Raw genomic sequence first — 57,289 nt, 5'->3', positions numbered from 1 at the left:
CGGGATCTGCTCAACGGCCAGCCACATAGCTGCGCCGCTCCCGAGCGGGAGATAGACAACCCCTACGCCTATCGTGACTGCGAGCGCTGGTTGTATCAGCAGTACGGCAAGAAGCCGCTCTCGGCCACCTTCGACCGGCTCGGTAACAATGCGACCCTAGCGCTCTCCATGCTGCCGCGACTCTCGGATCTGCAACTGGTGCCGACCGTTGCCCCGAAGGCCAGTCGCGCCGTGCTGGAGGTCTATCCGGCATTGGCCAAAGTGGGCGGCAAGGCCTCCCCGGCACGGCCCGAGCTGGCGGCGCAGCTGCCTGCGGATGTGCTGGTCGGCACTGATCGCTACGATGCGGCGCTCTGTGCCCTGATGGCGCTGCAATATGCCGCTGGTGGCAAGGTGACGGTATTGCCTGAGCTGATTTCGCCACCCAGTGACATGCCGTGTGATGAGGGATGGGTCTATCACTTTGCTCGTCATGGCGTTGAGCACAACGGCATGTGATGGACGGTGACGCGGCGCATCATGGCGCCGCTCATCCTGTCGACGCGGGCCAAATGGCGCAAAAAACCTGTCTTTAGTCAGGAAATTGCCTGTTCATCCCGCGCCAAGGTGGCGCATCGTTATCTTCATCCGATATATTGCCCACCTTGCTGATCCTTTGCTGTGGTATTCCCGATGAAATCCGTTCTCTCTATTCAGTCCCACGTGGTCTTTGGTTGTGCCGGCAACAGCGCGGCCGTCTTCCCCATGCGCCGCCTCGGTATGGATGTATGGCCCATCAACACGGTGCAGTTTTCCAACCACACCCAATATGCCCAGGGGTGGCAGGGAATGGCGATGCCGGCGGGTCATATCAGTGCGATGGTGAAAGGATTGGGCAATATCGAGGTGTTGAGCCAGTGTGACGCCGTGCTGAGCGGCTACCTTGGCTCCGCCGAGCAGGGGGACGAGATCCTGACCGTGGTCAACGCCGTCAAGGCGGCCAACCCCGATGCCATCTACTTCTGCGACCCTGTGATGGGTCACCCGGAGAAGGGGTGCATCGTTGCCCCCGGCGTCACCCGTTTCCTGACCGAGCAGGCGCTGCCGGTGGCCGACATGATGGCCCCCAACCTGCTGGAGCTGGAGACCCTCTGTGATACCCATCTGGCTGATCTGGATCAGACCCGCGCGGCTGCCCATCAGCTGCTGGCCCGCGGCGTCAAGCTGGTGCTGGTCAAGCATCTCGGTCGTGCGGCGCAGGTCTCCAGCCGTTTCGAGATGCTGCTGGCCACCCCGCAAGGGGATTATCTGATTGCCCGTCCGCTCTATGACTTTGCCCGCCAGCCGGTGGGGGTGGGCGATCTTATCAGCGCCCTGATGCTGGCCAATTTGCTGGCCGGTCACGATGCGGTCAGCGCGTTCGAGCGCACCAACGCCTCGGTGGATGCGGTGCTGCAGGAGACCTGGCGCCAGCAGGCTTACGAGCTGCAACTCATCGCCGCGCAAGATGCCTTCGCCCTGCCAGAGGTTGAAGTGCGAGCGATGAAACTGCCCTGAGTCAACGCGAACTCTCGTCTATCCCGACAAGGGGGTGGGATGCAGATGAAAAAGGCTTGCCAATGGGCAAGCCTTTTCACTGTTTGCCTATTTAGTGCGGCAAGCAATCAGATGCGGGGATGGCGGAGGCGATAACGCTCAGCCATGGCATTGGCCGCTACCATGGCGGCGTAGACAGACTGTTCACTCACTGTCATCGGCATGTTGCCCATGGTATCGAGGGGATCGCAGGCCAGCTGCGCCACCTTGCGCCACTCGCTTTCATCAAAGTGGGTGAGCCCCAGCTCTTGCAGCGTCATGGGCAGACCTGCACAGTCGATGATGCGAAACACCTCATCAAGTTCATGTTGCGGGGCGCGCTCAAGCACGAGTTGGGTCAGCAAGCCGAAGACCACCTTCTCGCCATGCTGGGCACGATGGAGCTCCGCGATCAGTGACATGCCGTTGTTGACGGCATGAGCGGCGGCCAGTCCACCGGCTTCTGCGCCGACCCCGCTGAGGTAGATGGTGGCCTCGATGACCTGCTCCAGCGCCGGAGTCGAGACATGGTGGCGTATCGCATCCATGGCCAGCTCGATGTTCTCACCAAGCAGCTCGTAACAGAGCTGTGCCAGGCCAAGGCCAGTGCGTGAAGGACGCTTGCCGACCAGATTGAGCCCGTCCGCCCGATAGCAGGCGCGCGCCTCGAAATAGGTGGCCAGGGCATCGCCGACGCCTGCGGAAAAGAAGCGGGGAGGGGCGGCGGCAATGATGGCAGTGTCAGCCAGCACCACGTCCGGATTTTGCGGCAGGAACAGATAGCGTTCAAATTCACCCGCCTGGTTGTAGATCACCGCCAGCGCCGTACAGGGGGCATCCGTGGAGGCAATCGTCGGGAACAGTACAACCGGACGGCGCAGATAGAAGGCCACGGCCTTGGCGACATCAAGCGTCTTGCCGCCGCCGATCCCGACAATCACGTTCGCACCATATTGCTCTGCAAGGTGGGTCAGGCGGTGGATCTCCTGTTCGGTGCATTCGTAGCGAAACTTGTCGACCACTCCCCTGAGGCCTGCCTGCAGGAGCCCCGCCAAAGCTTCTTCCCGTACCCGCTCCAGAATGAACTCATCGCTGATGAGCAACGCATAGTCACCAAAATCTTTAACGTGCTCATGGAGTTGCGGGAGAAGGTGTTGACCGATGATGAACTTTTTGGGGGAGGTAACTGTACGGGGCAAAGTGGGCATCCATTATTCCTCAAGGCAGTGAACAACATAGATTTGATTATCAAATGGGTCTCTCACGATACGCCTGATGAGGCAATAGATGAAGCAGAAAAGGGGGGCGTTTTAATCATTAATTAATCTTTCTGTTTGTTTGGTTGTATTTTGGGGCGAGCAATTGGCGGTGTTGAGGCATACAGGCGCAATGGCCGTATCGTGGCAATCCGTCGCAAGCCATATTGCTGCAACAAACAGTCACGCTGGCAACAAGCAGGGCCGCTTGGTGCGGCCCTGCTGTATTTGGATAAGGGATAGGGGATGGTCAGAGCGGTTTGTAGAAGATGACGGTCGCAGCAAGAGAGCCATCTGCGTTGCGCGCAAAGATCGGGATCTGGCCCGCTTCCAGATAGCCGAGTTGACGATAGAGGTGGGAGGCCACATCACCGGCGCGAGTATCCAGCACCAGCAGCGAACGGCCCGCGGCATGGGCGCCTTGTTCCAAGGCCTGCATCAGCGCACGACCGACACCTTTACCTCTCGCCGTTTGCAGTACCATCAGTTTTTCCACCTCGGCCCGGTGGCGACCGTTGGCCTTGCCACAGAGCGCGAGCTGAACCGCTCCCACGAGCTGTTGTTGCTCAAGGGCCAGCCACAGCTTTCGGTGACCTGCCGCTAGATCCGCTTCAACTCCTTGCCAGTAGCGGGTAGATTCCTCCGTGGTCAGCGGCGGTAAAAAACCGACCGAGGCGCCGCTATCGACACAATCTTGCAGCAGGGTGATGAGCGCACTTTGGTAGGTTGCTGCGCTCTTAACTTCCACAATGTTCATCTGACATCCTTGTCGTTGCGCTGTTATGTAGCTGATTGCCACCGTTGGTTCATATGAGGTAGGTACTTATGCTCGCCGCGAGTACGGCTTGTCAGCGGATCAGCTCCTGCTCAACCAGCCAGGTAAACAGCAGGCGGGAGACGGGGGAGAGCTCATCGAGGTGAGAGCTGTCGAGCCAGCGCAGCTCGGCAATTTCTGCCGAGGCGATCGGGGTGCCGCTCGCTTCGCCGGTGTAGCAGCGCAGTCTCACCTCGACTCCTGCCGGTTTGCCATCGGCCTGAGCGCGGAACTCGCAGGCAAAGCGCAGGGTATCGGGCTGCAGGGTGACGGCCAGCTCCTCTTCAATCTCGCGGATCAGTGCCGCCTCGTCGCTCTCCCCCGGTTCCCGCTTGCCGCCCGGGATGTAATAGATGTCCTTGCCGTGGGAGCGGGCGCAGAGCAGCTGCTGATCTTTAAAGGTGAGCCAGGCGAGTTTGTCGATCATTGAGTTGCATCCTCTGGTTGTGTGGTGTGTATTGCCTGCATGTGCAGGGTGCGGTAGGAGCGAGGCTCCTGCGCATCGGGAGAGAGTCCCAACTGATCTGCCAGCGCGATCAGTTGCTGGCGAAACGCCGGGAGGCGTTCCTCGTCATCGGTCATGATGGCGAGCTCGGCAAAATCCCCGATCTCGGCCAGATGATCCAGGGTGACGTGAAACGGGCCAATGAAGTAGATGCTGCGCCTTTTGGTGATCACGAGAATCTGCCGGTAGTTCATGGTCAAGAGCATGCTGACGGCCTTGTCCGCATCATTGATAGTGACCGCCTCGCAGCGATCCTTCTCGGGCCCCTTGACGATCCAGAGCTGGATGCCGGAGGGCTGCATGGTGCGGATAGCCAGACTTTTGCCAGCCTGGGCAAGGGCATCATCCGGGGTGTCGAAGTAGCGATCCTGCTCCAGATTATCCTCCAGCATGATCTCCGGATTGAGGGCGAGCAGTGCCTTGAGGAAGGCGGGGCGATCCGTCAGCTGATATTTGAACTCGACTTCGAAGCGGCCCTGAAAGTGCGCCTGTGACATCAAGAAGATCCCTCTGTGAGCCTGTGTGGCAGGCAGCCTAACAAAGATGAAGTTGAGTCCCAAGGAGAAAGAGGGGATAGGCCGGAAACGCACTGTTTCCAGCGCGGTGACCACATAGCTGAAAGAGTGCACAAGGGCTGGTTCGCCACAGCCTTCTCGTCCATAAAAAAGTGGACTGGCGCACACCACGACAGGGCCGGACTGGGCGAAGGCGGGGCCCTTGTGGTTTAATCTTGCCACTTTAGCGGTAGTGGGCGACGGGCCTGCTACCTTGCGTGGGCAAGATGCAGGTGAGCAAGATGCAGATAGCAGCAGAGAGCAAATTTATCGGACTCGGGGTCGCGGGCAATTTCGCCGGTCACCTGGAGCAGGCGGGTGAAGCATCGGACTTCGTAGCGGTAGTGGTGCGTGACACCACGGCGCCCAAGGCGCTGTTCCCCTTCTTTGTGCCGGGCCATCCGGGTCAGCTCGGGGTATTCCCGTTGAGCGACAAGGCGATCTTCCTGCCGGAAGCGGCGGTCAGCGGTGACGAGAAGGTGCAGATCGAGCCGGAAGTGGCCCTCTGGTGCGAGCTGGAGTATGCCGACAAGCAGGTGGTGGCGATCCATCCCCGCGCCTTTGGTGCCTATAACGACTGCTCCATCCGCCGTCCCAACGCCAAGAAGATCAGCGAGAAGAAGAACTGGGGCGAAGAGAGCAAGGGGTTGGCGGCCAAGCTGCTGCCGCTTTCCGGTTTTGTCGCCGGTTGCGAGCTCGATGACTATCGCATCGCTTGCTATCTGGAGCGCGATGGCGAGCTGCACGCCTACGGGGTAGACAGCGCCGCCATCGACTACAGCTACTTCCACGGCAAGCTGCTCGACTGGGCCATCGACAAGTTTAATCATCAGCAGGATGAGGGGCCGGCGGAGCACATTCAGGGGCTGCTGGCGCAGGCGGGACATCCTCCCCATGCGCTGATCAGTATCGGTGCCACCCGCTATACCCCGTTTGGCGAGACCCACTTCCTCAAACCGGGCGACACCTCCTGCGTAGTGGTCTACCCAGGCAGCCGTTATAGCGAAGCGGATATTCGCGAAGCGATCCGCAGCCGCCACTTTGGCGCTGATATGTCGGTGCTGCTGCAGGCGGTGCAGGCGCGCTAATCAACCACAGTCTGCCCTGCTCCTGCCGGGCAGACTGCTCAGGTTTGTTGCTGAAGGTTTGCCTGAATGGACGGTCAAATAGATCGCTCGGCTTACGTTCTCCAGTGGCTTGCTTTAGTATTCCCCATTTTTCAGGGGGCACAGGCCGCGCATGCTTGAGCTAAAAACGATCGCCTTGTTTCTGATTACGGCTTTTTTCGAGATCCTTGGCTGTTATTTGCCATACCTCTGGTTGAATCAGGGTCGCAGCATCTGGTTACTGATCCCCGCAGGATTGAGTCTCATGCTGTTTGCCTGGCTACTATCGTTGCATCCTACCGCTGCTGGGCGTGTCTATGCGGCATATGGCGGTGTGTATATCTTCGTCGCCATCTTCTGGCTTTGGTTAGTGGATGGTATTCGGCCGAGTATGTGGGATCTTGTTGGTTCGTTCATTGCGCTGATTGGAATGGCCATCATCATGTTTGCTCCTCGTCATGGGTAACGAATGCGAACAACGCTGAAGGTTAGTCATGTTAAAAAGTGGATAAACAACCATGCAGATTGCACACGCAAACGGGGAAGATTATCAAACCCTCATTGATCTGTGGGAGGCTTCGGTGCGGGCGACCCACCACTTTCTGCCCGAGGCCGAGATCCTCGCGCTTAAACCGCTTATTCTGGAGCACTACTTCGATGCGGTGACACTGCACAGTGCCCGCACAGAAGAGGGGCAGATTACGGGTTTTAGCGGAGTGCACGAGGGCAAGCTGGAGATGCTGTTTGTGGCTCCCGAGGCGCGCGGCTGTGGCGTGGGTCGCCGGCTGGTGGCTCATGCCATCACGCAGGGCGGCGCGACGCAGGTTGACGTCAACGAGCAGAACGAACAGGCGGTGGGCTTCTATCTGAAGATGGGATTCACCGTGACGGGTCGTTCGCCGCTGGATGGTCAGGGCAAGCCCTATCCTCTGCTGCATATGGCGTTGGCGCCGACCTGACTGTGCCTGATGAGGCGCAGTACCCATAAACCAACGGGGGATGGCATCAGCCATCCCCCGTTTTTTGATCGTGTTTGTTACTTGCTGGCGACCTTGTTCACCACCTTGATCAGCAGATAGCGCACGGAGGGGGCATCGGCCGGCACATCGGTGAGCTGCTCCTTGCTGACAGTGAGCTGGTAGCGATAGCCAGGCTCGAACTGGAAACCTTCAATATTCTGGTAGAACAGCGTCCAGGGCTGCTGCTCATCACTGCGAAGCTGCATGCACTGCATTGGGCCAACTCCGACGCAATCGACCAGCTGGCTGTTGATATAGAGGGTCTCCCCCTGTGACGATGCGGGGGCGCTCTGGCAGGCGGTCAGCAGCAAGGCTGCGCTGATAAACAGTGGTTTCATAATGGACTCCTTAACGCGAAAGGGGGCATTAGAGCGGCAAACAAAAAGGCGGTCAATGACCGCCTTTGTAACAAACCATATCAGCGCAGTGGTTAGCGCTGCTCGAGTGGAGTGAACTCGCGCAGCGGGTGGCCCACGTAGAGCTGGCGTGGACGACCAATCTTGCTGTCCGGGTCTGAGTGGAACTCGTTCCAGTGGGCAATCCAGCCGATAGTGCGGGAGATGGCGAAGATCACGGTGAACATGCTCATCGGGATGCCGATCGCCTTCATGATGATGCCGGAGTAGAAGTCCACGTTCGGGTAGAGTTTCTTCTCGACGAAGTAGGGGTCGGAGAGCGCAATACGCTCCAGCTCCATGGCCACGTCCAGCAGTGGATCCTTGATCTGCAGCTCGGTCAGTACTTCGTGGCAGGTTTCGCGCATCACAGTGGCACGAGGGTCGTGGTTCTTGTAGACGCGGTGACCAAAGCCCATCAGACGGAACGGATCATTCTTGTCCTTGGCCTTGGCGATGTACTCGGGGATGCGATCCACCGAGCCGATCTCTTCCAGCATGCGCAGGCAGGCTTCGTTGGCACCACCGTGGGCCGGTCCCCACAGGGAGGCGATCCCCGCGGCGATACAGGCGAACGGGTTGGCACCGGAGGATCCAGCCAGACGAACGGTGGAGGTGGAGGCGTTCTGCTCGTGATCCGCATGGAGGGTAAAGATACGATCCATGGCGCGTTCAACGATGGGATTGACCTTGTACTCTTCGGTCGGCACGCCAAACATCATGTGCAGGAAGTTACCGGCATAGGAGAGGGCGTTACGCGGCTGCATGAACGGCTGGCCGATGGAGTACTTGTAACACATGGCGGCCAGAGTCGGCATCTTGGAGAGCAGACGGAAGGCACAGATCTCGCGATGCTGCTCGTTATTGATGTCGAGGGCATCGTGATAGAAGGCGGAGAGGGCGCTGACTACACCGCACATGATGGCCATGGGGTGGGAGTCACGACGGAAGCCGCGGAAGAAGAAGGCTATCTGCTCGTGCACCATGGTGTGGCGGGTGACCAGGCGTTCGAATTCGGCATATTGGGCCTTGGTCGGCGCTTCGCCGTACAGCAGGATATAGCAGACTTCCAGATAGGTGGCCTGGGTGGCCAACTGGGCGATGGGGTAACCACGGTGCAGCAAGACACCCTGATCCCCGTCAATGTAGGTAATGGCAGATTTGCAAGAACCGGTGGCCATAAAACCGGGGTCAAAGGTGAAATACCCCTGTGATCCCAATTTTCTGACATCGATGACATCCGGGCCGATGGTGCCGGAGAGGATCGGCAGTTCGACCGGATCTTTTCCGGGCAGGTGTAGGGTGGCTATCTTATCAGCCATAGCACGTCTCCTTTGCTCTTTATAATTTGGTTCCAGTCCTACTCTATTACGACTTTTATGACGCTGGCAAAGGTTGTTACCCATACCGAAGTGGCTGGAGCGCCTTATTTGAAACAGAGTTCCTTATCAATGTCAATTTTGCTGGAACCCCATTAATGGCATTAATGAAATGTTAAATTAAATATGCGATCGAGTTTGCGGTTTTGTGTTTTCTTTGTAGCTAATTGATTGTCTTCGGTTAAGGCCGCCGATATACTGCGCCACGTGGGTCATGGCTGCGGGTGTTTGAAACGCTTTGGCAAAGCCTGATGTGAAACCGAAAACTCGCGTTTTGGCTTTTTCAGAGTGTTTTGGTAACAAAAAACCAACAATCACCATTCCGTGCCCTCAAGTGTGAGTTAAAACAATAACTAACGTGCTCAATGGAGCTGAGTGGGCAAGCGTGAAAAACAAACAGAGACCGGTCAACCTCGACCTACAGACGATCAGCTTTCCTGTCACTGCTATTGCATCCATCCTGCACCGTGTTTCAGGGGTCATTACCTTTGTTGCACTGGGCATCTTGCTGTGGATGCTTGGTACTTCACTCGCCTCTCCCGAAGGGTTTGCAACCGTGGTTGCCATTATGGACAACTTCCTGGTCAAACTCGTGCTGTGGGGGATCCTGACTGCGCTGGCATACCACATTGTGGGCGGCTTGCGTCATCTGGTCATGGATATGGGCTATTGGGAAGAGCTGGAATCCGGCAATCAGAGCGCCCGCGTGGCCTTCGTGATCACCGCGATCCTGGCTGTATTGGCGGGAGTGCTTGTATGGTAACCAATTCTGCAACCTTCGGGCGCAGCGGCGTTCACGATTACATCCTGATCCGCGCCACCGCCCTCATCATGACCTGTTATGTCCTCTATCTGGTGGGCTTTGTCGCGTTCAACGACATCACCTACGAGGTGTGGGCAGGCTTCTTCGCCAAAACATTCACCAAGGTATTCACCCTGTTGACCCTGCTCTGCGTACTGATCCACGCCTGGATTGGTCTGTGGCAGGTGCTGACTGACTATATCAAGCCGGTAGGGCTGCGCGGGGCGCTGCAATTTGCCCTGGTCGTGGTGCTGTTTGTCTATCTGATGACGGGTTTCGTCGTGCTGTGGGGTGTGTAAGGTGACTATTCCAACTCGTGAATTTGATGCGGTGGTGATTGGTGCCGGTGGTGCCGGTATGCGCGCCGCGCTGCAGATTGCCCAGTCCGGCAAGAGCTGCGCTCTGTTGTCCAAGGTTTTTCCAACCCGTTCTCACACTGTCTCCGCCCAGGGCGGGATCACGGTTGCGCTGGGCAATGCCCACGACGACAACTGGCAGTGGCATATGTATGACACGGTAAAAGGTTCCGATTACATCGGTGATCAGGAAGCCATCGAGTACATGTGCAAAACCGGCCCCGAGGCTATCTATGAGCTGGAGAACATGGGGCTGCCCTTCTCCCGTTTCGACAACGGGTCTGTCTACCAGCGTCCGTTTGGTGGTCAGTCCAAGAATTTCGGTGGCGAGCAGGCTGCCCGTACTGCCGCTGCGGCCGACCGTACCGGCCACGCCCTGCTGCATACCCTCTATCAGCAGAACGTCAAGAACAAGACCACCGTCTTCTCCGAGTGGTATGCGCTGGATCTGGTGAAGAACCAGGATGGCCACGTGGTGGGTTGTACCGCCATCGACATGGAGAGCGGTGAAGTCGTCTACTTCAAGGCCAAGGCTACCGTGCTGGCCACTGGCGGCGCCGGTCGCATCTACCAGTCCACCACCAACGCCCACATCAACACCGGTGACGGTGTCGGCATGGCGCTGCGCGCCGGGGTCGGCGTGCAGGACATGGAGATGTGGCAGTTCCACCCGACCGGCATCGCCGGGGCAGGGGTGCTGGTAACCGAAGGCTGTCGTGGTGAAGGCGGCTATCTGCTCAATAAGGATGGCGAGCGCTTCATGGAGCGTTACGCGCCAAACGCCAAGGACTTGGCCGGTCGCGACGTGGTGGCCCGCTCCATCATGATCGAGATCCGTGAAGGCCGTGGCTGCGATGGTCCCTGGGGCCCGCACATCAAGCTGAAGCTGGATCACCTCGGCAAAGAGGTGCTGGAATCCCGTCTGCCGGGGATCTGCGAACTCTCCCGCACCTTCGCCCACGTGGATCCGGTCAAAGAGCCGATCCCGATCATCCCGACCTGCCACTACATGATGGGCGGCGTGCCGACCAACGTGAATGGCCAGTGCCTGACCCAGGACAAGAACGGCAACGATGTGCCGGTAGTCGGTCTGTTTGCGGTGGGCGAGATTGCCTGCGTCTCCGTACACGGTGCCAACCGTCTGGGTGGCAACTCCCTGCTGGATCTGGTGGTGTTCGGCCGCGCGGCCGGCATGCATCTGGTCAACACCCTGGGCGAGATGGATCACGGCCGCGATGCTTCCGAGTCGGATCTGGATGCCGCATTGTCCCGCTTCAACCGCTGGGAAAATTGCCGTGACGGGGAAGACCCGGTGCAGATCCGCAAAGACCTGCAGCGCTGCATGCAGAACAACTTCTCTGTATTCCGTGAAGGTGCGGCGATGGCAGAAGGGTTGGCCGAGCTCAAGGTTATCCGCGAACGCCTCAAGTCAGCCCGTCTGGATGACACCTCCAAAGAGTTCAACACCCAGCGCATCGAGTGCCTGGAGCTGGACAACCTGATGGAGACGGCGTTTGCCACGGCGGTTGCCGCCAACTTCCGTACCGAGAGTCGCGGTGCTCACTGCCGCTTCGACTTCCCGGATCGCGACGATGAGAACTGGCTGTGCCACAGCCTCTATCATCCGGACACCGAGTCCATGACCCGTCGCGCTGTCAACATGTCACCCAAGACCCGTGAGGCGTTCCCGCCCAAGGTCCGGACTTACTGATTGCGGAGCCAGCCCTATGAACGTCACATTCTCTGTCTACAGATATAATCCGGATGTTGATAACGTCCCCCATATGAAGGAATATCGTCTTGATATTCCTGAAGGTTCCGACATGATGGTGCTCGACGTACTGATCCAGTTGAAAGAGCTGGATCCCACGCTCGCCTTCCGCCGCTCTTGCCGCGAAGGGGTCTGTGGATCAGACGGTCTCAACATGAATGGCAAGAACGGTCTTGCCTGTATCACCCCGCTCTCCGACCTGCTGAAGAAGGGCAATAACGTCGTTATCCGCCCCTTGCCCGGCCTGCCGGTGATCCGTGATCTGGTGATCGACATGACCCAGTTCTACACCCAGTGGGAGAAGGTCAAACCCTTCCTCATCAATGATGACAAGTTGCCGCCGGTGCGTGAGCACCTGCAATCCCCCGAAGAGCGCGCCAAGCTTGACGGCCTGTACGAGTGCATTCTCTGTGCCTGCTGCTCCACTTCGTGCCCCTCCTTCTGGTGGAATCCCGACAAGTTCATCGGTCCGGCCGGGCTGCTCGCCGCCTACCGTTGGCTGGCTGACAGCCGCGACACCGCGACCACCGAACGACTGGGGAATCTGGACGACGCCTTCAGCGTGTTCCGCTGCCATGGCATCATGAACTGCGTGAACGTCTGTCCGAAAGGCTTGAACCCGACCAAGGCGATTGGCCAGATCAAGTCGATGTTGCTCAATCGGGCTGTTTAGTATCAGGGCCGGCCAGGTGCTGGCCCGACCTCTGGATAGCCATCCCACCCGTGGCAGGATGGCTATTTGACCCCTACAAGCTGCGCAGCAGTAACAAGAAGTACAAGGGATAGAAATGCATAACGGCGTGATGAAGGCCTGGTTGGAGTCATCTCACCTGGCTGGTGCGAATGCAAGCTATATCGAGGATTTGTACGAATCCTTCCTGGAAAATCCTGACTCCGTGTCCGACGAGTGGCGCAGCCTGTTTAGCGAGCTGCCCCAGGTCAATGGCCATGCGGTTGAACAACCCCACTCCCAGGTCCGCGATTATTTCCGTCGTCTGGCCAAGGATCCCTCTCGCTACAGTGCCCCCGTCTCCGATCCGCAAGTGGATGCCAAGCAGGTGCGGGTATTGCAGCTGATCAACGCCTTCCGTTTCCGTGGTCACCAGAATGCCAATCTGGACCCGCTGGGCCTGTGGCAGCGTGAAACCGTTGCCGAACTGGATCCTGCGTTCCACAACCTGCAGGGCGCAGATATGGAGGCCACCTTCAATGTGGGCTCCTACGCCATCGGTCGCGAGACCATGGTGCTCTCCGACCTCTACGCCTCGCTGAAGAAGACCTATTGCGGCAGCATAGGCGCCGACTACATGCACCTTACCTCCACGGAAGAGAAGCGCTGGCTACAACAGCGTCTCGAATCCATTGAAGGGAAGGGGAGCTACACCCTCGAAGAGAAGACCCGTTTCCTCGAGAGCCTGACCGCCGCCGAAGGGCTGGAGAAATATCTGGGTGCCAAGTTCCCGGGAGCCAAGCGCTTTTCCCTGGAAGGTGGCGACGCCATGATCCCCATGCTCAAGGAGTTGATCCGTCGCGCCGGTGAGCAGGGCTGCAAAGAGGCCGTTATCGGTATGGCCCACCGCGGTCGTCTCAACGTGCTGATCAACGTGCTGGGCAAGCGAGCTCAGGATCTGTTTGACGAGTTTGCCGGCAAGCATGGCGAATCCTGGGGCACCGGTGATGTGAAGTACCATATGGGCTTCTCCTCCGACTTCGCCACCCCGGGTGGCAACGTCCACCTTGCGCTGGCGTTCAACCCCTCTCACCTCGAGATCGTCAACCCTGTGGTCATCGGCTCGGTCCGTGCCCGGATGGATCGTCGCGGTGACAAGGATGGCTCCAGCGTGTTGCCCATCACCATTCACGGTGACTCGGCCATGGCCGGTCAGGGCGTGGTGGCCGAGACCTTCAACATGTCCCAGACCCGCGCCTATGGTGTCGGCGGGACGGTGCGCATCGTCATCAACAACCAGGTTGGTTTCACCACCTCCTATATCCGTGACCTGCGTTCCACCGAATATTGCACCGACATCGCCAAGGCGGTGCAGGCGCCGGTGCTGCACGTCAACGGGGATGATCCGGAAGCCGTGGTGCTGGTGACCCAGATTGCCTTGGATTACCGCAATACCTTCAAACGCGACGTGGTGATCGAACTGGTCTGCTACCGTCGTCACGGTCACAACGAAGCGGACGAGCCGAGCGCGACCCAGCCGCTGATGTACCAGAAGATCAAGCAGCACCCGACCCCGCGCAAGATCTACGCCGATCAGCTGGTGGCCGAGGGGAGCCTCGCTCAGGAGCGGGCGACCGAACTGGTCAACGAGTATCGCGAAGCGCTGGATCGCGGCGAGCGCGTAAGCAAAGAGTGGCGGCCGATGGAGCTGCACTCCGTCGACTGGACCCCTTATCTGGGCCACGACTGGAACATGGCCTATGAGAGTGCCGTGCCGATGGATCACCTCAAGAGCCTCGGCGAGCGGGTGAGCCAGTATCCGGCGACCCACGTGCTGCAGCGTCAGGTCGAGAAGATTTACGAAGACCGCCGTCTGATGGCCGCTGGCGAGAAGCTGGTGGATTGGGGCTTTGCCGAGACCCTGGCCTACGCCACTCTGGTGGACAAAGGGTCCCGCATCCGCTTTACCGGTGAAGACTCCGGCCGTGGCACCTTCTTCCACCGCCACGCCGTGCTGCACAGCCAGACCGATGCCAGCACCTATACCCCGCTGTGCAACCTGCACGACGAGCAAGGCCCGTTCGAGGTGTATGACTCTGTGCTGACCGAGAACGCGGTACTGGCCTTTGAATATGGCTACGCCAGCGCCGAGCCGGCTGGCCTCACCATCTGGGAAGCCCAGTTCGGCGACTTCGCCAACTGTGCTCAGGTAGTGGTGGATCAGTTCCTCTCCTCCGGTGAGCAGAAGTGGGGCCGGATGTGCGGCCTGACCATGTTGCTGCCGCACGGTTACGAGGGGCAGGGCCCGGAGCACTCCTCCGCCCGTCTGGAGCGTTATCTGCAGATGTGTGCCCAGCACAACATGCAGGTGTGCGTGCCCTCTACCCCGGCGCAGGTGTTCCATATGCTGCGTCGTCAGGTTGTGCGCCCGATGCGCCGTCCGCTGATCGTCATGACGCCCAAATCCCTGCTGCGCCATCCGCTGGCGGTGAGCAAGCTCGAAGAGCTGGCGGAAGGCACCTTCCAGAACGCCATCGGCGAGATCGATGCGCTGGATCCGAAAGCGGTCAAGCGCGTGGTCTTCTGCTCCGGCAAGGTCTACTACGACCTGCTCGATGCCCGTCGCAAGGCCGAGCAGCAAGATGTGGCACTGGTACGAATTGAGCAGCTCTACCCCTTCCCGGAAGAGGAAGTGCGCGCCATTCTGGCCGATTACAGCCACGTCACCGACTTTGTCTGGTGTCAGGAAGAGCCGCAGAACCAGGGCGCCTGGTACTGCACCCGTCACCACTACGATGGCGTGCTGCCAGCCGGAGCCACCCTGCGTTATGCCGGTCGCCCCGCGTCAGCCTCACCGGCCGTCGGTTACATGTCTGTCCACGCCAAGCAGCAGAAAGCCTTGGTGGAAGATGCCCTTACCCTGTAAAGCCTCTGGCATAGAAGTAAAAAGGAACTGATTGGATGACTATCGAAATCAAGGTACCGGATCTGCCGGAATCAGTGGCGGATGCCACTATCGCCACCTGGCACAAAAAACCGGGCGATCTGGTCGCCCGTGACGAAGTGCTGGTCGACATCGAGACCGACAAGGTGGTGCTGGAAGTGCCGGCACCGCAAGCCGGTGTGCTGGGGGATATTCTGCAAGGGGAAGGGGCGACTGTGTTGTCCCGTCAACTGATTGCCATCCTCACCGCCGCTCCGGTGGCCGGTGAAGAGACCAAAGAGAAACCCGCTGAAGCGGTGGCCGATGATGGTGCCGATGGCTTGAGCCCCTCGGTGCGCCGCCTGATTGGCGAGCACGACATCGACGTGACCAAGCTGACCGGTACCGGCAAAGGCGGTCGCATCACCAAGGATGATGTGGAAGCCTTCATCAAGGCCAAGAGCCAGCCTGCGACAGCCGCACCGGTCGCAACTGCAGCCCCGGCAGCCAAGGTTGCCCCGCTGGGTGATCGTACCGACAAGCGGGTACCGATGACCCGTATGCGCAAGCGCATTGCCGAGCGTCTGCTGGAAGCGAAAAACACCACCGCCATGCTGACCACCTTCAACGAGGTCAACATGAAGCCCATCATGGATCTGCGCAAGCAGTACGGCGAGATCTTCGAGAAGAAGCACGGCATCAAGCTCGGCTTTATGTCCTTCTACGTGAAGGCGGTGGTGGAGTCCCTCAAGCGCTATCCGGAAGTAAACGCGGCGCTCGATGGTGATGACGTGGTTTACCACAACTACTTCGACGTCAGCATCGCCGTATCTACCCCCCGTGGTCTGGTGACGCCGGTGCTGCGCGACTGTGACAACATGAGCCTGGCGGACATCGAGAAGGCCATCAAGGATCTGGCGGGTAAGGGCCGTGACGGCAAGCTGACCGTGGATGAACTGACTGGCGGCAACTTCACCATCACCAACGGTGGTGTGTTCGGCTCCCTGATGTCCACCCCGATCATCAACCCGCCCCAGAGCGCCATTCTGGGCATGCACAAGATCCAGGATCGCCCGATGGCCGTTGACGGCAAGGTCGAGATCCTGCCGATGATGTATCTGGCGCTCTCCTACGATCACCGTCTCATCGACGGACGCGAATCGGTAGGCTTCCTGGTCTCCGTCAAGGAGCTGCTGGAAGACCCGACCCGTCTGTTGCTGGACGTCTAAGCCTGTGGCACCCGGGCAAGGGGTTTGCGCCCCGAGCCGGATGTGCTGCTGGACGTTTGAGTAATACCCGAGCGATTGAAAGATAACGAGGGGCCGCCCAGGCCCCCATTCACAGGGGATTGAGAAACACCAGCCCCGGACGGAAATACCTACAACACGGATAGAGCATCTATGAATCTGCATGAATATCAGGCAAAACAGCTGTTTGCCGAGTATGGCCTGCCGGTCTCCGAAGGTTATGCCTGTGCTACCCCACAAGAAGCGGCCGAAGCGGCCGACAAGATTGGCGGCAATACCTGGGTCGTCAAATGCCAGGTACACGCCGGTGGCCGCGGTAAAGCGGGCGGCGTGAAAGTGGCCAAGAGCAAGGATGAGATCCGTGCTTTTGCCCAGAACTGGCTTGGTAAAAATCTGGTGACCTACCAGACCGACGCCAACGGCCAACCGGTCACCAAGATCCTGGTGGAATCTTGCACCGACATCGCCAAAGAGCTCTACCTGGGCGCCGTGGTTGACCGTGGTTCGCGCCGCGTAGTCTTCATGGCATCGACTGAAGGTGGCGTGGATATCGAGAAGATCGCCCACGAAACCCCCCATCTGATCCACAAGGCGGCTATCGATCCGTTGGTGGGTCCGCAGGCTTATCAGGCCCGCGAACTGGCCTTCAAACTGGGTCTGGTCGGCGATCAGATCAAACAGTTCACCAAGATCTTCATGGGTCTGGGCCAGATGTTCCTGGATTGCGATTTCGCGCTGCTGGAGATCAACCCGCTGGTGATCACCGCGCAGGGCAACCTGCACTGCCTGGATGGCAAGATCAACATCGATGCCAACGCACTGTTTCGTCAGCCCAAGCTGCGCGAGATGCACGACCCGTCACAAGATGACCCCCGCGAAGCGCACGCCGCCCAGTGGGAGCTCAACTATGTGGCCCTCGATGGCAACATCGGCTGCATGGTCAACGGCGCGGGTCTGGCCATGGGCACCATGGACATCGTCAACCTGCACGGCGGCAAGCCGGCCAACTTCCTTGACGTCGGCGGTGGCGCCACCAAAGAGCGCGTAACCGAGGCGTTCAAGATCATCCTCTCCGACAGCAACGTCAAAGCGGTGCTGGTCAATATCTTCGGCGGCATCGTGCGCTGCGACATGATCGCGGAAGGCATCATAGGTGCGGTCAAGGAAGTGGGGGTCAAGGTGCCCGTCGTGGTCCGTCTGGAAGGCAACAACGCCGAGCTGGGTGGTATCAAGCTGGCCGAGAGCGGCCTCAACATCATTGCGGCCAAGAGTCTGACCGATGCCGCGCAGCAAGTCGTCAAAGCAGCGGAGGCCAACTGATGAGCGTACTGATCAACAAGGACACCCGAGTCATCTGCCAGGGCTTTACCGGCGGTCAGGGTACTTTCCACTCCGAGCAGGCGCTCTCCTACGGCACCCAGCTGGTGGGTGGCGTCTCTCCGGGTAAGGGTGGCACCACCCATCTGGGCCTGCCGGTGTTCAACACCGTCCGTGACGCGGTCGAAGCAACCGGCGCCACCGCCTCCGTCATCTATGTGCCGGCGCCGTTCTGCAAGGATGCCATCCTGGAAGCGATCGACGCGGGCATCAAGCTCATCGTCACCATCACCGAAGGCATCCCGACGCTGGATATGCTGGATGTCAAAGTGAAGCTGCAAGAGACCGGCGTGCGGATGATCGGCCCCAACTGCCCGGGCGTTATCACCCCAGGTGAGTGCAAGATCGGCATCATGCCGGGCCACATTCACAAGCCGGGCAAGGTGGGCATCGTCTCCCGCTCCGGCACCCTGACCTACGAAGCGGTCAAGCAGACCACTGACGAGGGCTTTGGCCAGTCCACCTGCGTCGGTATCGGTGGCGACCCCATCCCGGGCTCCAACTTTATCGACATTCTGGAGATGTTCCAGAACGACCCGCAGACCGAAGCGATCGTGATGATCGGCGAGATCGGCGGCAACGCCGAGGAAGACGCGGCCGCCTATATCAAGGCCCACGTCACCAAGCCGGTGGTCTCCTATATCGCGGGTGTTACTGCCCCTCCCGGCAAGCGGATGGGACACGCTGGCGCCATCATCTCCGGTGGCAAGGGTACCGCCGCCGAGAAGTTTGCCGCGCTGGAAGATGCTGGCGTGAAAACCGTCCGGTCGCTTGCCGATATCGGCAAGGCCTTGCGCGAAGTAACCGGCTGGTAATTCCTGTTAGCCCGTTATCTCTAATACAAATGCCGCCCGATGGGCGGCATTTTTTATGGGTTTTAAAGGGCGTTGTTGCCCAAATTGATGCAGTTTGAATGGAACTAATTGAAAACTTGGTGATCTGATCACCAGCATCCACTTCAAATCTGCATCATGAGCACGTCGCTTCACCCCATCACCAACTGGCCTCAATACAACAAGTCCCTGATTAACCGTGGTTCACTCACCTTCTGGGTTGATGCCGCCGCCATGAACAATTGGTTTCACCACGACCATCATGGGCGGCGGGGCCGCAGCCAGCTTTACACTGACCAGACCATCGCAACCTTCCTGATGCTCAAGGGGATTTTCAACCTCACTCTGCGAGCAACACAGGGACTACTCGACTCCCTGTTCGAGTTGATGAACGTACCGCTGTGTGCGCCGGACTATAGCTGTGTCAGCAAGCGAGCACGCACGGTGACAGTGGCTTATCGACAGCCCCCAAATGGAGGCATTACCGACCTGGTTATCGATTCAACCGGGCTGAAGGTGTTTGGCGAAGGCGAGTGGAAGGTCAGAAAACACGGCGCCGAGAAGCGGCGAGTGTGGCGCAAGTTGCATCTGGCGGTAGACCCGGCAACCCACGATATCGTGGCAGCAGAAGTGTCATTGGAAAATGTCCATGATGCCGAGGTGTTGCCCACCTTGCTCAACCCTCTGCGGCGTAAGCTGGGACGTGTTTATGCGGATGGCGCCTACGACAGCAAAGCCAGCCATCAGCTTATCTCGCTCAAAGGGGCGACAGCCTGTATCCCGCCTCGCAAGAACGCTGGACTCTGGAAAAAGGGACATCCAAGAAATGAGGCTGTGCTGGTAATGCGCAAGGAAGGGCTGGCGCACTGGAAGAAGATATCGGGGTATCACCGTCGCTCGCTGGCAGAGACGGCAATGTATCGGTTCAAGCAGTTGCTGGCGGGAAAAATCAGTCTGCGTAACTACAACGGCCAAGTGGGAGAAGTCATGGCGTATGTCAGCGCCATAAATAAACTGAATACCCTTGGCCTACCTGTCAGAAAGCCCCGAGTGTAGCGGTCACCTGGGGCTGGCGAAGTCATGACTTGCTGGCTGATTTGGGAAACAATGCCGTTTTAAAGTGGTTTGATTTAATCAATCATCGCGATTCAGGCGCTAAACGAATTTTATTACAGGAGACCAGAAACAGTGTGGATACTAAAATAGTCTGCGATTTGAACTTGTCAGATTGATTTGTTCCTTTACCCATGGCATCGAGTGACCTGTTAGTGGGTAATGCTAAAAGTTATGCAAGGATGTCAGTGAGATAACGTAGTGTCAGGAGGACATAATGATTTCACGTATTTTGGGAATTGGCTGCCTTACCAGTATCTGCTTACCAACAGCATGGGCGGCGGATTGCCCGAACAGGCAACCGGGGCAGCATCTAGAGTTTCTTGGGCGTTCGGCTGACAATTCGGTATCACTATGGCTTTCAAGTCCAGGTTCCGGGGGTAATTTTCGCCTCTCTGCTCCCGGGGTATCTGAAATCGATAGTTGGAATGCAAACCGCGCGTCGTTGCACTTGAGTGTCTCACCTGTAGTACTTGATGACCTTAACGGGACTCACAAACTGGATCTCCTCAATGCGGATGGTTCTTTCAACTGCTTCCTCGATTCGAGAAACCAGACCAATCCGGTATTTCCAAATATTCCCCCGATCGATGGGGGAGACAGTAACGGTGGCACTGGTGGCGGAACCGGAGGTGGTGGCGGCAGCAATGGAGGAAGTGGTGGCGGAACCGGAGGTGGGGATGGCGGCAATGGTGGAACTGGTGGCGGAACCGGCGGTGGGGATGGCAGCAATGGTGGTAGTGATGGTGGCACCGGTGGTGGGAGTGACCCGATCCGCAATATTGTGACCAGTATCAGTGCAGATGCCTTGATGGGCTATTTGAGCGGCTCTCTCAGTATTTCAGATCGTGTCGTTGTCGGGCTTGACCAATTTGAAGATATTGCCAGTCAAAAGGGGTTGTGGCAGGTATGGACTGATGTACGCCATACCGGAGTCTCCGATGATCGTAACGAGATAGACACATCCGGACATGCCAACAGCTTTTTGATCGGTATACACAGCTCCCTTGGTAAAGACGGGTTGGGCGGTATTGCATTTGCCAATAGCAAAACCTCCCTTGGCACGTTTGGCAGTTCGGTACGAAATGAGGGGGACAGCTTCTTTGTTGGGCCATATGGCGGCTATAGGCTAGATACGCACTGGCTGCTGGATGGCTGGGCTGCATGGGGACGAACTGATAACGATACCGAACTCGATGTCCTTAAAGGGAGTTTCAAGACAACGACCGGGTTGATCTCAGCCAACCTGACCGGTGGCTACGATGTTGGTGAATATCTGCTGCGGCCCAAGCTTGCCCTCTTTTACAGTCACAATAAATCCGATGCGTTTGATTACACAGGCTCATTGCCTTATGCAAACCAGATTTATAACGTGACATTGCGGGTTAATGAAAACTCTTTTGAATATGCCACCAGTGAAGCATCAGGGGATATCAGTCGTATTTTCACCACAACCGATGGTGTTCAAATTATACCGGCCCTGCGTCTTGGGGTTCGTTATGATATTGAGCGTCCCAATGATGGTCAGATCCTGAATGAAAATCTGACAATGGAAAGTACGACTCCGTGGAGTGGATCTGCACGGATTGCACTGGCGGTAGCCCCTCAGCGTCATCAGCGTTTTGAAGTTATCACCGGTTATTACAGTATCGGGCGTCAGGACCTTGACCTCTGGGATATTAGATTTAACGCCGCAGTGAATTTTTAACTTACATAGGGAGATAAAAGTACCGATAACTTGGTCGGCACTTTGATTTTAATTACTTGTATGGAGATGGTATTCACCTGACAGTTGCCAACAAAAGGGAGTGATCATACGGCTTCATACCGAATAACAAACTGCATCCCTTGTGGTGGCCCGTGAGAGCCTTATTTAGTTGATGGATATATCCACAAATGGGTGTGTCAGGAGTGCCGAATAGCTAGAGACGGATATCCGGATGTAGGGCTGAAAAGGGAAAATGTGTGCGCAGGAACGTCAGCTTTGCGAAATAGCAAAAAGGCACCCGAGGGTGCCTTTTTCACAATCTGAGTGGCTTGCCTATCAGGCAGCGGCTTTCAGCTGTACTGCGGCGGCTTTCTTGTGATCGCCGATTGGCATCACGGTGCGGCCGAACTGCTCGTTAATAACGGTGGCCATGGCCAGGTAGATGGCGCTGGCGCCACAGATGATGCCTTCGAAACCGGCGATGGTGCCGATCAGGGTGCTGCCGGTGAAGTCACGGGCGGCCAGCAGGAAGAACAGCACGGTCAGGGAGGCGAACACGAACTGCTTGGCGCGCGGGTAGTTGATGGTGCCAACCAGCATGAACAGGGTGAACATGCCCCACATCAGCAGATACCAACCCATATAGGCGTGCGGAGTGGCTTCGGCCAGACCCATGGTCGGCATGACGAGCAGGACAACCAAGCTCAGCCAGAACAGGCCGTAGGAGGTGAACGCGGTCACACCGAAGGTGTTGCCACGCTTGTATTCCATGATGCCAGCAATGATCTGGGCGATGCCGCCGTAGCACAGGCCCATGGCCAGGATCATGGCGCTGATGGGGAAGAAACCTGCGTTATGGATGTTCAGCAGGATGGTGGTCATACCGAAACCCATCAGACCCAGAGGGGCAGGGTTGGCCAATTTTTCGCTCACGTGGCGTTCTCCAAAAATAGAGGTGGGGGTTAACAAAAGACGCGCGATTTTAGGCAGGCTGCGGCGCGCCCGCAAGGGGGCAAGGGGGATAAATCGTAAAAAAACTACGTGATTATTTGCATCAGAGGCCAAATGCTCACCAAGGCAGGCTGTTTGGTGAGCAAAAGGTGTCAAAATAGTTGAGGGGTTGTATTTTTATTACGCTTTTTACGAAGTGCGGCGGCGTCACTGATCCAGTGTCAGGATCACTTTGGCTTCCTTGTCCTCTTCCTTGACCTGGCTGTCGAGCACGAACAGCCGCTCCGGGGCGATCCCCTGGCTGTCGACCAGAAACTCCTTGGTATTTTGCGCCCGGCGCATGGCGAGATTGCGCAGGGATTTGGCGGTGATGAGCTGCTGATCCCGCAGCAGGATCACCGCCTGGGCCCGCAGTGCCGCGCTCTCTTCATTCAGATGGAGGCGGTCCGCCAGATCATCCAGATCTTCGCCAAAGCGCTCTTCATAGGCCTGGGCCAGCGCCTCTTGCAGGGCTGAGTCCTGTTCCAGCAGGTCGAGATCCGCCTGATTGCCGGTGAGCTTGGCCAGTACCCGCTCCAGCTTTTGCCGTTGCAGGATGGGGCGCTCCTCGTTGAAGTTGACCTTGCCGCGAATGTTCATGCTGAGCTTGGGTCTATCCTTGAGGGCCTGCGCCAGCTTGACCAGTTTCTCCTGCTGGGTGGGGGTGAGATCGGGATCCCCCGGCAGGAAGGGAAGTTCGTCGAGATCTTCGGTGCCATCGGCCAGCGAGGCGAGCAGGGAGAAGGGGGAGGTGATCGCCTTGCTCAGTGTGTTGCCCAGCACATCCCAGAAGATATTGCCGATGCTGAAGTCCGGTTGATCGAGATCGCCCTTCACCTTGAGGTTCATCTGTATCACCCCGTTGGCATCGCTCAGCAGGGCGATGGCCAGCCCCAGCGGCAGATCCTTGGCCTGATCGCTCTTGATCTTCTCGCCCAGTTGCAGCTTCTTGATGGTGATGTCGTTATCTCCCTCCAGCCGGTTGCCCTCCAGCTTGTAGTGCAGCTTCATGGAGAGCTGCCCCTTGTCGATGGCATAACCCGCATAGGTGCCCGAATAAGGGGTAAAGGTGGTGAGCTCTAGGTTGTGGAAGGCGACCGCGATGTCGAGGATAGGGTTGGCCACCAGCAGGTTGGTACCGCCGCGAATGGTCACTGGCGCATAGCGATCCACCTTGCCGTTGAAGGCGAGATCGGAGCGTTGCCCCGGAATATTGCTGATATGACGGCTCTGGCCGCCCAGCGAGGCGATATCGGCCACAAAATCTTGGCTCAGGCTGCGGTCGGCAAAGCGCAGGTTGCCCTGCTCGGTGCGCAGCTGGTCAATGGTGAAACGAAAGTCGGGAGCCTTGCTGCCTGCCTTTGCTTCAGTACTTTTTGCTGCCGCCGGTTGTGGCAACAGCAGCTGTTGCAGGTTGGTGGTGCCATCTTCGTTGATCTCGATGCGGGCGAAGGGCTTGTTCAGAGCAATGTCCTTGATCCGCATCTGCTGGCTGATGCCGTCGTACGTCAGACCGGTGAGAGCCAGGGTGTTGAACTCCAGCAGCCGCTGATTGTCTGCCCGATCGACTACTTTGAGCCCGTTGATATCGAGCCCCCCCTGCAGGGTCAGCTTGCTCAGATCTCCCTGGGCGGTGGTGGCGAGATCAAGGCGGGTCTTGCTGCTCAGCAGCCCGTTTTGCACCTTGATGCGTACCAGATCGGCCAGATAGGGCTGTGCCAGCGTCAGGGGCAGCCCCTGCTGGTTGATGTCGCCGCTTAAGGTGAAAGGAGTCAGGGTCAGTTGGCCATCAAAGGCGAGGGGGCTGCTCTGGTTGAAGTGGGTGGCCAGAGTCAGTTTGCTCGGTTGCTCCCCCTTGCTGCCCAGTGGCCCCAACGCCAGCTTGAGGCCGGAGAGCTGGCGTGCCTGCGGTTTGCCGCTGCTCGATTCGGTGAGAGTGAGATCGCCCTTGTCGATAAGGATCTGCTTGATCTGCCACTGCCAGGGTTTGTCTGCCCCGTGCTTCTTGCTGTTACCGGCTGTTTTTGCTTGTTGTGCCGACTTGGGCGCCGCATTGTTGGCCACCTCGTTTGCGGCGTGGGCCCCTTTGACGGGCTTGGCGGGAGCCTGTTCAATCAGCAAGTCAGCCAGATCAAGCTCCTGCTGTGGGTTGAGGGTGGCCTTGAGCAGGGGCTGTTGCAGGGTCACCTTGCCGATCTGGAGCGACTGTTTCTGGCCATCGACCGCCAGCTCGCTAAGGGCCAACTGGCCGAAGCGGGCAAATTCGTCGCCCTTGTGTTTTTTAAGCTGCCAGTTGTCCAGCGTCAGCTTGCCTTTGGACAATTGCCACAGTACCCCTTGCTTGCCCTCTTTAAGCTGGTACTCCAGCTCTGCATTGGCGTGGCCCTTGGCCAGATCCAGCTTGAGATAGGGTGCCCAGAGCGGGGCGAAGGGTTTCAGGTCGACCTGCTTGAGGCTCACCTTACCCTGACCCATGCCGCTCATCACATCGAGTTTGCCGTGGGCAGCGAGGCTGCTTTTGCCGTTGATGGCGGCGTTCAGCTGATAGGCGGTCGGGTGATTTGCCTCGGTGCGCAGGTTATCGAGCTTGAGGGTCACTTTTTCCAGATTGAGGGGCGGCAACCAGCCGGGTTCGCTCTCCTTGCGCTGATCCTGATAGCGCACATGCCCGTCAGTGACATTGACGCTGGCAATATCGACCAGCAGCGGGGCGCTGGCTGTTTCGGGCTCGGGGGAGGGCGCAGGGGTGAGCAGGGTGGCCAGCGCATCGGTCAGATTGAGTCGAACATCCCCTTTTTTGTCTGTCAGCCGTTGCAGCAGCACCATGGGTTTGGTCAGGGTGACGGCGGAAAGCACGACCCCTTTCTGCTGCCAGCTGGCTTGCAGGTCGGGGGTGATAAAGAGCTGCTCAAAACGGATGATGGGCTGCTGCTTGGCATCGAGCAGGGCAGTCGCGCCGAGGGTGAGAGAAGGGTTGCGCAGCCCTACGTCAATCTCTCCCAGCGTCAGTTGCAGGCCATAGTGCTCAGCCAGCCAGCCGGGCAGATAGCGCTGGACCAGACGGGGGGTTTGCCACAGCAGCAGGGTCATCAGGATAAGAAGCAGCAGGAAAGCGTAGGCAAGGTAGCGCAGCAAGCGGAGCTTGGGGGACGCGGGCTCGGTGGTGTTCATTTGGTGCACTCCCATTTGGTTCCCGCCATGGTACAGAAAAGCTGGATAGTAATCATGGGGTTGCGTGCTGTTGTACGCCGTACTTTGTCCAAAGGCGATCCAGTTCACCCTTTTGTTGCAGCGCAGCCAGCCACTGTTCCAGCTGGGCAGGGGTAATGGGGGCCTCAGGGTGAAGGATGGCTCGGTGTTGATACTGTTGATCCCATTTTTGCGAGATCAGCAGCTGGTCGGCGGTGTCGGGGTGGGCCAGCAGATACTGGTTAAGGTAGGAAACGTTGAGAATGGCTACCTCGCCACGTCCTTTGAGTAGCGCTTGCAGGGCGCTGATATTGTCTTTGACCAGGGTGATATTGAGCTTGCGCTGCAGGTAGAGAGGATCGGCATTGAACTGGCCAACGCCGTAGTGGTAGCCGGTCACCCCGATGAGGTGATGGCTGGCAGGATCGTCAAAAAAGCGCTGATCCCGACCCGTTTTGTTCAGGGCCACATAGACCTCGCCACCACCGAGGAAGGGTGCTGTCATCTTGAATTTATCTGTGTCCCAGCCCCACTTGGTGTCTTCAAACAGCATCAGCGAGAAACGGCCCAGATCGAGCGCCTTGTAACGGTTGGCGGCCGAGGTGGGGACAAAGACGAAGGTCACCTCTTTCTGTACGGCATTGAGCTGGTCGATAAGCTCCAGGGTCAGTCCTTCATAGCGGGAATTGGGGAGTTTGACCACGAAGGGGGCATAGGGGTATCCACCAACCTTGATGAAGGGATGGCTCCAGCCAGAGAGGCTGAACAAGAGCAAAAACCAGCACCAATATCTCATGGGATCCCCAAGGCAATAGCTTGCTCCCAGATTCGGTTAATCTGCGCCAGTTTTCAAGCTGTTAAGGGAATTAACACAGCGCTGTTCGGCGGCTTCCAGCTCGGCCATCACCATCTGGATATCCTCCAGTTGCTGGCGCAGGGCGCCGCGTCTTGCCTCGATCAGCTGGATCATGGAGTGGAGCTGGGTTTTGCTCGATTTGTCGGTGTCGTACATATCGAACAGCTCGCGGATCTCGGCCAGGCTAAACCCCAGCCGTTTGCCGCGCAGGGTCAACTTGAGCCGGATCTTGTCCCGATGGCTGTAGATGCGGGTTTGCCCCTCCCGCAGCGGGGTGAGCAGCCCCTCATCCTCGTAGTAGCGGATGGTGCGCGGCGTGACATCGAACTCGTGGGCCAGCTCCGAGATGCTGTAGGTGATCTCCTTGCCGGGCAGGGAACGGGACATGGTCATGACTCCTGTTGCTGGGCGTGTGGCTGGCAGAGGCGGGCACGCAGCCGCTCGGCATTGGCGTGCAGGGCCTGACCGACCTGCGAGCCATTGGGGCGGTCGAGCTGCTCGCTCACCCACTGGCCGGTGGCCGCCAGTTTGTCGAGATCCACCCCCGTCGTCATGCCAAGGCCGTGTAGCAGGTAGACCACCTCTTCTGACGCCACATTGCCAGAGGCGCCCGGCGCATAGGGACAGCCGCCAAGCCCCGCCACCGAGCAGTCGATGGTGCGAATGCCACGCTCCAGCGCGGGTAGCAGGTTGGCCAACCCCTGACCGTAGGTGTCGTGAAAATGGACCGCGAGTCGCCCCGCCGGGATCTCGTGCAGCACCGCATCCAGCATGGGGGCCACCGTGCCCGGAGTGCCGACGCCGATGGTGTCCCCCAGCGAAATTTCGTGGCAGCCGAGATCCAGTAACTGTTCGGCCATGGCGGCGACTCGTTTCGGGCGGGTCGGGCCATCAAACGGGCAGGCGATGACGGTGGAGAGGTAGCCACGCACCTTGATGCCAAGGCGGCGCGCCTCCTGCACCAGCGGGGCGAAGCGCACCAGCGACTCCTCCACGCTGATGCCGATATTGGCGCGGGTAAAACCGTCGGAGCAGGCGGTGAAGAGGCCAATCTCATCGGCGCGGGCGGCAATGGCTGCCTGCAAGCCTTGCAGATTGGGCACCAGAGCGCCGTAACGGGTTGAGCCCTTGCGCGGCAGTGCCTCGAACAGCGCTGCGGAGTCCGCCATCTGCGGCACTTTTTTGGCAGAGACAAAGGCTCCCACCTCGATGCGTTGCAGGCCGCTGTCGGTAAGGCGCTGGATCAGCTCCAGCCGATGTACCAGGGAGAGGGGCGCAGCTTCATTTTGCAGGCCATCTCGCGGCCCCATCTCCACCAGACTGACCCTGTCGTCACGGACGTCCTGTGATCGGTTCATGGGTGTTCCTCCTGTGTGGCAATCTCTTCGGCAAAGCGCACCAGCACGGTTCCCTGGCTTACCTGCTCGCCCTGTTTGCACTGCAGGGCTTCAATTACCCCGTCCCGCTCTGCACGCAACTGGTGTTCCATCTTCATCGCCTCCAGCACCAGCAGGGGTTGCCCCTTGCTAACCGTTTGCCCCTGCTCGATCAGCACGGCTACCACGATGCCGTGCATGGGGGCGATGGCGCCCTGCGCCTTCTCGTTTGCCTGCTCATGGTGGTGGCTGTGCTGCCGATCATCGGCCGCGAAGCGGATGCGCTGGCCCCCCAGGGTCATGATGAAGGCTGCCTCCGAGCCTGCGACCGTCTGAATGGGGATCTGTTGCCAGCCGCCACCCTGCTGCAGCCGGATATTATCGTCACCTCTCTGGTAGCAATGAGTCTCCCCTTGCCACTCAAACTGGCCGCCATGATCGTTAAGGGTCAATACCCGGTGTTCATCACCGATGCGCACCGCCGCTGTCCAGCAGCGATCCGGCCCCAGCCGAAATCCGCAGGCTTGCTGCCAGGGGGAGGTGCCCGCAGGGCGGCTCGCCAGCCAGAGGGCGGCCAGCGGCCAGGCGAGCTCAGGAATGGGTTGTGCTGTGGTAGGGATGGGCCACTGGGTATGGTGGCCCATGGCCAGGACGTCGGGCTCTTCACACAGGCGCAGCAGCAGAGGACCGTTGTGCGCCAGCGGCCCGAGATCCAGTGCCGCCAGCGCATCGGCCAGTTTGGCGAACGCCTCGGTGCGGCTCTGGCCGTGGGCGATCAGCTTGGCGATCATGGGATCGTAATAGGGGCTCACCTCATCGCCAGCGGTGACGCCAGTGTCGATGCGCACGCCATCCGGCCAATGGAGCCAGTGGATAGGCCCGCTGGCAGGCAGAAAACCGGCCGCCACATCCTCGGCGTAGAGGCGCGCCTCCACCGCATGGCCGCGCAGCACCACTTCCTTCTGGGTGAGTGGCAGCGGCTTGCCTTCGGCTACGGCCAGCTGCCAGGCCACCAGATCCTGCCCGGTCACCGCTTCGGTGACAGGATGCTCCACCTGCAGCCGGGTGTTCATCTCCATAAAGAAGAACTCATCCTTGCAGAGCAGGAACTCGATGGTGCCAGCCCCCTGATAGTGGATGGCTTTGGCTGCGGCCACGGCTGCCTCCCCCATGGCGCGGCGCAGAGCCGGAGGGATGTCGGGGGCGGGCGCCTCTTCGATCACCTTCTGATGGCGTCGCTGCAAGGAGCAGTCCCTGTCCCCCAGATAGATGGCGTTGCCGAGGCTATCGGCAAAGACCTGCACCTCAACATGGCGAGCCCGGGGCAGATAGCGCTCCAGCAGCACCAGATCGTCGCCAAAGGCGGCCTTGGCTTCACGTTTGACTGCCGCCAGCGACTCGTCAAAGTCAGCCAGCTGATCGACCCGGCGCATCCCCTTGCCACCGCCGCCACTGGCCGCTTTGATAAGCAGCGGGAAGCCAATCAGGCTCGCCTGATCGCGCAAGAAGTCCGGTCGATGATCCGTGCCGTGATAGCCGGGCAGCACAGGTACGCCGGCAGCCTGCATCAGCGCCTTGGCGCCCGATTTGTCGCCCATGGCGAGAATGGCGGCGCCGCTTGGGCCGACAAAGCGCAGGCCGCGCTGTTCGCAGGCGGTGGCAAAATCGCTGTTTTCCGACAGAAAGCCGTAACCGGGATGGATGGCATCGGCGCGCGCCTCTTTGGCAATCTTCAGCACCTTGCCGGTGTCGAGATAGCTCTCTCTGGCCGGTGCGGGCCCCAGATGCCAGGCCTCATCGGCCAGACGGGTATGCATGGCATGGGCGTCGGCGTCGGAGTAGAGGGCGATGGTGTGGATGCCGAGGCGTTTCGCCGTCTTGATGATGCGCACGGCGATTTCGCCGCGATTGGCAATCAGCAGGCGTTTAATCTGAGTGTGATGGGTCATGTCTCATCCTTGAAACGGGGACGCCAGGCGGGAGGGCGTTTGTCAAAGAAGGCCTGCATCCCCTCCTGTGCTTCGAGCCCCACCCGAACCCGGGCGATGGTCTCGACGGTTTTCTCTTCGTGCAGGCGGGAAGGATGGGCCTCTATCGCCGCCAGCAGTCGTTTGGTCTCTTTCATCGCCTCCGGCCCGTTGCGGCACAGACGAAGGGCCTGCGCCCGTCCCTCCGCCAGCAGTTGATCCGGCTTGCAGAGTTGGTGTGCCACATTGAGCCGACAGGCCGTGATGGCATCGAACGGCTCGGCACTGAGCATGTAGCGGCGCGCCTGACGCATTCCCATGGTGCGCACCACGTAGGGGCTGATCACCGCAGGTACCAGACCCAGGCTCACCTCGGAGAGGCAGAAGCGGGCATCGTCGCTGGCCAGCACCAGATCGCAGGCGCAGATGAGGCCCAGCGCCCCGCCGTAGGCGGCCCCTTGCACCAGCGCCACCGTAGGGAAGGGAAGCTCATCGAGGGTCTGCATCAGCCGCGCCAGTACCCGGGCGTCTTCGCGATTGTGCTCGAAATCGGCGTGAGCCAGATTGCGCATCCAGTTGAGATCGGCGCCCGCGCAAAAGTGTTTGCCTTCGGCACGTAGCAGCAGGGCGTGAGGGCGTTCGGCGAGATCATGACCATGGAGATGGGCCAGATCATCGAGGCAGTCGAGCAGCCCCAGCATCAGGTCGGCATCAAAGGCGTTGTGGCGGGCCGGGCGCGACAGCACCAGCTCGGCCAGCGGGCCGTGCCGCTCCAGCCGAAACGGGCCCTGTGTTGAAGAGCCAAGTGCTGAGGAAGTAAGTGGATCTGACATCGTTTTGCTCCTTACATCCGAAAGATGCCGTACTGCTCGGGTTCAATGCGGGCACCCTGACAGGCGGCGAGCGCCAGCGCCAGCACGGTGCGGCTCTGGGCCGGGTCGATGACGCCATCATCCCAGAGGCGGGCGCTGGCGTAGTAGGGGTGACCCTGGCGCTCATACTGTTCGATCACGGGCGCGCGGATGGCGGCCGCTTCCTGCTCGCTCAAGTCTTTGCCCTCGGTAGCCAGCTTGTCCCGACGCACCTGCACCAGCACCCCGGCAGCTTGCTCGCCCCCCATGACGGAGATGCGGCTGTTGGGCCAGCTAAAGAGAAAATCGGGTTCATAGGCGCGGCCGCACATGCCGTAGTTGCCGGCACCGAAGCTGCCACCGACTATCAGAGTGATCTTGGGCACCCGGCTGCAGGCCACCGCGGTGACTAGCTTGGCGCCATGCTTGGCGATCCCTTCGCGCTCTGCCGTGCTGCCCACCATAAAACCGGTGATGTTCTGTAAAAAGAGCAGCGGGATGGTGCGCCGGTTACAGAGCTGGATAAAGTGAGCGCCTTTCTGAGCGCTGTCGCTGTGCAGCACGCCGTTGTTGGCGAGGATCCCCACCTCCATGCCGCAAATACGGGCAAAGCCGGTTACCAGAGTGGTGCCGAACAGCGCCTTGAATTCGTCAAAGTCAGAGCCATCCACCAGTCGGGCGATCAGCTCCCGCGCATCGTAAGGGCGTTTGAGGCTGGTGCCCACCAGACCGTAGAGCTCCTCGATCGGGTAACAGGGAGTGGGGTAGGCTGGCTCATTGTTGGTTGGGCTGCCCGATGCCAAGCCCGAGAGCGGATCATGGTCACTGCCCAGATGGGTGAGCAGGGTACGGGCGATGGCCAGCGCATGGGCATCGTCGCGGGCCATGTGATCCGCCACCCCCGAGTGGGCGCAGTGCACCTCGGCGCCACCAAGAGCCTCGGCGCTGATCTCCTCGCCGGTGGCGGCTTTGACCAGCGGCGGGCCCGCCAGAAAGATGGTGGCTTGCTCCCTTACCATGATCGATTCATCCGCCATGGCTGGGACGTAGGCGCCACCGGCGGTACAGAGCCCCATCACCACCGCCAGCTGGGGGATGTTCTGGGCCGACATGCGGGCCTGGTTGTAGAAGATGCGGCCAAAGTGATCCCGGTCGGGGAACACCTCGTCCTGCATCGGCAAGAAGGCGCCTCCGGAATCCACCAGATAGAGGCAGGGGAGGCGCAGCCGCTCGGCGATGGCCTGGGCGCGCAGGTGCTTTTTCACCGTGAGCGGGTAGTAGGTGCCACCCTTCACGGTGGCATCGTTGACCACCAGCATGCAGAGCCTGCCCGAGACCCGACCGATGCCGGTGATGATACCGGCGGCGGGTACCGGCTCATCATAGACCTGCCAGCCAGCCAGCGCCGACAGTTCGAGAAACGGAGAGCCCGGGTCCAGCAGCTGATTGATGCGCTCGCGGGGCAGCAGCTTGCCACGGGCCTGATGACGGGCGTTGTTGGCCGCGCCGCCCCCTAGCGCGATCTCGGCAATGCGGGCGTGGAGATCGTCGACCAGCCCCTGCATGGCGGCCCGATTGGCTGCATATTCCGGGCTTGCCGTGTCGAGACGGGAGTGGATACGACTCATGCGTTCTCTCCCATCAGCTCGCGGCCGATGAGCCAGCGGCGGATCTCCGAGGTGCCAGCACCTATCTCGTAGAGCTTGGCGTCCCGCAGCAGACGGCCGGTGGGGTATTCGTTGATGTAGCCGTTGCCGCCGAGCAGCTGGATGGCATCGAGCGCCATCTGGGTGGCGTTTTCGGCGGCAAACAGGATGGCGGCGGCGCAATCCTTGCGGCTGGTGCGACCCTGATCGCAGGCGCTCGCCACCGAGTAGACCAGCGCCCGGCTGCTGGCGAGGTGGGTATACATGTCGGCGAGCTTGCCCTGCACCAGCTGGAACTCGCCGATGGCTTGACCAAACTGCTTGCGCTCACGCACATAGGGCAGCACTACATCCATGCAGGCCTGCATGATGCCAAGGGGGCCCGCAGCCAGCACCACCCGCTCGTAATCGAGCCCGCTCATCAGCACCTTGACCCCGCCGTGCAGGGGGCCCAGCAGGTTTTCCTGCGGCACTCGGCAGTTGTCGAACACCAGCTCGCAGGTGCTGGAGCCGCGCATCCCCAGCTTGTCGAGCTTCTGGGCGGTAGAAAAACCGGGAGTGCCGGCTTCAACGATAAAGGCAGAAATCCCTTTGGGGCCCGCACTGGTATCTGTCTTGGCATAGATGACGAAGGTGTCGGCATCGGGTCCGTTGGTGATCCACATCTTGTTGCCGTTCAGCACGAAGTGATCGCCCTCGCGCTCCGCGGTGAGGCGCATGCTGACCACATCGGACCCGGCTCCCGGTTCGCTCATGGCCAGCGCCCCCACATGCTCGCCGCTCACCAGCGGGGGGAGATAGCGTGCTTTTTGCTCCGCCGTGCCGTGGCGGTGGATCTGATTGATGCAGAGATTGGAGTGGGCGCCGTAGGAGAGGCCGACCGAGGCGCTGGCGCGGCTTACCTGTTCCATCACCAGCACGTGGGCCAGATAGCCGAGGTTCACCCCGTCATACTCCTCCGCCACCGTGATGCCGTGCAGCCCCAGTTCACCCATCCGGGGCCAGAGATCACGGGGAAAGGCATTGCTCTGATCGATCTCGCTGGCGCGCGGGGCGATCACTTTCTGGCAGAAGGCCGCAACCTGTTCGGTCAGGGCATTCAGGGTCTCATCCATCTGCATCCATGCTCTCCTTGCGGATATGACAGTCGGGTAGGAAGGTGGGTTCGACCGGCTGACTCGGCGCTACGGCTGGCAGTGGTCGGTCCATTTTGTACTTCACTTCTGCCACAAGTTTACGTTAGCGTAAACGTAAATCAATTGTTAATCTGTTGTGTGTCGACAAAGCGGTGGTAGTGAAAGCGTCATCAGCTACCACGACAACAGCGCCATAGTGGCAGATCCGACTGACGCAGCGTGTGGGCGCCGCGTCATAAAGCACTAACTCAGGAAAATAAGCGCGGGGCAACAAGGGAGAGAACGACGAGATGGATTTTACCCTGACAGATGATCAACAGGCGTATGTGGAGGCGGCCGCCGCCTTTGCCGATGAGGCGCTCAAACCCCATGCCGCGCGCTGGGACAAGGAGCATGAGTTTCCGATCCCGACCATCAAGCAGGCGGCCGGGCTAGGTTTTTGTGGTCTCTATACCCCGGAGCAGTTTGGCGGATTGGGGCTGCCGCGCCTCGATGCGAGCCTCATCTTCGAACGCCTCGCCATGGGCTGTACCTCGACCACTGCGTATCTGACCATCCACAACATGGTGAGCTGGATGCTGGGTAGTTGGTTGCCCACCGAGGTTGCCAAGGAGTGGGTGCCCAAACTGGCTAGCGGCGAATTGCTGGGCTCCTATTGCCTCACCGAGCCGGGGGCGGGTTCCGATGCTGCGGCACTCAAGACCCGGGCGGTGCGTGAGGGTGACAGCTACCTCATCGAGGGAACCAAGGTCTTTATCTCGGGAGCAGGCAGCAGCAATGTGCTGGTGGTGATGGCCCGTACCGGTGGTGAAGGTGCGAAGGGGATCTCTGCCTTTATGGTGCCGGCTAATGCCCCCGGCGTGAGCTATGGCAAGGCAGAAGAGAAGATGGGCTGGAACAGCCAGCCGACCCGGGAGGTTGTTTTCAACGGGGTGCGTATTCCCGCCCGCTACCGGTTGGGTGAGGAGGGGGAAGGGTTCAAGTTCGCCATGCAGGCCCTCGATGGGGGGCGCATCAATATTGCCACCTGTTCGGTGGGCACCGCCCAGCAGGCGCTGGACGATGCGCTGGCTTATGTGCAGCAGCGCCAGCAATTTGGTCACCCGATCAGCGAATTCCAGAGCGTGCAGTTTCGCCTGGCCGATATGGCGACCGAGCTGGCTGCCGCCCGTTTGCTGGTACGTCAGGCCGCCGACAAGCTGGATCGCGGGGCACCGGACAAGAGTGCCTGGTGTGCCATGGCCAAACGGTTTGCCACCGATGTGGGTTATCGAATCTGTGATGAGGCTCTGCAACTCTTTGGCGGCTATGGTTATATCCGCGAGTATCCGCTCGAGCGCTATCTGCGCGATACACGGGTACACCGCATTCTGGAGGGCACCAACGAGGTGATGCGACTCATCATCGCGCGCCGCATGCTGGCCGATCCCGGTTTGTCGCTGGGCTAACCGGTGGTCGCATCAAGGGTGTGTTGCCTGCCACCCGATTTGCACCATGCCATGCCGGTTTCGGCTTTGTGAGCCAGCCACAGGTTGGTGTCATTCAAGCCTGTCATCATGGCGGCAGCTTCATCGACAAGGACAATGCTATGACAAGGATCAGACTCGAATATCATGGCCACGTGGCCTATATCACCCTCGACCATCCCCCTGCCAACACCTGGACCCTCGCCAGCCTGCAGGCCTTTTTGCAGATGATGGTGGAGCTCGACAGTCGTCCCGATGTGGTGGCGCTGGTGATCCGTGGTGCGGGCGACAAATTTTTCTGCGCCGGTGCCGACCTCAATATGTTTGTCGAGGGGAATGTCGAGCTGGCCCGCGAAGTAGCCGAGGCCTTTGGCAAGGCCTTCGAGGCGCTGGCCCGTTTTCACGGCGTCAGTATCGCCGCCATCAATGGTTATGCCATGGGCGGTGGGCTGGAAGTGGCGCTGGCTTGTGATATCCGCATCGCCGAGCAGCAGGCGTTGCTGGGACTGCCGGAAGCATCGGTGGGCTTGCTTCCCTGTGCCGGTGGCACCCAGCGCCTGACCGAGCTGGTGGGGCCGGGCTGGGCCAAGCGGATGATCCTCTGCGGTGAGAAGGTGAGTGCCTCGCTGGCCTACGAGATGGGGCTGGTGGAGGAGGTGGTGAAAACCGGTCAGGCATGGGAGGCGGCGCACCAGATGGCCCATCTGGTGGAGCGCCAGAGCCCGAGCGCCCTGCGCGCCTGCAAAACCCTGATCAATGAGGGCCGCAGCGGCCCGCGGGATGCCGCCTTGCCTCGTGAGCGGTCGCTGTTTCTCGATCTCTTTAGCGATGCCAATCAGCGTGAAGGGGTGGCCGCCTTCCTGGAGAAACGCTTACCGCGCTGGCAATATGGCCCAACAGAATAAATCCATATGGAGCTGTTTATGAGTGAGCCGGTCAAGGTTAGCTGTTATCCCACCGAAGATGGTCATCAGGTCGGGGTGTTGACCCTCGACAGCCCTGCGTCTCTCAACGCATTGAGCCTGCCGATGATCCAGATCCTGCAACAGACGCTGACCCGTTGGGAGCAGGATCCCGCCATCGTCTGTGTGCTGCTGCAGGGGGCGGGTGAGAAGGCATTTTGTGCCGGTGGCGATATCCGCTCCTTCTATTACCGCAAGCAGGAGGCGAGCGGATCGGAACTGTTCGAATATGCCCGCGACTTTTTCGAGCAGGAGTACCGGCTCGACCACCACATCCACTCTTACCGCAAGCCCCTGATCTGCGTGGCGGACGGTATCTGCATGGGGGGCGGCATTGGTCTGTTTGCCGGTGCCGATTTTCGGGTGGTGACCGAAAAGAGCCTGTTCGCCATGCCGGAGGTGACCATAGGCCTCTACCCCGACGTTGGAGCAAGCTGGTTTTTAAGCCGGATGCCGGGGCGGCTGGGGCTCTGGCTTGGTCTGACTGGCGCCCGCTTCAACGGGAGTGATGCCATCGGTATTGGGCTGGCGGATCACGCCATCGCCAGTGGCGAGCGCAGTGCGCTGTTGTCACGCCTCGCCGTACTCGACTGGGCTGGCAGTGGTGAGCCCCGTGAGCAGATCGATCTGCTGCTCACGGGGTTGCATGGTGAGGTGGCGGCCCGCTTGCCAGCGCCTGTATTGCTGCCCCATCAACAGAGGATCGATGCCTTGCTGGCGGGGCGCACGTTGCAAGGGGTATTGGCGCGGTTGTTCGAAGCTCAGTTCGATGAACAGGAGGCGGTACTCCAGCAGGCGCAGCAGCTCTGCCGCACCGGCAGCCCCATCAGCCGCGCCATTTTGTGGCGCCAATATTGGCAGGCTCGCCGCAACTCACTGGCAGAGGTATTTGCCGAGGAGCTGACCCTTTCGGTCAACTGCGTGCTGAAGGGGGATTTTGTGGAAGGGGTACGGGCACTGCTGATCGACAAGGATAAAGATCCCCGCTGGCAACAGTTGCCACCGGAGGGGGAGTGGCTGGACGAGTTCTATCGCTGGCCGCAGGGGCGCAATCCGTTGGCCTGCAAGGAATAACATCTTGGCAACCGGCGGACGCCGCCATCAGCAACGCAAGGAGCAAGCGGGATGACAAGGATAGGGTTTATCGGGCTCGGCAACATGGGGGGGCCCATGGCGGCCAATCTGGCCAGGGCCGGGCACAGGGTGCAGGTGTTTGATCTGGTTGCCCAAAACATTGAGCGCGCCATCGCCGCTGGCTGCATTGCCACGGGGGATGCCCGTGAGGCGGTGACCGGCTGCGAGGTGGTGATCAGCATGCTACCTGCGGGGGAGCATGTGCGCGATCTTTGGTTGTCTGAGGGGCAGGATCTGCTGGCGGCCCTGCCGGTTGGTGCACTGGTGATCGACTGCTCCACTATCGATGTCGACTCTGCCCGTCAGGTCGGGGAGGCGGCCCGCGCCCGCGGTTTGCGCTTTATTGATGCCCCCGTATCGGGCGGTGTCGCCGGTGCGGCCGCCGGGACGCTCACCTTTATCGTTGGCGGCGACGCGGCAGATTTCGAGGCGGCGAAATCCCTGCTCGCCTGCATGGGGCAGAACCTGTTTCACGCAGGGACGCTGGGGGCGGGGCAGATCGCCAAGATGTGCAACAACATGCTGCTTGCGATCCATATGGCGGGTACCGCCGAGGCGCTGGCCCTCGGGGTGAAGGAGGGACTGGATCCCGCCGTGCTCTCTACCATCATGGGCAAGAGCTCCGGCAACAACTGGAGTCTGGAGCGCTACAACCCCTGGCCCGGGGTGATGGAGAATGTCCCTGCCGCCCGCAACTATCAGGGGGGCTTTATGACCCGTTTGATGGTGAAAGATTTGGGATTGGCCATGGCGCTGGCCGAGCATGGCCACAGCGCTGTGCCGATGGGGGCGCTCGCGCGTAACCTGTTCAACCTGCATGCCGCTCAGGGGCAGGGGAGCCGCGATTTCTCCAGCATCGTCGAACTCTATCTGGATAAACAGGATCCCGCCTGACGGGCCACCTCTCTTCAAGGCATCTCTCTTCGACCAGCTACAAGGAGCATTGATGGATATCAAAGATAAGGTCATCGTTATTACCGGCGCTGGACGTGGCTTGGGACGGGCCATTGCGCTGGCCCTGGGCGCACAGGGGGCGACGCTGGCACTGCTCGACATCAATCGCGCAGATCTGGAGGCGACCGTAGCTCTGGTGCGCAGTCAGAATGGTCAGTGCGATCAAGATAGCCAGTGCGAGCTGTTTGTCTGCAATGTGGCGAGCGAAGCCGAGGTTGAGTCGGTTTTTGCTGGCATCAAGGAGCGTTTTGGCGTGCTGAACGGTCTTATCAACTGCGCCGGCATTTTGCGCGATGGCATGCTGATCAAGGTGAAAGAGGGTGAGCTGGTGGAGAAGATGACGCTGGCCCAGTGGCAGAGCGTGATTGACGTCAACCTCACCGGTACCTTCCTCTGCGGTCGCGAGGGGGCGGCGCTGATGGCGCAAGGGGGGCTGGGGGGCGTTATCATCAACATCTCCTCCATCGCCCGCGCCGGCAATATTGGCCAGAGCAACTATGCCGCCAGCAAGGCAGGAGTGGCTTCGCTGGTGGTGACCTGGGCGCGGGAGCTGGCGCGCCATGGCATTCGGGTGATGGGGATTGCCCCCGGGGTGTTTGCCACCGACATGACGGCGGCGATGAAGCCGGAGGCGATGGCACGGATGCAGCAGGCCATTCCGGTCGGCACCCTTGGCGAGGCGCAACAGCTGGCCGAGACGGTGAGCTTTATTTTTGCCAACGACTATCTGTCGGGAAGGATGATAGAACTGGATGGCGGTTTGCGTTTATAGGGATTTACATAATGGGCCCCGGTGTTTCCACCGGGGCTTTTTTATGCAGATTATTTATACAGAGAGTGCCTGAATGGCGATGCATAGGAACCATGCGAGTCAGGTTGTGTTGGCAGAAAAATGAGAAATATCAATGGGTCTTGGTTAATTTGAGCCAGCTCACAGGCCATATGGGTCAGTGCTGTAAAATTGCGCGCGGTCAAGGCGGTGCATGATTGACGGGACGAGGGATTGCGGTCGGAATAGTCATGCAATATAGTTGCCGCCTTTTTCACGGGGTCAGGATTCCCAGCCCCTCCCATATTGCGCGCAGTATGAATACGGACGCTCTGCCGCCGCCTAAATAAACAGGATTGAAATGGACAAGAAACTAGGGCTGGGCGCCCTCATTTCGCTGGTGATCGGCTCCATGGTCGGCGCCGGGGTCTTCAGTCTGCCACAAAACATTGCTGCGCATGCCAGTGCCGGGGCGGTCGCCCTGGGTTGGGCCATCACCGGTCTTGGCATGATCTGTCTCGCGCTGGTCTATCAGAACCTCTCCATGCGCCGCCCCGATCTCGATGGCGGTATCTTCAGCTATGCCAAAGCCGGTTTCGGCGATTTCATCGGTTTCAACGCCGCCTGGGGTTACTGGCTCTGCCAACTGCTGGCCAACGTCTCCTACGCCATCGTGGTGTTCAGCGCCCTGAGCTACTTCTTCGATACGCCTGACAACGTCATCTTCGGTGACGGCAATACGCCGGTCGCCATCACGCTGGCCTCCATCCTGATCTGGTCGGTGCATGCGCTGGTGCTGCGCGGGGTACAGGTTGCTGCACTGGTGAATATCGTCACTACCATCGCCAAGATGGTGCCGCTCATCGTCTTCTGTGTTGCGATCCTGCTGGCCTTCAACATGGATACCTTCACTCTGGATATCTGGGGCCAGAACAACATGGAGCTGGGCTCCGTGATGGATCAGGTCAAGTCCACCATGAAGGTGACCCTCTGGGTCTTTATCGGGATTGAAGGGGCCGTGGTGGTCTCTGCCCGTGCCCGTCATCGCAAGGATGTGGGCCGCGCGACCGTGCTGGCGCTGCTCGGCGCCCTGACACTCTATGTGATGGTGACCCTGTTCTCGCTAGGTGTCATGAGCCAGCCGCAACTGGCGGCGCTCAAGAACCCTTCGACCGCCATGATCCTCGAAGCCGTGGTCGGCCCCTGGGGCGCCTGGCTTATCAACATCGGTCTGGTGGTGTCGGTGATGGGTGCTCTGCTCAGCTGGACCGTGCTGGCCGCTGAAGTGCCCTACATTGCGGGCAAGACCGGTGTGTTCCCGGGCTGGTTTGCCAAGGAGAACAAGAACGGCTCGCCGCAGGTGTCCCTCTGGTGCTCCACCTGTCTGGTGCAGATCTTCCTGATCATCATCTACTTCCAGAGCAGCACCTATCTGGCGCTGGTCAACATCGCCACCTCGGCGGCGCTGGTGCCTTACGTCTTTTCGGGCGCTTATGGCCTGAAGCTGGCATTGAAAGGGGAGACCTATCAGGGCCAACCTCATCAGCGCAAGCGTGACCTGCTGCTGGCCCTGGTGGCGACGGTTTACGGCTGCTGGTTGGTCTACGCTGCCGGTGTGGAGTACCTGTTGCTGGTGGCGCTGCTCTACAGCCCGGGCATCTTCATCTACTGGAAGGCGCGTCAGCATCACGGTCTGCGCGGCCTTAACCGGTTGGAGCAGGGGATGACGGCGGCCCTGCTTGGCTGTGCCGTGCTGGCCTTCTACAAGGTGATGGACGGTACCATTCCACTGCACTAACCGGCACAATGAAGAGATGGCCCTCGCGCCATCTCTTTTTTTTCATGCAGATATCCACTGTTGCCCGGCCGTGTTGGCCAGTTTTTGTTTAACACAGGAATTTTTATGCTGTTTATGGGTTACCTCCTGCTGGGCGCCTTTGCCGGTATGCTGGCGGGACTGTTCGGGATCGGCGGCGGTCTTATCATTGTCCCCGTGCTGGTCATGACCTTTCGCGCCCAGGGCATCGACCCTGAAATCATTACCCATCTGGCCCTCGGCACCTCGTTGCCCACCATGATCTTTACCGGATTCAGCTCGCTGCGGGCCCACCGGGAGGCGGGCGCCGTCGACTGGGTGATGATCCGCCGACTCGGTGTCGGCATGCTGATCGGGGGCTGGCTTGGCGGCATGACCGCCAATCTGCTCAGCACCAGCACCCTCAATATCATCATCGGTTGTTTCGCCTGGAGTATGGCGCTACAGATGGGGCTCAACCTTAAACCCAAAGCGGAGCGCCATATGCCGGGGCCGCTCGGCACAGGCATCGCCGGTACCATCATTGGCTGGATGTCAGCGCTGTTTGGTATTGGCGGTGGCTCGCTGACCGTCCCTTATCTGAGCTGGAACTCGGTGCCGATGCGCAACGCGGTAGCGGCCTCTGCAGCTTGCAGCATGCCCATCGCGCTGGCGGGGAGCCTCAGCTACCTCTATGCGGGTTGGGGTCATGCCGATCTGCCCGAGTGGAGTGTGGGCTACATCTATCTGCCCGCCCTGCTGGGCATTGTGCTGACCAGTACCCAGTTCGCCCGCATTGGCGCCAAGCTGGCACACCGCCTGTCACCCACACGCCTCAAGCAGGCCTTTGCCCTGCTGATGCTGCTGGTGGGGGCGAAATTTATGCTGTTTAGCTGATTCATTCGGCAGATTGTTGAAAAATAAGGCAAACGATCTGTTGGAGGGCAGAAAGCCGTTGCATTGAACGCCCAGTTTGCCTATTCTCCTCGCCGGTGGTCCTATTGGTCCTCTCGCATTGATAACCCGTCGACCTGGTCAGGACCGGAAGGTAGCAGCCAAGGCGGGGGACTCGAGTGCCGGGATGTGGCTGGTAGGGCCACCACTTGTTTCTGCAATTCAATAAGTTAGCTTCCTAAAGCCCTTGGTCATCCACTTTGTGTGGACGACGAGGTGCTCATCGATGAATCTCTGGCTCAGTCCCCACGGCATCTGGTATTACCGGAAAGTCACCACGCTCCCCTGTGGTCGCCGTAAAGAGATCAAAAAATCCCTGCATACCCGAGACAAGCTGACGGCCCGTGCAGCTGTTGCGAAGCGGCTTGCCTGCGTGGGTTCCAGACCCAAGCCCATTCAGTTGCCTGCAGAGGTCAATGTTGCCCCACATGAGCAATCAGTAGCCCGGCATCCAAGGTTTTATTGTTTGGTGACACGCCTGGCTGCGTTGTATTTGAGCCGACCATGGGAAATATGTCTGTTTATCTCGCTTAGCAGCGTCTCTTTATTGATGGGCTTGGTGATATACCCGTTCATGCCATGGGAGAGATAGTATTGCTTGGATTCCGTCATCGCATCCGCCGTCAGGGCGATGATGGGGATATCTGCCCAAGGCATCTGGGAGGTGCGGATCCGGGTGGTGGCCACCAGGCCATCCATCACTGGCATCTGGACATCCATCAACACCAGATCAAATTCGGTGTGACCCAGTTTCTCCAGCGCCTCTTCTCCCTGAACGGCCAGTGTGACCTGATGGCCCACGGAGTCGAGCATGGCGCCGATCACCTTGCGGTTGGTGGCATTGTCATCAACCAGCAAGATGCGATAGCTCTCCTGATCCAGCGGCTTGGACGGCAGGCAAACAATCGAGGGGGTCGTGGCTCTGGCGGGCCAGATGTAGGTAAAAGTACTGCCATGTCCCTCGCTGCTCTCTACCGAGATATCGCCGCCCATCAGGCGTGCGAGGTTACGTGATATTTCAAGTCCCAGGCCCGATCCGCCATATTGGCGGGTGATCGAGACATCCGCCTGGGCAAAACGTTGAAACAGGTTCTTTAGCTGACTTTTGCTCATGCCGATCCCGGTGTCCTGGATCGAGATGCGTATCGAGTGGCGATCCTGCTCCAACAGGGTGCTATCAACATGGATCTTTACTTCCCCCTGATGGGTGAACTTGATGGCATTGCTCACCAGATTGAAGAGGATCTGGCGCACCCTCAGCGGGTCGATCATCAACCACTCCGGCGTATCGGGGGCAACAGTCAGGGTCAGTTTGATCCCTTTTGCATCGCAGTTGCTCTGCATCAGGGCCCGGATATCCTCCAGCAGCTGGGGCAAGTGATGGGGGGCCAGTTGCAGCTCGATCTTGCCCTCTTCCAGCTTGGATACATCCAGAATGTCGTTGAGCAGACCGAGCAGATGGTTTGCCGATTCCCGCGCCGTCTCCAGATAGTCTCGCTCCCTCGGATCCATATCCCGGTCGGCCAGCAGTGAGAGCATGCCGAGAATGCCATTCATGGGGGTGCGAATTTCATGGCTCATGTTGGCCAAAAAGCTGCTTTTGGCTCTTGTGCCGGCCTCTGCCGCCTGATTTGCCCGCAGCAGTTTGTCATTGAGCTGCTGCATCAGTTTGTGTTGCAGAAACGAGATATTCATTTGCCGCCAGATCAGCAGGGCGAGCACAAAGAGCAGCGCAAATTGCAGGGTCGCGATGAGTGTCGTCGTGATGATCTGCTCCCTCACGCTGTCGCGACGCGCCACATCAAACAGGGTCGCCTGCTGGTTCACCTCCAGGGTCAGCTGATGGAGCAGGGGGAGCAGGGAGGCGAGTTGTTGGCGCAGCTCCTGATGGGCAAGATTGTCCAGCGGCTTGGTGGCTTCCGGCCCGAGCCAGATATCCGCCAGAGAGATGTAGGAGCGAATGGCTTTGCTTGCCTGCTGGTAGATCTCTGTTTGCTGAAGCAGGCTGCGATCCTTGCTCTCCAACACAAGATCCATGCGGCTGACCAGAATATCGTATCTGAGTTGGAAGGTCGGTTGCGACTCATGGAGCAGCGAGCTTTGAAAACGCAGCGCTTCGTTATAGAGCTGGAAATAGTTCCACATCACGTTGTCTTCGCCCTGGCTGGTACTGCGCTGCAGATCCTGAAATTGCCGGTACTGGATGGTACCTATGCCGGCAAAGGCAAGGAGCAGCACACAAAGCACCACAAACAAGAAACGTTGACTGGCCGCCATGGAACGCATGATGGGATCTACTCCACTTTTATCGCGCTGATCTGCCAGATAGCCCGACCGTAATAGAGCTTGTTTTGCAGTTCGGGATATTGATCGAACGGATAGACAAGGAACAGCGGCCCTTTGTCACGCACCGACAGTGGCTTGCCATTGATCGTGCGGGCGAGGATGACCCGATACTGCTCGGCATCGCTTGTCGGCACCTGTACCGAGTAGTCATTGAGCGCGGTAATGGTGAGCTGTTTGCCGGTTGCCCCGACCTTGGCCAATACATCTTGCAGCAGCGGGCCGCGAAAAGTCTTGGCTTCGTCATACCAGGGGGTATGGGTTTTGATTTCGTGTACCGGCAGTTGATCCAGCATGGCGCTGTCCCACAGGGCCAGAGCCTGATGAGTGGGGCTGCTGATGGCGCCTTCAACCTTCAACACGGCGCTGTCAGGGGAGGGGGCTGCGTATGCGGTGCCGCAAAGGGCTGCCAACAGTGGTGCGATGTAAAGGCCTGCTTTCATGATCTCTCCTTCCTGGAAAATGGCGGCATGGGGGCCGAGCCAACGGTGGCTTGTGAAGTGTGTCCAAAGGCAAGCAATAATCGGGCCCGGTCTAATGGGCTTGAATTATCAGCCATTTAGCCTCTTATCTAGCGATCTCGGCGAAGGTGAATTGCAGTTTGCAACGTGCGGGGGAGGTTAATTGCAATTTGGCAATCAAAACGAGGAGTGGGTGTCGGCGAATAAGGCGCAAAGAGTATCATTTGGAGAACAAGTGCCGTGGCACTGCCCGGCATAACATTTGCAACGTGCTGAATGCCGTGACAGCAAATAGTCTGAGAATCGACAAGGAGCTAGCGATGGAAAGCATGACTTACACCCTTAATGATATCCAGGTAGTGGTACTGGAAAACGAGTTTGACGCGATGGCCGTCAGTGAGCTCCGCCCGTTGTTTGAAACCCTCTCGACCCACCCGGGAGATATCCTGGCCGATATCAGCGATGTTCATTTTATCGACTCGTCGGGGATCGGAGCCTTGGTATTTCTCTATAAAAGATTGATTATGAACGGGCATCAGATGGCCCTTGTCTGTGGACCCGGTCAACCCCATGACCTGCTGGAGATGTTGCATATCGACCGGGTGATCCCCTGCCATGAGAGCATCAAGGCCTATATGCGTTCCCGTGGCATGATGGCCGCTGCATCATGAAACGCTTTGGTATCCTGCTCTCGTCCATTCTGCTGTCGGGTTGTGCGCAGTGGCCGCCGGAGGGGGTTGGCGGCATGGCCGAGGCAAGACCCACCCGTATTCCGGTCAATGAGGATGAACGGCGGGTCTGGTCTCGTTATGATGAGCGTCAGAAGGAACTCGACTTGCAGCTGACGGAATTAAAGCAAGCGAGTCTGCAGGGGTGTATGCCTGCCGAGTTGAAACGACTACAATCTCAACGTATTGATATCGAACGGGATATGCACGGACGGCTCTGGTCGGATGTAGCCTGGCGTCAGACCGTGTTGGCACAATCACTACAACAAGTACGTTTGCGGCTGCAACAGACAACAGCGGATGGCTGTCGTGCTGATTGGTCAGGGCTCCCCTTACGCCAATGGGGGCAGACGTAACAGACGAAAAGGATGTCTATGAAACGGGGCGCTCTCGAAGGATTGATCTGTGTTCTCTTGCTGTTGTTCACCTGCCCGTTACTGGCCTCCACCTTGTTGGCTCCCGGTGATCGGTTGGCCATAGTGCAACCCGGTGAGCCTGCTTTTGATCAGCCTTTCCAGATCAACAAGCAGGGGGAGATTGCACTGCCTGAAGTTGGCAACGTCGTGGTGGGGGGAAAGACCCTGCCACAGGCGGATGAACTGATCCGCACCGCCCTCAAACCTGTTTACAACAACCTCTCTCAATTGACCGTCACCTTGCTGGAGAAGCGGCTGCTGATCAGCGTGATGGGCTATGTCAAAAAACCCGGCAGTTATGATCTGGCGCCCGATGGCAACGTGCAGATGGCCCTCGATGCCGCTGGCGGTCTGGTGCCTGGTGCCCAGCTCAACAATATGCAGGTGCGGCGTGGCAGCACGGTCTCTAGCTTCGACTACAAGCGTTATCTCGATACCGGCGATGCCAGCGTGTTGCCGCCATTGCAATCCCTTGATGTGGTGTTCGTACCCGCCTCTCCGCTGATCGGCAACGTGCAAATAGATTTTGATGCGGCAACCCTGGCGGCAGGTGGGGATGGCGATACCGGCAAGGCGATCAAGGTATTTGGCGAGGTCAACAGCCCCGGCGCCTTCAGTTTCAAGAGTGGCAACTCCATCGTGGATCTGCTGATGCGAGCCGGTGGGGTGACCCGTTTTGCCGGGGTGGAGCGGATCCGGGTGATCAATGGTGATGCCCCCGAACTGTTCGATCTCAAAGCCTATCTCGACTCCGGCAACAACAAGCTGCTGCCCAATCTGGCGCCGGGCGCCACCATCTTCGTGCCCAAGGATGAAGAGCAGATAAAACGGGGGGCACGCACCATCTACATCATGGGCGAGGTGTTCAAACCCGGTGCCTATGAGGGGCGGGAAGGGGACTCCTTCCTCGATATTCTGGCCAATGCCGGCGGCCCGACCCGCTATGCCGAGAGTCGCCAGATCCGTTTGCTGCGCACCGATGGCACGATCGAACCCATCGACTTGCAGGCCTATACCGAAGGGATGCAAAAGGCGCTTCCCCAAGTCAAACCCGGTGATGCCATTTTTGTGCCGGAAAAGACCGATATCAACGAGAAATCCTGGTTAAAAGTGGCCCCCGGACGGGCGGTGATGGTGATGGGGGCGGTGCGGATCCCGGGCCGCTATGAATGGTCTGACGAGATGTCGCTGCTGGATCTGATCGCCCACGCTGGTGGCCCCAACGAGCGGGCCGATATCGCCAAGGTGCAGATCCTGACCGCCGAAGGGGGGCAGGCCACGCCAACCCTGTTTGATCTCGACAAGTTTCTCCATCAGGGGGGGGCGCTGGCCAGCCTGCCGAAGATCCGGGCCGGATTTACCATCATGATCCCCGAGCTGCCCACCGATCCCAGTGATAACAAGTCCCAGTGGGTGCGCCAGTCACCGGACAGTTCCATCTATATCTTCGGTCAGGTCGGAGCCCCCGGTCGCTATGCCTTCAATGAGCAGATGGGCTTTATCGACATCCTGTCGGCCGCCGATGGCCCGACTGCGGCGGCGGATCTGCGCAATGTGCGCATCGCCCATCGCAGTGGCAGCACGGCGCGGGTCAGCAAGCTCGACCTTGCCCTCTACTTTGAAACCGGCGATGAAACCTTGCTGCCCAAGGTGCTGCCCGGCGACTCCATCTATCTGCCGGAGAAGAATCGCCCCTGGCTCGATGAGCCGAAGGAGAACACCATTCGGGTGCTGGGAGCGATAGCCCGCCCGGGTCGCTACCGCTTTGACTCCTCCATGACCCTGCTGGATCTGCTGGCCGAGGCGGGGGGCCCGACCAGCAGCGCCTATATCAAGAAGATTGTGGTGATCAACATGGCCACCAGTGGTCAGGGGGATCAGGCCCGCAGCTTCGATCTTGACGGCTTTGCCAAAGAGCCCGACTTTAGCCAGTTACCGGTGCTGCGCGCAGGGGACACCGTCTTTATCCCTGATAGCAAAAGCAGCAACTGGGCCATTTTTATGGATGGCATGCGCGACATCCTGACCACGATCTCGGTGGTGGCCCTGGTCGGGACGCTTTGATATGAGCATCCCCATTCAATATCTGGAGCTCGAATCCCTCTACGCGGCGACGGTCGCCCGGGGGATCCGCTCGCTGGCGGTCACCTCGTCAGAAGGGGGAGAGGGGGTGAGCTCCATCTGCGATGCGCTGGCAAGGCGCTCGGAGGCGGATGGGCTACGTACCCTGCTGGTGGATCTCAACCTCTATCATCCCGGCCGCGCCACGGCGGTTGCCTGGGGGCCCAATGATGTGCCCGAGCCGGTAGCCACTGGCCGGTCGTTGTCCCTGCTCCCGGCGCCGGGCAAGGATCTGATGGCCTTTCGCAACAAGGATACCTTGCGTCAGCTGCTGGTTCGCTGGCTGGAGCATTACGATGTGGTGATCTTCGATACCTCGCCGCTCACCGCCCTCAATCGGGGCAATATTCCGGCCGATCAGGTGTGTGGGGCCTGTGAAGGGGCGCTGCTGGTGGTACTGGCGGGGGTGACCCCGACGACCGTGGTACAAAGTGCGGTGGATAAACTGACTCGTGCCGAGGCCAATCTGATTGGCGCAGTCTATAACGACAAGCTCAACCCGGGGCTGGCCAGCGAGATCCTGCGCGAGCTCAACCGGCTGCCCAGCAACCGGGTGACCGAATGGCTCAAGCGCTGGTGCCGGCGCAGTGCCTTGCTCAATTTCCGGATCTGATCGCCCGCTGATGGAGGCCCGATATGGATGACTGGTTGCGATCTGCTCCGGCAACCCTGCAGTCGGTACGCGAACTGCGCAACCGGCTGGCACAGGGGCTCTCCCTGTTTCAGGTATCCCCAAAGGATCAAGCCAACTGGCTGCTCTGTTTCAGTGAGCTGGCCACCAATAGCGTCAAACACACAGCGCCTCCCGCGACCCGGCTCTGGCTCACGCTGAAAGAGGATGAAACGGGCTTGAGTCTGATACTGGAGGATGATGGCGGCCCGCAACCCGGTCTTGCCAGCGCGCCGTTACCCGATGAGCTGCAGGAGGGGGGATACGGGCTGGCGCTGGTGCACCAGCTGTTTGCCGAGGTGCACTTCTCTCGCGACGGTGAGCGCAATCGCGTGACCCTTCGCCAGCAGGGCCCGGTCAACCAACTGCCGGTGATCGCGGTGATCGACGATGACAAGGTGATGCGTGCCCTGCTCACCGCCTATCTCCATGAGCACTATCGGGTTGAAAGTTATGCCGACTCCCATGCCGCCCTGCTGGCGCTTGGAAAGCAACCTCCCGCGCTGGTGCTCTCCGATATCGAGATGGAAGGGATCGATGGTTTTGGGCTGCGCCAGCAGTTGATGAAGGATCCCAAGATGAAGGGGGTGCCCTTTATCTTCCTGACCGGTCATCAGGATCAGTGGACCCAGAGTCGGGCGGGGGCGCTGGGGATCGATGACTTTCTGGTCAAACCCATCACCAAGCAGGACCTGTTGCTGGCGGTTTCGCGGGTGCTGCAACGCTCGGAGCAGCTCAAGTCGCAATGGGGCGAGCAGCTGGATCAGCGCATGACCTCGGCGCTGCGCCCGTTATTGCCCGCCACCTCCATCGGGGGATACCAGCTGGCTTTGCAAACCCGTGCCGCCACCGTGGGGGGCGGTGACTTTCTGCTGGTCAAGGATCGGGTGTTGTGGCTCGGGGATGTGATGGGCCACGACGCGGAAGCCAAGTTCTTCGCCCATGCCTATGCCGGTTATCTGCGCGGCTTGCTGACGGCGCACGATCTGGAGCGCGCCCCCGCCCGTTTGCTGACCATCTTGTCCAATGCGGTTCACAGTGATCCGTTATTGGGGGCGACCCTGCTCACCACCCTCTGTATTGAGCTCGGCAACGAGGGGCGGGTGCAGTGGGCCAGTGCGGGCCACCCTGCGCCCTGGCTGGTCGGGCCCGGCACCATTCGTCAGGTCGGCGTGACCGGTCCCTTGCCCGGTTTGCGCCCGGATCCCCACTTCGTGACCAATGAGCGTCAGCTCAAGCCCGGCGAGATCCTGCTGTTCTGGACCGACGGTCTGCTCGATAGCCGTGATGCAGAAGAGCGCCAGCGCTGGGAGTCGCAGCTCAAGGCGATCTGCCTGACCTCGGGGCTCGGTCTTGAGCAACTGGCTCATCGCATTGCCCGCTGGTTTGATGAGCGCATCAATGATGCCGCCCTCGATGACATGACCCTCTTGCTGGTCGCCTGTCCCGGCGCCTGAGCCAGCCCCTCTTTGCCTGACTGGCCCGCTCTATGCAGCGCCTATTTCAGGTGGCATGGAGCCACGGGAGGAGGTGCCTATGTTACCCATGCAGCAGATCTGGCTGGCCATCGATGCGCGTCAGGTCGGTGGAATAGAAGTTCACATTATCCATCTCGCCAACGATCTGCTGGCCAGGGGATTTCGCCCCACCATAGTGCTGGTGAGCAACCATGGCATGACCCCGTTTACGACCCTGCTCAAACAACAGGGCTTGCCCTACGAGGTGTGCCAAAACAGCCGCGATTTTATGCGCCGTCTGGCCCGCCAGCCTGCTTCTGTGCTGATCCATACCCACGGCTACAAGGCCGGGGTGCTGGGGCGGCTGACAGCCTGGTTCACCGGTAAATCGGTGGTTTCGACCTTTCACAGTGGGGATGACGGGGAGGGATTGCTGAAGTTTTACAGCTGGCTGGATCGCACCACAGCGCGTTTTGCGAAGTGTATTGCAGTGAGCGAGCCCATCGCTCGCAAATTGCCTGTGCCAAGCACGGTGATCAGCAACTTTGTCCCCATGCCTGCGACGCCGGCTAAGGTAACTGGCAACCGGATTGCCTTTGTCGGCCGCCTCTCGCCGGAAAAGGGGCCGGAGGCGTTCTGCCAGCTGGCTGCCTTCTGCCCGGACGGGGCGTTTCATCTCTACGGGGATGGCCCCATGAAAAGTGCCTTGTTGCAGCAGTATGGTGATCGCGTCCAGCTTCATGGTTTCAAGAACATGGCCAATGAGTGGCACAACATCGACCTGCTCTGCATCACTTCCCGCTTTGAAGGGTTGCCGCTGGTGGCCCTGGAGGCGATGGCTCACGGCATACCGGTTTGTACCTTTGCGGTGGGGGGGCTGGTCAATCTGATCGACCATAAATCCAATGGCTGGCTGGTGGAGCCCGGCCATGTGCGGGATATGGCGGAGCTGGTCAACTACTGGCTGCGCAGCGATGGTGTGGTGCGCAGCAAAATGAGTCAGGCGGCGCGCAACACCATCGCCCGAGGGTACAGCGTGAGCAACAGAGTGACCGATATTCTGGCCGTCTACGGCGCCTGAATCACGGAGAAACCTGTCAAAACGAGTGGCCGCTGGCCACTCGTTTTTTTATGTGCCGGTGTTAGGGGGTGCAGGGGGCGGATTGCTTCTGTGATCACGCAACGCTCGGGTTTCTGCAGTGGGTCACGCGGACATCAGGCCTGTGGATGGATAGGGCCAGATGATGGCGATCAGGCCGCTGGCTTCTCAGTGATCACCGTGGACGTGCCACAAGGATGTGCCATAAAAAAGGCCATTGCAGTGGCAATGGCCTGATGGGGTTGGGGTGTGGTTGAGGTTGGCACAGCGGGATTAGCGCCCCTTCTTGCCAACCATGATGGCGATCGTCTTGCCAATGATATGTACATCCTGCACCAGCCAGCGCCAGGGGTGGAGCAGGGCGACCGAGTAGGCCAGATCGAACGCCAGCTTGCTGCGCACATCATCCAGCGACTCGTCGTAACCCTGATTGACCTGTGCCAGACCGGTAATGCCGGGGGCCACTTCATAGGTGCGTTCGATAAAGTACGGCACCGCATCTTCCAGCCGGTTGGCGATCCCGGGTCGCTCCGGACGGGGGCCGATCAGTGACATTTCCCCCTTGAGTACATTGATAAACTGCGGCAGCTCATCGAGCCGGGTTTTGCGAAGGAAGTCGCCGCTGCGGGTGATCCGGCTGTCCCCCTTGCCACACCAGACCGGCCCGGTGGCCGCCTCGGCGTCGGCGCGCATGGTGCGAAACTTGATCATGAAAAAGAGCTCGGTATAGGTGGCATGGCTGCGCCCGATCCGCAGCTGACGAAAGAACACCGGCCCCGGGCTATCGAGCCGGATGGCCAGCATGATCAGCGGCCACAGTGGCAGCGTCAGCAGCAGGCCAAGAGTGGCACCGAGCAGATCCATGCTGCGTTTGACCACCAGGGTCAATCTTGGAATGGGGTGTGTCATACGGCTTTCTCCTGTGACATGAAACGCATGGGGGCGCGCAGGCAGTAGCGCAGGGTGCCCATGCCGTTGTACCAGTGTCCGAGCACCAGATAGTGGATCTTGCGAAACAGATTGGGCCAGGGGTGCACAGGGGTCAGCTGGATCAGGATGACCAGCAGATACCCCAGCAGTTGCAGCCCCAGCAACAGCTGAAATAGCAGGGATTGGGTGGCCAGCGGGATGGCGCAGAGCCACAGCAGGGTCAGGCAGAGCGGCATCAGCACCCGCAGCCCCTTGCCACTGGCAAAGTTGAAGGCAACCCAGCCGAACTTGGGGTGCAGCAGGGGCAGTAACCGCAGCAGCTGCTGGGTGTTGCCAGCGCCGATCCGCTTGCGCCGTGTCGCCTCCAGCGCGGCATCGGAAACTTCCAGCTCCAGTGCGGCGCAACGATTGTCATAGACCGCCCGATACCCCTTGGCGATGGCCTGCATCGGCAGGATGAAATCGTCGTTGATGGTATCGGCAGCCAGCGGGGTGAGGCACTCCCGGCGCATCATGTAAAAGGCCCCGTGGGCCCCCAGCATGCCGCCAAGGGCCGATTCGCAGAGCTTGATCTGGCTTTGATAGTGCCAGTAACTCTCCTCGCCCTGGGAGCCCGGTTGCCAGAAGCGGTACGCTTCCCCGACCACCCCTACCTTGGGATCGGCAAAATGGGCGACCGCCAGCAGCAGGCTGTCGATGGGCAGCAGGGCCGAGACATCGGTGAGGGCCACCAGATCGCTGTGCACCCGGGTCATGGCCTCGTTGAGCACGGCGACCTTGCCGCGATTGCGGGGGTGATCAAACAGCCTGATCTGCAACTGTTGCAGGGCGGGATCACCGAGCTGGCTTAGCGCAATGGGGTAACTGTTGTCGCTGCAGCCGTCGAAATGCACATGCACCCACAGCTTGTCGGCGGGGTAATCGAGGCTGGCGAGGTTTTGCAGCTTGGCCGCGATGGTCGCCGCCTCGTTGTAGACCGGCATCAGCAGTGTGATGGTCGGCAGCGCCTCATCGGCGGCCTCTGTTTTGAACCCTCGATCCAGGGGGCGGGGCGGATTGGCTACCTTGCGCGCCTGCCGACCACCGAATTTGAGTAGCAGGGGATAGCCGACATGGTGGTAGACCACCAGTACAGCGCACAGCCAGAACACGATCATGATCCATTCCATGGGATGCTCCTCTGGTCATCGGGTCGCTTGATCAGCGGCTGTAAAGCTGCTGATAGGCCTGAGCCATCCGGCTCAAGCTGCTTTGCTGGCACACAAACTCTCGGGTGACGGCACGCAGGCTATGGCAGTGCAGCAACCCTTGTGCCAGAAGCTGGGCAAGGCGGTCGGGATCCCGCCCCGACAGGATATGGCCGCTGGCCTGACAGACGATCTCTCTGGCCGCCCCCACATCGCTCATCACCACCGGTACCCCGCAGGCCTGTGCTTCCAGCACGCAAAGCGGCATCCCCTCCGCCAGCGAGGGAAGGCAGAAGAGATCCAGCCCCTGATAGAAGCGCGGCATATTTTCGACCAGCCCCAGAAAATGGACCCGATGGGCGACCCCGAGCTGCTGACACTGTTGTTGCAACGCATTTTGCAAACTGCCGATCCCAGCCAACGCAAGATGCACCTCCTGTGGCAGGGTGCGGATCGCCTCCAGCAGCAAGGTATGTCCCTTGACCGACTCAAGGCGGGCGGCGCAGCCAATCAGTTTGACCCCTTGCGGCAATCCCATCTCCTGACGGGCGAGGGCGGCGGCGCCCGGGGCAAAGCGCAGCTCATCGATGCCGTTGGGGATCACGGTTGGCGACAGCTGGCCCAGCTTGGCCAGCAGCTGGTTGGCCACCGGCGTGGCATCGGCCACCAGAATGGGTTTGAAGGCGCGCAGCCCCCACTGGGCCAGCGTGCGCTGATGGGGATCATCGAGATACCAGGCATCGTGCTCGGTGTGTACCAGGGTGGGCACCCGGGCCAGCCGACTGGCGAGGCCGCCATAGAGCATGGGCCCCAGATGGTGGGTATGTACCGCGACGGGCTTGAGTTGGCGCAGCAGTCGGGTGAGCCGCCAGAGGGTCGCCAGCGACCAGCCCGCGGGCTTTTCCAGACAGTGAATATTGCCTGCGAAGGGATGCAAGGCGGGCCATGCCCTTAGCACATCCCCTTTGCGCCCTTCGAGGGAGATGATATGCACCGGTTGTTCGGCAGGGCTCGCCTGCGTGAGGTTGAGCACCATGGTCTCCAGCCCGCCCGGCTGCAGGTGCTGCACGATTTGTACGACAGGTTGCACGACGGGCTGGGCGCTGGCGCCCTTACGGGGATGGGGTCTGTGCGACGGGGTTGATGACAACATGGTTCGCGCTCCGGCAAGGGAAGGGGTGACACCCCGGATAGCGAGAGAATGCGAATCTTGTACCACTCTTGCGATCTGCCCACAGAGGCGATCAGCTCCTGTAGTGGCACTGCCTTTGCATCGTGCGGGGGGAGGGCTTTTCTCAGGGAGTGATGCCATGCCTGTTCAGTTCTATTACAACCTCTACATCATTCTCTTTGCCGCCTGGCGCCGTCGCTATCTGCTGGTGATCCCGGTACTGGTGATGCCGCTGGTGGGTGTCACAGTCGGCCTGCTCACCCCCAAGGAGTATGAGAGCCGCACCACCTTTATGGTGCCGCAAGATGCCAACCAGACCCCGACCCTCAAAGACCTCATCACTCAGGAGAGTCTCAAGGATCGCTTTGCGGTGCTTGAAGCCCTGCTGCGCAGCCGTTATGTGCTCGATGGGGTTGCGCGGGATCGTGGCCTGGTCAATGACGAGACCCCCCCAGCTCAGCGCGATGCCATCATGGACTGGCTCTCGAGTGCCGTCTCGCTGCGGCTGATCGGCGATGAGGTGATCGAGATAAAGGTCAAGGCGGATTCGGCGGCCAACAGCGCCGGTTTGCTCGAAGCTATTTCGCGGCGCTTTTTCTTCAACCTGCTCAGCAAGGGGCGCCAGTCGGCGGAATCGTCCGAACGTTTCCTGCAAAGCCAGCTCGACAGCCGCCGCAGCGAACTGCAAGCGGCCGAGCAGCTGCTCGCCGATTTTAAACGGGAGCATGCCAGCGCCTTGCCCCAGCAGCAGAGTACCAACGTCGCCCGTCTTTATGGTTTGCAGGAGCGCTATGCCGAGAGCCTGATCACCTTGCAGCAGGCCAAGGCCCGGATCGATCAGCTATCACTGGGGCAGGAGAGCCAGCTGGCCCGCCAGCTGGATGAGAAGCTGCAACTGATGCGTACCGAGCTGGTGTTGCTGCGAGCCCGCTACAGCGACGAGCACAGCAAGGTGCAGAGTTTGCGCTATCAGATTGACCAGTTGCAGCAGGAGTTCGAGCAGCTCAAATCCCAGCCGGATATGGCCCGTGGGCCCGAGTGGCAGCTGGCCCAGACGCAGCTGACGGAGGCGGAGCAAAACACCGCCGGCCTGAAGAGTCAACTGGATGGGCTGGACAAGGTGGTCGACTCCCAGGGAGATACCGAGCGCCAGCTCGCCGAGCTGGAGCGGGATCTGGCGGTCAAACGCACTCTCTATCAGGATTTGCTGCTGCGCTATGAGAAGGCCAAGGTGACCGGCGATCTGGGCAACTTCGAGCAGGGGGAGCGGATCAAGGTGATCGACAAACCCTTTGCCCCCAGCAAGCCGAGCAACTACCCGCTCTGGCTGTTTCTGATGGCGGGCATTGTTGGCGGGCTGGGGCTAGGCTGCGGTCTGGCGCTGGTGGCCGAACTGGCGGATGCCAGCCTGCGCCGCTCCGATCAGCTGGCCGCCCTGGTCAAGGCGCCGGTGCTAAGCCGCATTCCCTACTGCGAGCCGGTGCCGGACTATCCATCCAACAGTGATCATACGCTCGATGGGCAGGTATTGCCCTTGTCACCAGAGCCGGGTTGATTGCGGAAAAAAACGGGCTACCAGCCTGAATCTGGATATTTCTGAAAAGGCCTTGTGATAAGGCCTTTTTTTATTCCTTCAGAGAACCTCCTGACCAACTACTGTGGTTTGCGTCGAATTCGAAGGTAATTGCAACGTTTTGATGTGGTGGCCATTTTTTATTTTGCCTGTTGACTGTGGTTTTATACAGTGATACAAATGGAGCCAGTGTCCGGCGTTGATAATACACATTTAAATCAGAAGCCGGTTTGGAATGAGGTGATTTTTAAAATTATTTATTGACTGTAGAGTGATATAGACGATGTCAATAATACATTGATAACATCTTTATGATGGAGGTGACATTGAGAGACTTCAATTCTGGTGATATCCACGGCGATGTCATTATTAATGATCATTCTGAAAATAATGAATATAAATTGCTGATCCATTGCAATAATGAAGAGCTTTTGCATGAGGAATCGCATAGAAGGAAGCTTTTGAGAAATGAACTCGTTCGGAAAAATGGAGTGATGTGGAAGTTTCTTGCGTTATCCGCATTGTTATTAGTTGTTGCGGCTTGTTGGTTTTACATCCAAGGAACAATGAATGCTGTCACTTTTCTCATAGGTGCAGCTGGCGTAATAACTGGCATGGCCACATTACAACAGGCAGATAAACATACACCTTTTGAGCAAAGGCAAATTGCTACGCTAAACGAAATTCATACGCTACTTCGAGAAAGAGGCGTTCGTTAATATATAACAAGGTCATCAACTTCTCGCTGCTACGTAGCCTAAGTTTGGCTTCAGTTACAGGTTATGGCGGTATTGCCACCATATTATTACCTTGTTTTATATAAGGTTAGTCACCATATCTATAGAAACTACATAAATAAAGGGTGCCTCATGAGTAGTGATCAATATCTGAGAAATGTTCTTTCTACATATCAAGTTAATCCAAATTTAGCCGAGCAGTATAAATATTTTTTTGAGCCTTACATTCGTGAGTGGGCAAAAGATTTTCTTGTTGATTTAAAAGTTTCTGGTTCAATTCGTAAAGGCACCGCTGTGTCTAATGGCACAGATGTGGATTTATTTATTTCTTTATCATCTACAACAAATGAAACTCTTGGTGAAATATACAATTTGCTATTTGATTATTTACAAGGGAAGGGTTTTAGTGTTCGCAAACAAAATGTTTCGATAGGGGTTAATTACAACTCAGAACAGATCGATCTAGTTCCCGCAAAACGCCAAAGCCAGTATGGCAATGACCACAGCCTATACGTAAGCAAGAAAAACACATGGACTAAAACTAATATCGAAACGCATATCTCAAAAGTTTCAAATTCTGGGAGATTAGAAGAAATTAAACTAACAAAAATATGGCGAAATAATAATAATTTAGACTTCCCTTCATTTTATCTAGAGTTGCTGGTTATCGATGCACTTTCCAATTTTCGACGAGGCGATTTAGCTAACAACTTTTGGCAAGTTCTAAACTTTATCGCAGTAAATATTAAGAGTAAGGTCTACATGGACCCTTCAAACACCAATAACTGTATTTCAGATCAAATTCCTTTAACTACTAAGGAAGGTGCGAATAAGCGGGGAAATTCTTCTCGGCTGACTCAGTCATTTCATTTTTTCAGTTTGAGCCGATCTTTTCTCCCGTAAATGCCTTGAATCAGCCTATTTAGACCGTTTCTTCGCCATTTAAGGCGTTATTCCCAGTTTTTAGTG

The 57,289-nt window shown here is 59.0% G+C and carries 52 protein-coding genes and 1 other RNA gene (1 of these 53 cut by a window edge); 32 read left to right on the top strand and 21 right to left on the bottom strand.

The annotated features are described in order from the left end of the window. Together OKC31_RS16745 and pdxY are read left to right on the top strand one after the other, a co-directional pair. Positions 1-498, top strand: the 3' portion of a protein-coding gene (locus OKC31_RS16745; protein ID WP_216948736.1) for a DUF429 domain-containing protein. 279 nt of this gene lie to the left of the window's left edge; only the last 498 of its 777 coding nucleotides appear in the window; the start codon falls outside the window, past its left edge; its stop codon occupies positions 496-498. A gap of 174 nt (positions 499-672) precedes the next feature. Then, complete coding sequence (pdxY, locus tag OKC31_RS16740) at positions 673-1,536, top strand: pyridoxal kinase PdxY (protein ID WP_270657272.1); 864 nt, start codon at positions 673-675, stop codon at positions 1,534-1,536. 107 nt (positions 1,537-1,643) lie between these two features. Here pdxY and OKC31_RS16735 read toward each other — a convergent pair whose 3' ends face one another. From OKC31_RS16735 to OKC31_RS16720, 4 genes are all read right to left on the bottom strand, one after another. After that, positions 1,644-2,762 (bottom strand): glycerol dehydrogenase, encoded by a 1,119-nt coding sequence (locus tag OKC31_RS16735; protein ID WP_270657271.1) that lies wholly within the window; start codon positions 2,760-2,762, stop codon positions 1,644-1,646. A gap of 298 nt (positions 2,763-3,060) precedes the next feature. Continuing rightward, positions 3,061-3,567, bottom strand: coding sequence for a GNAT family N-acetyltransferase (locus OKC31_RS16730; RefSeq protein ID WP_270657269.1), 507 nt, complete (start codon positions 3,565-3,567; stop codon positions 3,061-3,063). A 91-nt stretch (positions 3,568-3,658) separates the two neighbouring features. Further along, on the bottom strand, positions 3,659-4,051 hold the full coding sequence (locus OKC31_RS16725; protein ID WP_270657267.1) for an NUDIX hydrolase: 393 nt from the start codon (positions 4,049-4,051) through the stop codon (positions 3,659-3,661). Then, positions 4,048-4,626 (bottom strand): class IV adenylate cyclase, encoded by a 579-nt coding sequence (locus tag OKC31_RS16720; protein WP_270657266.1) that lies wholly within the window; start codon positions 4,624-4,626, stop codon positions 4,048-4,050. The genes OKC31_RS16725 and OKC31_RS16720 overlap by 4 nt, the downstream gene beginning before the upstream one ends. 299 nt (positions 4,627-4,925) lie before the next feature. Between OKC31_RS16720 and OKC31_RS16715 the strand changes: the two genes are divergently transcribed. The 3 genes from OKC31_RS16715 to OKC31_RS16705 all read left to right on the top strand — a co-directional run bounded on the left by OKC31_RS16715 (position 4,926) and on the right by OKC31_RS16705 (position 6,748). Continuing rightward, entirely contained in the window at positions 4,926-5,771 is an 846-nt protein-coding gene (locus tag OKC31_RS16715) for a DUF5718 family protein (protein WP_270657264.1), read from the top strand. Positions 5,772-5,922: 151 nt separating this feature from the next. Next, positions 5,923-6,255 (top strand): YnfA family protein, encoded by a 333-nt coding sequence (locus OKC31_RS16710; RefSeq protein ID WP_058051605.1) that lies wholly within the window; start codon positions 5,923-5,925, stop codon positions 6,253-6,255. 52 nt (positions 6,256-6,307) lie between these two features. Next, positions 6,308-6,748, top strand: a complete 441-nt coding sequence (locus OKC31_RS16705; protein WP_270657262.1) for an acetyltransferase — start codon at positions 6,308-6,310, stop codon at positions 6,746-6,748. Positions 6,749-6,825: 77 nt separating this feature from the next. Here the strand turns inward: OKC31_RS16705 and OKC31_RS16700 are convergent, their stop codons facing one another. The 3 genes from OKC31_RS16700 to OKC31_RS16690 all read right to left on the bottom strand — a co-directional run bounded on the left by OKC31_RS16700 (position 6,826) and on the right by OKC31_RS16690 (position 8,903). Beyond that, positions 6,826-7,146 (bottom strand): DUF4377 domain-containing protein, encoded by a 321-nt coding sequence (locus tag OKC31_RS16700; protein WP_270657260.1) that lies wholly within the window; start codon positions 7,144-7,146, stop codon positions 6,826-6,828. Positions 7,147-7,238: 92 nt separating this feature from the next. Further along, positions 7,239-8,525, bottom strand: a complete 1,287-nt coding sequence (locus OKC31_RS16695) for a citrate synthase (protein WP_005333572.1) — start codon at positions 8,523-8,525, stop codon at positions 7,239-7,241. Positions 8,526-8,702: 177 nt separating this feature from the next. Further along, positions 8,703-8,903, bottom strand: coding sequence for a hypothetical protein (locus OKC31_RS16690; protein ID WP_124929313.1), 201 nt, complete (start codon positions 8,901-8,903; stop codon positions 8,703-8,705). A 64-nt stretch (positions 8,904-8,967) separates the two neighbouring features. Between OKC31_RS16690 and sdhC the strand changes: the two genes are divergently transcribed. The 10 genes from sdhC (at position 8,968) to OKC31_RS16640 (ending at position 21,382) form a co-directional block, all read left to right on the top strand. Continuing rightward, positions 8,968-9,345, top strand: a complete 378-nt coding sequence (sdhC, locus tag OKC31_RS16685; RefSeq protein WP_021231296.1) for a succinate dehydrogenase cytochrome b556 subunit — start codon at positions 8,968-8,970, stop codon at positions 9,343-9,345. Next, complete coding sequence (sdhD, locus tag OKC31_RS16680) at positions 9,339-9,683, top strand: succinate dehydrogenase, hydrophobic membrane anchor protein (RefSeq protein WP_005333558.1); 345 nt, start codon at positions 9,339-9,341, stop codon at positions 9,681-9,683. Before sdhC ends, sdhD begins: the two co-directional genes overlap by 7 nt. 1 nt (position 9,684) lies before the next feature. Continuing rightward, the gene (gene sdhA, locus OKC31_RS16675; protein WP_026035029.1) at positions 9,685-11,451 is read left to right on the top strand and encodes a succinate dehydrogenase flavoprotein subunit; all 1,767 of its coding nucleotides are present in this window, start codon (positions 9,685-9,687) and stop codon (positions 11,449-11,451) included. Between the two features lie 16 nt (positions 11,452-11,467). Further along, complete coding sequence (locus OKC31_RS16670; RefSeq protein WP_270657258.1) at positions 11,468-12,184, top strand: succinate dehydrogenase iron-sulfur subunit; 717 nt, start codon at positions 11,468-11,470, stop codon at positions 12,182-12,184. A 115-nt stretch (positions 12,185-12,299) separates the two neighbouring features. Next, positions 12,300-15,107, top strand: coding sequence for a 2-oxoglutarate dehydrogenase E1 component (gene sucA / locus OKC31_RS16665; protein WP_005333548.1), 2,808 nt, complete (start codon positions 12,300-12,302; stop codon positions 15,105-15,107). Positions 15,108-15,142: 35 nt separating this feature from the next. Continuing rightward, positions 15,143-16,333 (top strand): 2-oxoglutarate dehydrogenase complex dihydrolipoyllysine-residue succinyltransferase, encoded by a 1,191-nt coding sequence (odhB, locus tag OKC31_RS16660; protein WP_270657256.1) that lies wholly within the window; start codon positions 15,143-15,145, stop codon positions 16,331-16,333. Between the two features lie 171 nt (positions 16,334-16,504). Continuing rightward, positions 16,505-17,671, top strand: coding sequence for an ADP-forming succinate--CoA ligase subunit beta (gene sucC, locus OKC31_RS16655; protein ID WP_270657254.1), 1,167 nt, complete (start codon positions 16,505-16,507; stop codon positions 17,669-17,671). Continuing rightward, complete coding sequence (gene sucD / locus OKC31_RS16650; RefSeq protein WP_005333542.1) at positions 17,671-18,543, top strand: succinate--CoA ligase subunit alpha; 873 nt, start codon at positions 17,671-17,673, stop codon at positions 18,541-18,543. The genes sucC and sucD overlap by 1 nt, the downstream gene beginning before the upstream one ends. Before the next feature lie 156 nt (positions 18,544-18,699). Beyond that, on the top strand, positions 18,700-19,617 hold the full coding sequence (locus OKC31_RS16645) for an IS5 family transposase (RefSeq protein ID WP_270657252.1): 918 nt from the start codon (positions 18,700-18,702) through the stop codon (positions 19,615-19,617). A gap of 274 nt (positions 19,618-19,891) precedes the next feature. Further along, positions 19,892-21,382 carry an autotransporter outer membrane beta-barrel domain-containing protein gene (locus tag OKC31_RS16640; protein WP_267512251.1) on the top strand — a complete coding sequence of 497 codons (1,491 nt, stop codon included), beginning with the start codon at positions 19,892-19,894 and terminating at the stop codon, positions 21,380-21,382. 336 nt (positions 21,383-21,718) lie between these two features. Here the strand turns inward: OKC31_RS16640 and OKC31_RS16635 are convergent, their stop codons facing one another. From OKC31_RS16635 to OKC31_RS16595, 9 genes are all read right to left on the bottom strand, one after another. Beyond that, the gene (locus OKC31_RS16635; protein ID WP_021230311.1) at positions 21,719-22,315 is read right to left on the bottom strand and encodes an acetate uptake transporter; all 597 of its coding nucleotides are present in this window, start codon (positions 22,313-22,315) and stop codon (positions 21,719-21,721) included. 225 nt (positions 22,316-22,540) lie between these two features. Next, positions 22,541-25,543, bottom strand: coding sequence for a DUF748 domain-containing protein (locus tag OKC31_RS16630; RefSeq protein WP_270657250.1), 3,003 nt, complete (start codon positions 25,541-25,543; stop codon positions 22,541-22,543). 52 nt (positions 25,544-25,595) lie between these two features. Next, the gene (locus tag OKC31_RS16625) at positions 25,596-26,357 is read right to left on the bottom strand and encodes a substrate-binding periplasmic protein (RefSeq protein ID WP_270657248.1); all 762 of its coding nucleotides are present in this window, start codon (positions 26,355-26,357) and stop codon (positions 25,596-25,598) included. Between the two features lie 36 nt (positions 26,358-26,393). Continuing rightward, positions 26,394-26,804 (bottom strand): MerR family transcriptional regulator, encoded by a 411-nt coding sequence (locus tag OKC31_RS16620; RefSeq protein WP_270657246.1) that lies wholly within the window; start codon positions 26,802-26,804, stop codon positions 26,394-26,396. A 2-nt stretch (positions 26,805-26,806) separates the two neighbouring features. Beyond that, positions 26,807-27,775, bottom strand: a complete 969-nt coding sequence (locus OKC31_RS16615; RefSeq protein ID WP_270657244.1) for a hydroxymethylglutaryl-CoA lyase — start codon at positions 27,773-27,775, stop codon at positions 26,807-26,809. After that, the gene (locus OKC31_RS16610; protein ID WP_270657243.1) at positions 27,772-29,742 is read right to left on the bottom strand and encodes an acetyl/propionyl/methylcrotonyl-CoA carboxylase subunit alpha; all 1,971 of its coding nucleotides are present in this window, start codon (positions 29,740-29,742) and stop codon (positions 27,772-27,774) included. Before OKC31_RS16610 ends, OKC31_RS16615 begins: the two co-directional genes overlap by 4 nt. Then, positions 29,739-30,593: an enoyl-CoA hydratase-related protein gene (locus OKC31_RS16605; protein WP_128835562.1), complete on the bottom strand. Its 855-nt coding sequence runs from the start codon at positions 30,591-30,593 to the stop codon at positions 29,739-29,741. Before OKC31_RS16605 ends, OKC31_RS16610 begins: the two co-directional genes overlap by 4 nt. A gap of 11 nt (positions 30,594-30,604) precedes the next feature. Then, a complete protein-coding gene (locus OKC31_RS16600; protein ID WP_270657242.1) occupies positions 30,605-32,239 on the bottom strand; it encodes a carboxyl transferase domain-containing protein in 1,635 nt (544 codons plus the stop codon). After that, complete coding sequence (locus tag OKC31_RS16595) at positions 32,236-33,378, bottom strand: isovaleryl-CoA dehydrogenase (protein WP_270657240.1); 1,143 nt, start codon at positions 33,376-33,378, stop codon at positions 32,236-32,238. Before OKC31_RS16595 ends, OKC31_RS16600 begins: the two co-directional genes overlap by 4 nt. Positions 33,379-33,683: 305 nt before the next feature. Here OKC31_RS16595 and OKC31_RS16590 point away from each other — a divergent pair, with 305 nt between their 5' ends. From OKC31_RS16590 to ffs, 8 genes are all read left to right on the top strand, one after another. Further along, complete coding sequence (locus OKC31_RS16590; protein WP_270657239.1) at positions 33,684-34,841, top strand: acyl-CoA dehydrogenase family protein; 1,158 nt, start codon at positions 33,684-33,686, stop codon at positions 34,839-34,841. Positions 34,842-34,981: 140 nt separating this feature from the next. Then, positions 34,982-35,764: an enoyl-CoA hydratase gene (locus OKC31_RS16585; RefSeq protein ID WP_270657238.1), complete on the top strand. Its 783-nt coding sequence runs from the start codon at positions 34,982-34,984 to the stop codon at positions 35,762-35,764. Between the two features lie 18 nt (positions 35,765-35,782). Next, a complete protein-coding gene (locus tag OKC31_RS16580; protein ID WP_204379708.1) occupies positions 35,783-36,895 on the top strand; it encodes an enoyl-CoA hydratase/isomerase family protein in 1,113 nt (370 codons plus the stop codon). Between the two features lie 51 nt (positions 36,896-36,946). Further along, on the top strand, positions 36,947-37,849 hold the full coding sequence (gene mmsB / locus OKC31_RS16575; RefSeq protein WP_167569858.1) for a 3-hydroxyisobutyrate dehydrogenase: 903 nt from the start codon (positions 36,947-36,949) through the stop codon (positions 37,847-37,849). Between the two features lie 52 nt (positions 37,850-37,901). Beyond that, on the top strand, positions 37,902-38,681 hold the full coding sequence (locus tag OKC31_RS16570; protein ID WP_204379709.1) for an SDR family oxidoreductase: 780 nt from the start codon (positions 37,902-37,904) through the stop codon (positions 38,679-38,681). A gap of 358 nt (positions 38,682-39,039) precedes the next feature. Continuing rightward, a complete protein-coding gene (gene arcD, locus OKC31_RS16565) occupies positions 39,040-40,476 on the top strand; it encodes an arginine-ornithine antiporter (RefSeq protein ID WP_005336921.1) in 1,437 nt (478 codons plus the stop codon). Between the two features lie 105 nt (positions 40,477-40,581). Then, positions 40,582-41,370, top strand: a complete 789-nt coding sequence (locus OKC31_RS16560) for a sulfite exporter TauE/SafE family protein (RefSeq protein ID WP_270657236.1) — start codon at positions 40,582-40,584, stop codon at positions 41,368-41,370. Positions 41,371-41,472: 102 nt separating this feature from the next. Further along, positions 41,473-41,569, top strand: an RNA gene (ffs, locus tag OKC31_RS16555) — signal recognition particle sRNA small type. A gap of 317 nt (positions 41,570-41,886) precedes the next feature. Here ffs and OKC31_RS16550 read toward each other — a convergent pair. Both OKC31_RS16550 and OKC31_RS16545 read right to left on the bottom strand, forming a co-directional pair. Continuing rightward, positions 41,887-43,713, bottom strand: coding sequence for an ATP-binding protein (locus OKC31_RS16550; RefSeq protein WP_270657234.1), 1,827 nt, complete (start codon positions 43,711-43,713; stop codon positions 41,887-41,889). An 8-nt stretch (positions 43,714-43,721) separates the two neighbouring features. After that, positions 43,722-44,213 carry a molybdopterin-dependent oxidoreductase gene (locus OKC31_RS16545; protein WP_005351410.1) on the bottom strand — a complete coding sequence of 164 codons (492 nt, stop codon included), beginning with the start codon at positions 44,211-44,213 and terminating at the stop codon, positions 43,722-43,724. A gap of 338 nt (positions 44,214-44,551) precedes the next feature. Between OKC31_RS16545 and OKC31_RS16540 the strand changes: the two genes are divergently transcribed. The 6 genes from OKC31_RS16540 (at position 44,552) to OKC31_RS16515 (ending at position 50,704) form a co-directional block, all read left to right on the top strand. Next, positions 44,552-44,902, top strand: a complete 351-nt coding sequence (locus tag OKC31_RS16540; protein ID WP_005333409.1) for an STAS domain-containing protein — start codon at positions 44,552-44,554, stop codon at positions 44,900-44,902. Continuing rightward, on the top strand, positions 44,899-45,315 hold the full coding sequence (locus OKC31_RS16535) for a hypothetical protein (protein WP_167572626.1): 417 nt from the start codon (positions 44,899-44,901) through the stop codon (positions 45,313-45,315). Before OKC31_RS16540 ends, OKC31_RS16535 begins: the two co-directional genes overlap by 4 nt. Before the next feature lie 18 nt (positions 45,316-45,333). After that, a complete protein-coding gene (locus tag OKC31_RS16530; RefSeq protein WP_167565788.1) occupies positions 45,334-47,439 on the top strand; it encodes an SLBB domain-containing protein in 2,106 nt (701 codons plus the stop codon). Position 47,440: 1 nt separating this feature from the next. After that, positions 47,441-48,109, top strand: a complete 669-nt coding sequence (locus OKC31_RS16525) for a tyrosine-protein kinase family protein (RefSeq protein WP_005360129.1) — start codon at positions 47,441-47,443, stop codon at positions 48,107-48,109. Positions 48,110-48,132: 23 nt separating this feature from the next. After that, positions 48,133-49,623: a SpoIIE family protein phosphatase gene (locus OKC31_RS16520; protein ID WP_270657233.1), complete on the top strand. Its 1,491-nt coding sequence runs from the start codon at positions 48,133-48,135 to the stop codon at positions 49,621-49,623. A gap of 79 nt (positions 49,624-49,702) precedes the next feature. Beyond that, positions 49,703-50,704, top strand: a complete 1,002-nt coding sequence (locus OKC31_RS16515) for a glycosyltransferase family 4 protein (RefSeq protein WP_270657231.1) — start codon at positions 49,703-49,705, stop codon at positions 50,702-50,704. A gap of 291 nt (positions 50,705-50,995) precedes the next feature. Here the strand turns inward: OKC31_RS16515 and OKC31_RS16510 are convergent, their stop codons facing one another. The 3 genes from OKC31_RS16510 to OKC31_RS16500 are packed head-to-tail and all read right to left on the bottom strand — an operon-like array spanning position 50,996 to position 53,992. After that, entirely contained in the window at positions 50,996-51,631 is a 636-nt protein-coding gene (locus tag OKC31_RS16510) for a sugar transferase (protein ID WP_139459340.1), read from the bottom strand. Continuing rightward, on the bottom strand, positions 51,628-52,821 hold the full coding sequence (locus OKC31_RS16505) for a glycosyltransferase family 2 protein (RefSeq protein WP_270657230.1): 1,194 nt from the start codon (positions 52,819-52,821) through the stop codon (positions 51,628-51,630). The genes OKC31_RS16510 and OKC31_RS16505 overlap by 4 nt, the downstream gene beginning before the upstream one ends. A gap of 31 nt (positions 52,822-52,852) precedes the next feature. Continuing rightward, the gene (locus tag OKC31_RS16500) at positions 52,853-53,992 is read right to left on the bottom strand and encodes a glycosyltransferase (protein ID WP_270657228.1); all 1,140 of its coding nucleotides are present in this window, start codon (positions 53,990-53,992) and stop codon (positions 52,853-52,855) included. A 157-nt stretch (positions 53,993-54,149) separates the two neighbouring features. On the opposite strand from OKC31_RS16500, the gene OKC31_RS16495 reads away from it, so the two are divergent. The 3 genes from OKC31_RS16495 to OKC31_RS16485 all read left to right on the top strand — a co-directional run bounded on the left by OKC31_RS16495 (position 54,150) and on the right by OKC31_RS16485 (position 57,223). Further along, a complete protein-coding gene (locus OKC31_RS16495) occupies positions 54,150-55,565 on the top strand; it encodes a GumC family protein (RefSeq protein WP_270657227.1) in 1,416 nt (471 codons plus the stop codon). A 344-nt stretch (positions 55,566-55,909) separates the two neighbouring features. Then, positions 55,910-56,302 carry a hypothetical protein gene (locus OKC31_RS16490; protein WP_160881651.1) on the top strand — a complete coding sequence of 131 codons (393 nt, stop codon included), beginning with the start codon at positions 55,910-55,912 and terminating at the stop codon, positions 56,300-56,302. Positions 56,303-56,452: 150 nt separating this feature from the next. Beyond that, on the top strand, positions 56,453-57,223 hold the full coding sequence (locus OKC31_RS16485) for a hypothetical protein (protein ID WP_270657226.1): 771 nt from the start codon (positions 56,453-56,455) through the stop codon (positions 57,221-57,223). Positions 57,224-57,289 lie beyond the last annotated feature (66 nt).

This window comes from Aeromonas sp. Y293-4, assembly GCF_027705905.1.
GTDB classification, from domain to species: Bacteria; Pseudomonadota; Gammaproteobacteria; order Enterobacterales; family Aeromonadaceae; genus Aeromonas; species Aeromonas veronii.
Note: the sequence above shows the minus strand (reverse complement) of the source record. Positions and strands in the feature narration are given on the sequence as shown.

Bases quoted from the DNA above. Each gene is read 5' to 3' on its own strand.
- pdxY (WP_270657272.1), top strand. From the start codon at position 673: ATGAAATCCGTTCTCTCTATTCAGTCCCACGTGGTCTTTGGTTGTGCC.
- OKC31_RS16735 (WP_270657271.1), bottom strand. From the start codon at position 2,762: ATGCCCACTTTGCCCCGTACAGTTACCTCCCCCAAAAAGTTCATCATC.
- OKC31_RS16730 (WP_270657269.1), bottom strand. From the start codon at position 3,567: ATGAACATTGTGGAAGTTAAGAGCGCAGCAACCTACCAAAGTGCGCTC.
- OKC31_RS16725 (WP_270657267.1), bottom strand. From the start codon at position 4,051: ATGATCGACAAACTCGCCTGGCTCACCTTTAAAGATCAGCAGCTGCTC.
- OKC31_RS16720 (WP_270657266.1), bottom strand. From the start codon at position 4,626: ATGTCACAGGCGCACTTTCAGGGCCGCTTCGAAGTCGAGTTCAAATAT.
- OKC31_RS16715 (WP_270657264.1), top strand. From the start codon at position 4,926: ATGCAGATAGCAGCAGAGAGCAAATTTATCGGACTCGGGGTCGCGGGC.
- OKC31_RS16710 (WP_058051605.1), top strand. From the start codon at position 5,923: ATGCTTGAGCTAAAAACGATCGCCTTGTTTCTGATTACGGCTTTTTTC.
- OKC31_RS16705 (WP_270657262.1), top strand. From the start codon at position 6,308: ATGCAGATTGCACACGCAAACGGGGAAGATTATCAAACCCTCATTGAT.
- OKC31_RS16700 (WP_270657260.1), bottom strand. From the start codon at position 7,146: ATGAAACCACTGTTTATCAGCGCAGCCTTGCTGCTGACCGCCTGCCAG.
- OKC31_RS16695 (WP_005333572.1), bottom strand. From the start codon at position 8,525: ATGGCTGATAAGATAGCCACCCTACACCTGCCCGGAAAAGATCCGGTC.
- OKC31_RS16690 (WP_124929313.1), bottom strand. From the start codon at position 8,903: ATGGTGATTGTTGGTTTTTTGTTACCAAAACACTCTGAAAAAGCCAAA.
- sdhD (WP_005333558.1), top strand. From the start codon at position 9,339: ATGGTAACCAATTCTGCAACCTTCGGGCGCAGCGGCGTTCACGATTAC.
- OKC31_RS16670 (WP_270657258.1), top strand. From the start codon at position 11,468: ATGAACGTCACATTCTCTGTCTACAGATATAATCCGGATGTTGATAAC.
- sucA (WP_005333548.1), top strand. From the start codon at position 12,300: ATGCATAACGGCGTGATGAAGGCCTGGTTGGAGTCATCTCACCTGGCT.
- odhB (WP_270657256.1), top strand. From the start codon at position 15,143: ATGACTATCGAAATCAAGGTACCGGATCTGCCGGAATCAGTGGCGGAT.
- sucC (WP_270657254.1), top strand. From the start codon at position 16,505: ATGAATCTGCATGAATATCAGGCAAAACAGCTGTTTGCCGAGTATGGC.
- sucD (WP_005333542.1), top strand. From the start codon at position 17,671: ATGAGCGTACTGATCAACAAGGACACCCGAGTCATCTGCCAGGGCTTT.
- OKC31_RS16645 (WP_270657252.1), top strand. From the start codon at position 18,700: ATGAGCACGTCGCTTCACCCCATCACCAACTGGCCTCAATACAACAAG.
- OKC31_RS16640 (WP_267512251.1), top strand. From the start codon at position 19,892: ATGATTTCACGTATTTTGGGAATTGGCTGCCTTACCAGTATCTGCTTA.
- OKC31_RS16630 (WP_270657250.1), bottom strand. From the start codon at position 25,543: ATGAACACCACCGAGCCCGCGTCCCCCAAGCTCCGCTTGCTGCGCTAC.
- OKC31_RS16625 (WP_270657248.1), bottom strand. From the start codon at position 26,357: ATGAGATATTGGTGCTGGTTTTTGCTCTTGTTCAGCCTCTCTGGCTGG.
- OKC31_RS16620 (WP_270657246.1), bottom strand. From the start codon at position 26,804: ATGTCCCGTTCCCTGCCCGGCAAGGAGATCACCTACAGCATCTCGGAG.
- OKC31_RS16615 (WP_270657244.1), bottom strand. From the start codon at position 27,775: ATGAACCGATCACAGGACGTCCGTGACGACAGGGTCAGTCTGGTGGAG.
- OKC31_RS16610 (WP_270657243.1), bottom strand. From the start codon at position 29,742: ATGACCCATCACACTCAGATTAAACGCCTGCTGATTGCCAATCGCGGC.
- OKC31_RS16605 (WP_128835562.1), bottom strand. From the start codon at position 30,593: ATGTCAGATCCACTTACTTCCTCAGCACTTGGCTCTTCAACACAGGGC.
- OKC31_RS16600 (WP_270657242.1), bottom strand. From the start codon at position 32,239: ATGAGTCGTATCCACTCCCGTCTCGACACGGCAAGCCCGGAATATGCA.
- OKC31_RS16595 (WP_270657240.1), bottom strand. From the start codon at position 33,378: ATGCAGATGGATGAGACCCTGAATGCCCTGACCGAACAGGTTGCGGCC.
- OKC31_RS16590 (WP_270657239.1), top strand. From the start codon at position 33,684: ATGGATTTTACCCTGACAGATGATCAACAGGCGTATGTGGAGGCGGCC.
- OKC31_RS16585 (WP_270657238.1), top strand. From the start codon at position 34,982: ATGACAAGGATCAGACTCGAATATCATGGCCACGTGGCCTATATCACC.
- OKC31_RS16580 (WP_204379708.1), top strand. From the start codon at position 35,783: ATGAGTGAGCCGGTCAAGGTTAGCTGTTATCCCACCGAAGATGGTCAT.
- mmsB (WP_167569858.1), top strand. From the start codon at position 36,947: ATGACAAGGATAGGGTTTATCGGGCTCGGCAACATGGGGGGGCCCATG.
- OKC31_RS16570 (WP_204379709.1), top strand. From the start codon at position 37,902: ATGGATATCAAAGATAAGGTCATCGTTATTACCGGCGCTGGACGTGGC.
- arcD (WP_005336921.1), top strand. From the start codon at position 39,040: ATGGACAAGAAACTAGGGCTGGGCGCCCTCATTTCGCTGGTGATCGGC.
- OKC31_RS16560 (WP_270657236.1), top strand. From the start codon at position 40,582: ATGCTGTTTATGGGTTACCTCCTGCTGGGCGCCTTTGCCGGTATGCTG.
- OKC31_RS16550 (WP_270657234.1), bottom strand. From the start codon at position 43,713: ATGCGTTCCATGGCGGCCAGTCAACGTTTCTTGTTTGTGGTGCTTTGT.
- OKC31_RS16545 (WP_005351410.1), bottom strand. From the start codon at position 44,213: ATGAAAGCAGGCCTTTACATCGCACCACTGTTGGCAGCCCTTTGCGGC.
- OKC31_RS16540 (WP_005333409.1), top strand. From the start codon at position 44,552: ATGGAAAGCATGACTTACACCCTTAATGATATCCAGGTAGTGGTACTG.
- OKC31_RS16535 (WP_167572626.1), top strand. From the start codon at position 44,899: ATGAAACGCTTTGGTATCCTGCTCTCGTCCATTCTGCTGTCGGGTTGT.
- OKC31_RS16530 (WP_167565788.1), top strand. From the start codon at position 45,334: ATGAAACGGGGCGCTCTCGAAGGATTGATCTGTGTTCTCTTGCTGTTG.
- OKC31_RS16525 (WP_005360129.1), top strand. From the start codon at position 47,441: ATGAGCATCCCCATTCAATATCTGGAGCTCGAATCCCTCTACGCGGCG.
- OKC31_RS16520 (WP_270657233.1), top strand. From the start codon at position 48,133: ATGGATGACTGGTTGCGATCTGCTCCGGCAACCCTGCAGTCGGTACGC.
- OKC31_RS16515 (WP_270657231.1), top strand. From the start codon at position 49,703: ATGTTACCCATGCAGCAGATCTGGCTGGCCATCGATGCGCGTCAGGTC.
- OKC31_RS16510 (WP_139459340.1), bottom strand. From the start codon at position 51,631: ATGACACACCCCATTCCAAGATTGACCCTGGTGGTCAAACGCAGCATG.
- OKC31_RS16505 (WP_270657230.1), bottom strand. From the start codon at position 52,821: ATGGAATGGATCATGATCGTGTTCTGGCTGTGCGCTGTACTGGTGGTC.
- OKC31_RS16500 (WP_270657228.1), bottom strand. From the start codon at position 53,992: ATGTTGTCATCAACCCCGTCGCACAGACCCCATCCCCGTAAGGGCGCC.
- OKC31_RS16495 (WP_270657227.1), top strand. From the start codon at position 54,150: ATGCCTGTTCAGTTCTATTACAACCTCTACATCATTCTCTTTGCCGCC.
- OKC31_RS16485 (WP_270657226.1), top strand. From the start codon at position 56,453: ATGAGTAGTGATCAATATCTGAGAAATGTTCTTTCTACATATCAAGTT.